The organism is Sporobacter termitidis DSM 10068 (assembly GCF_900130065.1).
GTDB classification, from domain to species: Bacteria; Bacillota; Clostridia; order Oscillospirales; family Oscillospiraceae; genus Sporobacter; species Sporobacter termitidis.
This window is the reverse complement of record NZ_FQXV01000010.1, coordinates 57,672-115,342: the sequence shown is the minus strand read 5'-3', so window position 1 is coordinate 115,342 and position 57,671 is coordinate 57,672. Positions and strand designations below refer to the sequence as shown.

Genomic DNA, 57,671 nt, shown 5'->3' with positions numbered 1-57,671 from the left:
CACCGGCGGAGGTCGGCGAGAGCCTGCGCGGGCGGGGCCACGGGATGTTCCTGGCCATGCCGACGCCGATGCGCATTTACGCCGCTGTGCCGAATGATCAAAAATGCCCTGTAACGGTGCGCGAGGGGCGGTTATGGCTGGACAGCTACGCCAGGGCGCATCCGCTTAAAGAAGTTTTTCCGGCGATACCGGGCAGAGGACGGGACGGCATGCCCGCCGCTGCGCTGGACGACGTGTGGTTCAAGTACGAAAAGGACGCGCCGGACGTGCTGCGGGGCCTGTCGTTCAAAGCGTACCGGGGTGAGCTGCTTGCCATCCTCGGGGGAAACGGCACCGGCAAAACGACGGCGCTGTCCGTCCTCTCCGGCATCAACAGGCCATACCGCGGCAGGGTGCTGTTCGAGGGGCAAGCGCTTGAAATGAGGGGCGCGCTGTTTGACGGGCTCCTCGGCGTCCTGCCTCAGAATCCCCAGGCGCTTTTTGTCAAGAAGACGGTGCGGGAGGATTTGCGGGAGATTTTAAAGGGCCGGAAGCTCTCAACGGGTGATCAGGACAGGCGCCTGGCCTATGTGGTCCGTCTGTGCCGGCTGGAGGAGCTCCTGGAGCGGCACCCCTATGACCTTTCCGGCGGGGAGCAGCAGCGGGCGGCGCTGGCGAAGGTTTTGCTGCTGGACCCGAAAATATTGCTGCTGGACGAGCCGACGAAAGGGCTGGACGCGGAATTCAAGCAGGTTTTCGCGGAAATCCTGCAAAGCCTCCTGCGCCGGGACGTCGCCGTCGTCATGGTCAGTCACGACGTCGAGTTCTGTGCGCGCCACGCCCACCGCTGCGCGCTGTTCTTTGACGGCGCCATCGTCACCGAGGCCGACCCGCACGCGTTTTTCTCAGGCAACAGCTTTTACACGACGACCTCCAGCCGTATGGCGCGTCATCTGCTGCCGAGCGCCGTGACGGCGGAGGACGTCATCATCGCCTGCGGCGGGGCTGTCCCGCCGCCCCCGCCGCTGCCGGAGGATGACGCTCCGCTGCCGGCGCCGGAGACGGCGCCGCCCGTGGAGACGCTTGAAAAGCTGCCGTTATGGCGGAAGGTCCTGGCCGGTATTTCGGGCGCCGCGCTGCTTGTCCTGGCGTATATCGCCCTGTCGGAGCCGGACATCCCGTGGCTCACGGGACAAAACAGGATGGGGCTGTACATCGTTCTCCTCGCCGTTGCCGCCATCCTGTCGGCGGCCATCAACCGCCGGGGCGAGAAGCCGATCGACAACGAGCAGGTCCCCGTCGGGCAGCGGCGGTTGTCAAGGCGCACCGCCGCCGCTGCCGCGATGATCCTCGTCGCCGTACCGCTGACGATTTTTGTTGGTGTGCTCTGGCTGGGCGACCGGAAGTATTATTTCATTTCGCTGCTTATCGTCATAGAGACGATGCTGCCGTTCTTTTTCCTCTTTGAGGGGCGCCGGCCGCAGGCGAGGGAGCTGGTGGTGATCGCCGTCCTGTGCGCCCTGGGCGTGGCCGGCCGGGCGGCGTTTTTCATGCTGCCGCAGTTTAAGCCTGTGGCGGCGATGGTGATCATCGCCGGCGTGGCGTTCGGGGGCGAAAGCGGCTTTCTCGTGGGCGCCGTTACGATGCTGGTTTCGAACATGCTCTATGGGCAGGGGCCGTGGACGCCGTGGCAGATGTTCGCCATGGGTCTCATCGGCTTTTTGGCGGGGGTTCTGTTCCGGAAAGGCGTTCTGCGCCGCAGCCGCCTGCCGCTGTGCATCTTTGGGGGGCTGGCCGTGATCGTTTTTTACGGCGGGCTGATGAACCCGTCCGTTGTCATCATGTACAACGACCATCCCACGTGGCCGATGTTTCTGGCCGCCTATATTCAGGGCTTCCCGTTTGATCTCGTCCACGCGGCGGCCACCGTCGTTTTCCTGTGGTTCCTCTCCCGCCCGATGCTCGAAAAGCTCGACCGTATCAAGGTCAAGTATGGTCTGGTGGAGGCGAGGACAGAGAACCGCCGGGGACTCGAGCGCCCGGATCTGACGATTTGCAATCAGCAGGTCGGCGGCTTGAATCCGCCCACCAGCTCCAAATTGCCCTCGAGTAATATGAAGAATTCCCGAGTGACGGACCGTTTGGTTTAAAGCTCGTACCATAAACGAGGCGTGAAAAACGGAGGTGATATGATGCCGGAACAGGAAAACTGCCTACACTTAGCGAAAAAGAAAGGCACCTTTTTTCCCAGCTTGCTTATTGTCATGTTTGCTGGTATTACGTGGAAAGTTGAACGATAAATTATAGAATTAGCTAATTATTTTCTTTTTTTCTAAAAACTGTTGCCTTTATTATGAAGTGGTTTTAGTATTAAAGCAGGGAAATAATTGAATATTATGACACTCTTTGCGCGAGCATGTGCGCCCACGTCATGGTGACGCCGTGCGAGTGGTGAAATGGAAGCCGGTGAAAATCCGGGACGTGGGCGGCTGAAATGCCAAACATTGGCACCGTGAGCGTATTGAGGCTATATCTCGTGGCGAAAGCCGGTCACTGGTCCCCGCGTAAGCGGTACCGGGAAGGCTGAGGTATAGACGTTGGGGCCCTGACGGGTTTCTGGAATTGCGTAAGTCGGAAGACGAGCTGGAGTGTTATACATAAGCATAGCTTTGCTTTATGCATAGGTTGTGTTTATGGTTGAAATAATCATGGGAATACGGCCGTGATAACCTTTTTGTTCAGGTTATCACGGCCGTTATTGTTTTTCCGGCGTGCCTGCTCCTATGAGTGCGCGGCCGGGAGATGGGCCATGCTTGGTATTGCATACGCATTTTCATTTCCTATCAGGCGGATCGGCGGAAATCAGGTATTCACAATCCGGCCGCGGGAAAACCCCCGGCAGATTGAGTGGATATAGTGGTCAAGCCCCCACTTAAAACAGGGTAACGGAGTTTAGTGCGCACTGAACTACCCAGCAAATCCGGGTGGAAATACCCGGACACTGAAATGCCTTTGCCTACCCAATCGCTGAACATGGGCGGGCAGGGGAAATCAGGAGGGGGTGATGCCCGACAATGGTTTTCCCAGGACGAGTACATACGGCTCAAGCGCGCGGCAGTCGTCCGGACGCGCGTTTGCAATAGCGGGGCCGGACGGAATGATATTGTGTTATCCTGCGATAAATACGCAGGAGGAAAGGACCAACGATGAAAGCTAAAAAAAGGTTTCTATCCCTCGCATTAGTGCTGGTCATGGTGCTCAGCTTCTCCGCTACCGCGTTCGCGGCCCCGGCGCAGACCGGAACGGTTTCGGTATCGATTACATACGGCAATTTCACCAGCGATACAGCCCCGGGCGAAGACGGTATCCTCAAATCCACCAACGTCTATACGGGCAACGGCTTTACAAATGCCAATTTCTACATCGGGGACTTCGATCTCGACATAGAATACGTTCAAGAGTGGGTTGACGCCGGGTTACAGGATATGTTCTATCTCCCGTATGACGTACCCAGTCCCCATGACGGAGAGGCGAATGCTTTGGACGCTATATTAGTGGCGTTTCTTGAGAATGGGATTGGCTATGATAATGAAATAGCAGCCGGATGGGACGCGTATCCGGTAGCTGGCGATCCCGGCGCCTACATCAGCAATGTCTACCCGCAGGAGCTTAATTACTATACGCCCGAAAAGGTCACAGTAGAGGGCGTAGAATATGATGTGGTGAACGGAATCGTCACAGTAGACGGCGTGAACTATGCTGTATATGCGGGAACCGGCTGGAACATCGCTATTACGCAGGGCGGGGTGCTCAAGGAGATTGACGCATACGCTACCAGCTTTACGCTGGAGGACGACATGGAAATCGTCTTTGATGTAAGCCCCTATGTGCTTTTATGGCAGCTCAGTTAACTAAGGCACAAGTCAAGCATATTGATACCGGCAAATAAAAGATCAGACGGTATCAAGTCCATAGGACAGGGCTGCTTTGCCGCCCTGTCCTATGGACTAAGAGCGTTTTGGGAAATCGGTAAATTGACCAGTGACGAGCTGGTTTTCAGCCTGTAATACATCATTTTGCAAGATTAATTGTTTTTAGTTCAAGAAATATTGACGGGGTATAGTTGAAAAATAGCCGTTTAGTGGGACATCTATCAATTTCCAGATATGCCTTTTACCTCTGAAAAAGGAAGGAAACTAAAATGAAAAAAATCGGACAAAGAGCTTTGTCTGTTGTGCTGGCGTTTTTGCTGTTGTTCTCCGTGCTGCCGTCGGCGCTGGCGGCCGCCGCGCCGGAGGAGAACGCGGACAGCCTCATAGAGTTTTATAAAAAGGCGGGATTGACACATCCGCTCAGTGCGCTCGGCATACGCTCCCTCACGGGCGACGAAAGCGTGGGAGGCGCCACTTTCGCCACGCCATATGATGAAAAGGACAGCAGGGCCAGCACATTCTCAGCTTATACTGCTTCTGGTGGCTCAACCGGAGCTGCCGATGCGCTGGCCGCCATTGATATGATGGCGATGGGGCAAAATCCGCGCACCTTCAAGATGATATCCATGAACACCGGCTCCGCTTTGCCGCATGATGCGATTGCCGCGCTCTTTGACACGCTGAAAGAGGACGGCACATTTCGCTATACAACACAAGCTGACCCCGCTAACACACTGACCGGAATCGGGGCGGGGTCCACCGATCTGTACGCCATACTCGCGCTTGAGATGTACTATGGAGGCGCCTATTGGGCAAAGGACGGCGACACCGGCAGGCAGAACCGCACCGCCGCGATAGAGGCGTTTTTAAGCAAATTCACAGACAGCAGGGCTCCAAACGGAACAACCTGGATTATTGATGGAGGCCGCTTTTTTGAGCCCTCAAATACCTATAACATTTCAGGTATGCCCCCAATTGCTCCCAGAATACTCGTTCAGTCGGTCTGCGTCGCGCTGCTGTCCAGATGGCTGGATGACGACACAATCGTCACTGTCGGCGCGGGGGACCCGGAGCCGCTCAAGGACGTGGCCAGGCGCGAAATGGACGGACTGCTGTTCACGCTTGAAAAAATGTTTATGGGTGAGAATATCACAGGCACTGTGAGTGCTACGAATATAAATAACGTAAAAACCCGCTTCAGCACCTATAGCGAGTATTTGGGTATGTATATTTCCGCGCTGGTGGCAGCCGGACAGCAGGATAAAATCGAAGAGCTGGGCTTGCTGGATAAACTGGATGCCTGCCGTATTGCAAATGGCACATATAAGCAGTTTTCTACACAAGGGGATTCGTATGCCTCCGCGTCGACCGCCAGGGCCGCGATCGCGCTGGGCGATTACATCAGAGGCAGCGCCATCATGGCGACGCTGACCTTTGACGCGGATTTGAGCGACATGGATACCGTGCTTTGGGATCTGGACGCGATCAGCCTGCCGGAAACGGCGTCGTCAAATCTGACGCTTCCGTCAAAAGGACAGTACGGCAGCGCCATCGCGTGGACGTCCTCCAACGAAGAGGCTGTCAACTCCGATACAGGCGCGGTCGTAAGCCTGTCGGCGGGGGAACAGGAGATTACCGTAAAGCTGACGGCTACCGCGGCTTATGGCGGCGCGGCGGAATCAAAGGACTTCTACGTGACCGTGCTGCCCGCCGTTTTGGGCGAGCAAATGATTGTAAACGCCGATATCAGGGCGCTGACGATCCCGCTTTTCGTGACCGGGGACTTTACATTGCCGGATACAGGTGATAACGGGAGCGCTATTTCATGGTCAACATCCAATTCAACTATAATCAGCGACAGCGGTATCGTCACTAAAAATGAGTCGGAACAAAAGGTGACGCTAACCGCTGATTTGACTTATGGCAGCGAGGGCGCCGGTACGAAAACCTTTGAGGTTACCGTTGGGAAAATAGTCGCGGCGGATGATATCGTCACCCAGGCGGTCTATCAGGCGCGCGAATACTACAACACACACAGGAACCTGACCGGGGCCTATTGGGAGGCCTGGGCGGCAAAAGCGATATTGCGCGACGATTATGACAAGTATAATTTCAATACCTATAATGTCAGAAATCACAAGAAGACACTGGGGTGGGCGGGCACCGACTACGGCGCGGTCATATTGCAGATCCTGGCGCAGGGGGACAACCCCTATAATTATCAGGGTGTTAATTACGTCTCCGCTATGATGGGGTATATCTACAAGAATTACGAGGCTACCGGCGAATTGAACTGGGGCGGTTACGGAGAACCGATTTTCCTCGCCATGGCGCTTGACGCTACCGGCGCGATGACCCCGGAATTGTTTTTCGGCAAGGACGGCAATGTACAGAACTCTGTCGGTGGCAAGCTATGCGGCCAGTTAAACTCGTTTGCCTATGGGATTGATCTGGCGGGCTGGGCGATGGTTCCGATAGGCACGCACTATCGTGAAAATCCCGCATTCTTTGACCAATATCTGAACAGGTTTAAAACAAGCACCATTTCTAAAATTATAACAGACCCGGACAACGATGATTATGGGTTGATCGTCGTGAATCCCGATACCGCCGGCTACATATATTGGGTGAGCAACGGCTGCTTCCTGCTGGGAAGCGTGTCCCTCAACAATGCCGGTGTGATGGGCTTCGACCTGCAAAATGATTCGGAATGGCTGCAGCCGGACGGCACGGGTATCGTTGACGCGATCTACAACCATGTTTTTAAGGATGCGCCCCCTCCGTACAGTACGCAGCCGGTCATCACCTTCGGCGACCTGTATTACGGCGAAAACGTATGGACAGGCGTCGGCGCGACCAAAGATAAGCTCGCCGCACTTTTAGCGGAGGCGGAACCCAAGGCTGAGAGCGACGGCAGGGCCTACACGGCGAAAACTTTCGCGGAGCTCAAGGCGGCTTATACTGCGGCCGCAAAATTCAAGGACGCGGACTACGGTTACGGCGAGGCGTACTTTACCCTGCGCGACGCTCTGAAAAATCTCAAGCCGGCGGGGTCGATATCCGTTCAGGTGCATGGCGACGCAGCGCGTGAGACGATTCTTGACACTGTTTTTGTAAACAGCGACGGCACCTATTTGCAACTCCTGCAGCAGGCGGCGCGAGAAAACAGCTTCAGCCAGACGGCGAGTGGCGGCGCGGTCACGGAGATCGGCGGACTTAAAGCGTCCGGAAACGGCGCCTGGTACTGCTATGACGGACAGACGCTCGTGGTCGATTTAAGCGGCAAACCGGAGGAAGGCGCGGAACTGACATTCAAATACTGCGCGGATACAGGCACGCTTCCATCCGGGATGGCGCTCGACGATCATCTGGCCTATGACGCGGCGCAGGCGTTGGTAGTCGGAGGAGCTGTCGACGCTTCCGGCAATGTCACAGGTAATATTTCCATGCCTAAAGCCGGACTTTTCGGCACCACGGTTACGTGGTACTCGGATAAGCTTCCGACTATCGATCTCGATGGCAATGTCACGAGGAACGTGAGCGATGATATCAAAGTGAAGCTAACGGCAAAGGTCAGTTTAAACGCTTCGGAAGAGTACGAGAAAGTATTCAATGTAGTTGTAAAGGCTACAAATCCGGGTTCCGGCACAACACCCCATACGAAAACGGCGTATATAAGTATTGCGGGGCCTATAGGCGGTACGACCGTTAGCAAGCTGCCCTTTACAAGCTGTCCAAAAACGAAAATTGAGATAGAACCCGGAGAAACGGCGTACAGTCTGCTTGTAAAAACAGGCAGGGATATCGACGCGAACCTGAATACGCAGTACGGCGTGTATGTCAAGACCATTGACGTATTGGGCGAGTTTGACGAGGGACCTGACAGTGGATGGATGTTCAGAGTCACGCATAGTGGCAAAACCGAATTCCCCGGACATTCAGCCGCGCTTGAGCCTGTCTCTGAGGGTGATTATGTCGAGTGGCTGTATACACGCGATTTAGGTAAAGACATCGGCGGCTATATGGGCGGACGCCCCGACAGTCCCGGGAGCGGAAGCGATACCGGACGGGAAACCATTAATCGCGTCATCGAATCCAAGCCGGCCGTCACAGGTGGTAAGGCATCGGCAACCGTCGACACCGCGACCATCCGGGACACTATCGATGAAATCAAGAAAGCCGTGGATAAAGCTAAGGAGAGCGATCCGAACGCTGCCGGAGAGCTTGTTTTAGATATCGAGCCAAACGGCACCGCCAGCACAGTTGAGGTCAGGCTCAAGGCAGAAGCGGCAAATGCGATAGCGAACGCGAATATTTTACTCACCGTGAAGACCGGCATATCCACCGTGACCTTTGATGCCGCGGCAATCAAAGCGGCGGTTGCGGGTATGACAAGCACGCAGGAGGCCATATTTACCGCCGGGCGACTGAGCAAAGATTCCCTGACGACCGGACAAAAGGCGGTTGCCGGAGACAACCCGGTGTTTGAATTCACTCTCAAAGTCGGAGACAAAAAAGTAACGGATTTTGGCGCGGGCTTGGTTACCGTGGTCCTGCCTTACACGCCGAAAGCAGACGAAAACACTGATAATCTGAAGGTTTACTATCTTGCCGACGATGGCGCGGTTACGGAAATGAAAGGCGCGAAATACAACAAAACCCTCGGGGGCTTTGTATTCACGGCGAACCACTTCTCCGTGTTCTTCATTGGCGCGAAAGCGGTCGATCTCCCGTTTACAGATGTAAAGGATACGGATTGGTTCTATAACGCGGTCAGGTACGCATATGAAAACAAGCTGATGAACGGGACGACGGCGGATAAATTCTCTCCGAACGATTCCATGACGCGCGCGATGCTGGTGACGGCGCTGTACCGCTATGCGGGAGAGCCGGCCGTCACGGTGCAGAACCTGTTCAGCGACGTTGCGAGCGGACAGTGGTACACGAACGCCGTCCTATGGGCGAACGAGAACGGCATCGTCACCGGCTACGGCGGCCTGTTCGGCACAAACGACAATATAACGCGCGAACAGATAGCCGCGATCCTGATGCGCTACGCTGAAAAGAAGGGCTTGAACGTTTCCAAAACCGTGGACTTAGGCGCGTTCGGCGACGCGTCCAAGATCTCGGATTGGGCGCGGGACGCCATGGGCTGGGCCTTCGCCGAGGGCCTTATAACAGGCAGGACGGCGAACACGCTCGTACCGGACGGCAACGCCAGCCGTGCCGAGGTCGTGACAATCCTGCAGCGGTTGTCGAAGACTTTGTAAAGTAAACGTGGAAGGGCTGGGCAGCACCGCGATTACCCGGCCCTTCCCCATGTATATAAAAAACTTTTTATAACCGGAGGTATTTGTGGAACAAAAATTCACCAACCCGGGCGATGAGCTTTTTCGCCGTTATGAAGAGCTGCAGTCAAACCCGAATAGCGCCAAGTTCCTATGCTTTTGCCAGACTCTGCTGAAGTCAGCCATGCTGGTCCCCCGCCATGCCGAGGGAAAAGGCTTGTCGATCCTGAGCGATCAGAAAGGCGGGAACTTTATCCCGGCGTTCACCTCGCGGGAGGATTACGGGAAATGGATATTCCCCACGGGCGGAGAAGCAAACATTTCCTTCAGCATGTTAAGCAATACTGTAGTAGATGACGCCAGGCTCGGCGGTATCGTCATAAATCCGTTCGGCAGGCAGATAATCCTGCGGCGGGAAAATCTCCAGATGATACGCCGGGCGACGACGGAAATGACCGTGAATCGTGTTGATCACACGGAGAAAATGATATTTGAGGATACCCGCGATTACCCGCCCAAGCTCCCCGAAGCGCTTGCGCGGGCGCTGAGCCGCCGCCCCGAGGTATGTGAGGCATATATCCTTTCGGCCAGAGAGGAGTATGAGGAAGAGCCGCACTTGCTGTTTCTCATAGATTTCGATGGAGACCGAAAGCTGCTCTTCCCTTATGTCGCAGATATAATTAGGCCGTATATGAAAAAAGATGTGAGCTTCGAACTGCTCAAAGCAACGTATACGACGCTGCTCGCAGCGAGAGAAAAAGCGAAGCCTATATATAAGCGAGCGGCCGGGGCGTCAGAGCAAGTTCCGGTTCCCTAAGGCGGATAATGGCGGTTTGTATCCGAAAAGCCGCCGAAGAGCGGGAACGTGTACGGCAATACATTCAAGAAAAGCGGCCGGGGCCTCTCTAACTCCGCTTCCAGAGATAAACGTTAAAATAAGCTCAAAGGGGGCTGTATCGAAAGACAGCCCGAGAAAAAGCAGGGGTAAGTACTAGAATGTACTTACCCCTGCTTTTTTCTGCTTCTGGTATAATTTAATGACTAAAAATACCAGAAAGATGTTTCGTACCACATGGACAAAACGGCGTGTCTTCAATTTCTTTTTTACATTTTCCGTTTCGGCAAATCATATCTGGCTCCTAGATAATCGGTGTCCATAGATAACAAAACAGCCGTTATTTTTCACAAAGCAAGCAAGTCAATATGTTTCTGGATGTTAATTAATTAACAAACTTATTTATAATATTAACAATATTGTTGACCGGGGGTTAAATGTTCAAGTATAATGGCATTGAAGGAAGGTAGTCAACCCCCTCCGGGCAAATAAAAGGCTCGTATAAAAGCAGGGGTAAACAGTATAAGGAGCGTCTATGATGAATAACAAAAAATATGGAACTGTCGACAGCCTGTCAAAACTGCAGGATGTCCTAGCCAGAACCAGGGCGGCCCAAACCACGTATGCTGCGTATACGCAGGACCATGTCGATAAAATCTTTCATGCGGCAGCAATGGCCGCCAATAAGCAACGTATCGGGCTTGCCAAGCTCGCCGTGGAAGAAACAGGCATGGGTGTCGTTGAAGATAAAGTCATCAAAAACCACTATGCCTCCGAATACATCTACAATGCATACAACGACACGAAAACATGCGGTGTCATCGAGGAAGATATGGCCTACGGCATTAAGAAAATCGCCGAACCTGTCGGCGTCATCGCCGCGGTGATCCCGACGACAAACCCCACGTCGACGGCGATTTTCAAAACGCTGCTCGCACTGAAGACGCGCAACGGCATCATCATCAGCCCGCACCCGCGCGCAAAAAACAGCACGATCGCTGCCGCAAAGACCGTACTGGAGGCCGCCGTGGCGGCCGGCGCGCCGGAAGACATCATCGGTTGGATCGACGTCCCGTCCCTTGAGCTGTCAAACGAGGTCATGAAACAGGCGGATCTGATCCTGGCGACGGGCGGACCGGCTATGGTGAAGGCCGCTTACTCAAGTGGCAAGCCGGCTGTCGGCGTCGGCTCCGGAAACACGCCGGCGATCATTGACGAATCGGCCGACATCGTGCTGGCCGTGAGCTCCGTCATTCATTCGAAAACCTTCGATAACGGCATGATCTGTGCCTCGGAACAGGCGGTCATCGTCCTGGATAAGGTTTACGGCAAGGTCAAAAAGGAATTCTCCGACAGGGGCTGCTACTTTTTAAATCCCGCCGAAACCGAAAAGATCAGGAAAATCATCATTATTAACGGCGCACTAAACGCCAATATCGTCGGCCAGACGGCATATAAGATTGCCACACTTGCCGGTGTCACAGTTCCTGAGCAGACAAAAATACTCATAGGCGAAGTTGAGAGTGTGGAATTGTCGGAAGAATTTGCCCACGAAAAGTTATCCCCCGTTCTTGCTATGTATAAGGCGCGGACATTTGCGGAAGCGCTCGATAAAGCGGAACGCCTTGTGGCCGACGGCGGGTTTGGCCATACCTCCGCGATATATCTCAATGCCGTTTCCGAGGGGAAGAAGCTGGACGAATTCGCTACACGTATGAAAACATGCCGCATACTCATTAACACGCCTTCTTCCCAAGGCGGTATCGGCGATTTGTACAACTTTAAGCTGGCTCCCTCCCTCACACTGGGCTGCGGGTCCTGGGGCGGTAACTCCGTTTCCGAAAACGTCGGCGTCAGGCACCTGCTGAATATAAAAACCATTGCTGAAAGAAGAGAGAATATGCTTTGGTTTCGCAGCCCCGACAAGGTGTACATCAAAAAAGGCTGTCTGCCCGTCGCCCTTGACGAGCTGAAAACGGTCTTGGGGAAAAAGAAAGCGTTTATCGTCACGGATACCTTCCTCTACCGCAACGGCTATACGAAGCCTGTGACGGATAAGCTCGACGAGATGGGTATCCGCCACGCCACCTTCTTCGACGTGGCGCCCGACCCATCCCTTGCCTGCGCGCAGGATGGGGCCGCCAGGATGGCTGCTTTCCAGCCCGATTGCATTATTGCCGTCGGTGGCGGTTCGGCCATGGACGCCGCTAAAATCATGTGGGTCATGTATGAGCATCCGGAAGCCGATTTTATGGATATGGCAATGCGTTTTGCCGATATCAGAAAGCGCGTGTACACTTTCCCGAAAATGGGGGAAAAGGCCTACTTCATTGCCATTCCCACGACAGCCGGCACAGGCAGCGAGGTGACGCCCTTCGCCGTCATCACCGACGAGAAGACGGGTGTCAAGTATCCGCTGGCCGATTACGAGCTTATGCCTGATATGGCCGTCATCGACGCCGACATGATGATGGACGCCCCAAAAAGTCTGACAAGCGCCTCCGGCATCGACGCCGTCACCCATGCCCTGGAGGCTTACGCCTCTATGCTGGCCACCGACTATACCGACGGCCTGGCGCTCCGCGCGCTCAAAATTCTGTTTGAATATCTGCCGAGAGCGTATGAAAACGGCCCTGCCGATCCCGCTGCCCGCGAAAAAATGGCCAACGCCGCGACGATGGCCGGTATGGCTTTCGCCAATGCATTCCTCGGCGTTTGCCATTCCATGGCGCATAAGCTGGGTGCGTTCTACCATCTGCCTCACGGCATCGCCAACGCGCTGATGATCGATGAGGCGCTCCGCTTTAACGCCTCGGAGGTCCCGGCAAAGATGGGCACCTTCCCGCAGTATGGCCACCCGCATACGCTGGCCCGCTACGCTGAGATTGCCGACTACCTCGGTATCAAGGGAAAAAATGACGTGGAAAAGCTAGAAAACCTGATCGGCGCTTTAGATGAGCTGAAAGAAAAATGCGGCATCAAAAAAACCATCCGGGATTACGGAATTAATGAGAAGGAGTTCTTAAAACGCCTCGACGACATGGCCGAGCAGGCCTTTGATGATCAGTGCACCGGTGCGAATCCGCGTTATCCTCTCATCAGCGAGATCAAGCAGATGTATTTAAATGCTTATTACGGCGCAGCCTCGTCCCAGGACCTCTCAGAGGAAGAAATAGAAGGTACTGTAGCTTAAAAACTCGTTCTTTCATAGTTCTCTTGCCCGGGAGCGCCTTGCTTGAGGTGGCGACTGGCGTCCTTGGTGACGGCCTGATATTTATCTTTGGCGACGATCGGATTTGCCCGTGAACCCTTCATGTAGACCGCACGGATACCTTCGTCTGCGTTTGCGATGGAGAGGATTAGGTTAAACATCTCTTGTTCTGTTCGCATATGCTTCACCTCAGATCAGAAGACTTCATTGGATAACCTCGCGGCCAGAGTGGCTGCGAGGTTTTTTCCGTTTTTTTCTTTCTTCTTTAAATATTCTCAACAGCCGTTATGAGTGAATCGACTTCAGCTTCAGTGAGAAAGCCTGATACGAGCACCGCCTCCTGGCCTGATTGAACCGGGGGTCGACTATTTTATGGGTATATTTACCTTTGACAACGGCCTACGACAAATGTAGAATAGCTTCATCTTGTTACTACGTTTGTAAAAGGTTGTGATGCAATGCATGATTCATTAAGGCGGTTACCTGACGCGGAACTGGAAATTATGCTGATTTTATGGGAGGCCGGAAAGCCCGTTCAGCGGTCGTATATTGACGAGCAGTTGAAGGGCAAGAAAGATTGGGCGGTCAGCACTGTGTTGAATTTACTTGCCCGATTGATCGATCGAGGCTTCGTTGCTGTTGCTCGTCAAGGCGCGGGAAAGATGAACATATACAGTGCGGCGGTCAGCGAACAGGAGTACCTCGAATTTGAAAGCAAAACCATGCTTGAAAAGCTGTATGGCAATTCGTTGAAAAATTTCGTCGCTACCCTTTATAGCGGCAAGGCGATTGATGACCGTGACATAAATGAGCTTCGGGTATTCCTCGACGAGCACAGAAAGAGAGGGACAAATGCCTGAACGCCTTCTCTTCAACATACTGGAGATATCTTTGACAATGTCTGCCGTGACCGCCGTTCTCATGCTACTTTTTCCGCTGCTGAATATGAAGTTCGCCGCGCAATGGCGGCACATATTATGGGCCATGATAGCGGTAAGGTTGCTTGTTCCTGTCAATATATCCTTACCGTCAGTGCCGTTATCAATTTCTGTACCGCAGCATGTGTCAGCATATCAATCCTCTGCCTTTACATCCTCCGCCGACGAGTTGCCTGCCGGGGTCGGCGCTATTCAGGAGCCGCCAGCGGGAACAGCGGATACTGAGGATGCGCAGGTGATTTTGCCTCAGATTGCAGCAGATAACCAGCAGTCCGTACGGGGACAAAGCATATCGCCGGTCGATGTTTTGGTGATCATCTGGCTTTCAGGGATGCTCATTTCTATTACATATCTATTCCACAGCTATATTCTATTCAGAAAGTCCGTACTTCGCTGGTGCCGCCCCATCACTCAGGGACAAACTCTGGACATATGGCATGAGCTTCGCCATGAAATGGATATTTCCCAAAATATCTCCTTCATGGTCTGTAAAAAGATTCAGACTCCGATGATGACTGGCTTTTTCAGGCCGGCTATCCTGCTTCCGCGTGAGGACTATGACGATACGACCTTGTCCGCTGTGATTCGGCACGAGTTGATGCATTGCCGGCGATTTGATATATGGTACAAGCTACTTTTAAGGCTTGTACGGGCCGTGCACTGGTTTAACCCGCTCGTTTGGCTCATGGTTCGCACAGCGGAGTCCGACATGGAGGCATCCTGCGACGAAGCTGTCATCGGCAAGAGGGATTTGAATTTTCGCCTTCAGTACTGCGAGGCTGTTTTGGCGACGGTTCAGGCCCAAAATATAAAGAACAACACGTTTTCTACCGGTTTCTCGGGAGGGAAAAACTCTATGAAAAAACGATTTGCTAATATTCTGAATACGAGCAGGAAAAGCAAGGGCAAAGTCGCACTATGTTTGTCGGCGCTCGTAATTTTTGCATCCGGCACGCTGGTCGCATGCAATGAACAGGGCAAACCTTCAGTGTCAAATTGGTTCGATCAGGCATCGTTCGCGCCGGGTACCGTTAATGCGATTAATGCAGCCGGCGAACCGGTAATGTCGTATAATGCCGGAAACACCTACGTGCTTGACGGGCAAGGGAACGTCATTCTTACATACAATGACGAGACAATGGTGAAAGCCCCCCTCACCTTAAATGTAAGCGAGCTATATAAACCCGGTCTGGAGATGCCTGATACGGGCTTTTATGTTTCGGCTCAGAAGACGGCCATCGCTTACGGAGGCGACAACGAGCCGATTCAGGTGCTTGTCAGCGATGATAAGGGCGCAACCTGGAATACGTACGCGGTTGATAATTCGGATAACAGCAGAGCAGCAAAGTTCATAGGTTTTATAACACAAGACGATGGTTATCTGGTGGCAAGCCCGGGCTCGGCCCTGGGGACCTCGAAAAACTTTGTTTATCTGACGTCTGACGGCGGTAAAACATGGAAGGAGACAGGCAACCCAAACGACCTGCACTCACGTAATATGACCGGTGCCGGCTTTTCATCGAAGGATATCGGCTTTATTGGCTTCCGCGTCGACGACGCTGTCGGACCGACGATCTATTGGACGCAGGACCAGGGAAAGACCTGGGCGAAATTCGATATGAAAATGCCGGGTCAGTTTGATGGCTATTACAAAACTCCAATGTCGCCTGTTTTTTCAGGCAATGAGGGGTTGTGGCCCATATCGTTGAGAAAGGGCGACGATATGAGCACGATCTATATGACAAGCGAGGATTACGGAAAGACATGGAGATACGACGATTCATTATTGAGCAAAGGTCAATCCATATCTTATACGCTCATAACGGAAAACCAGGATTTCGCAAGGCCGACATATTCCTCGGCCTGGGATGATCCCCTGTATAAAGAGCAGTTCCCCGACGCCTCAACAAGAGAGGAGGTTGCCAAGCATATGATATTTGAGATGCCGATAGGCGCTGCTACGAGCTATCCGTTTTACGTCGATCTCGGCCTTGATAAAGAAAACCTGAATTACAGCCCAAACCCAGATAACATCGGCATCATAATTTTCAACTCCAGGATTAAGAGCGTTAAGGTGCTGGGCAGCAAGGTGGCAGTAATTGCAGCCCCCGCCGATACCGGCTACCAGGTTATAATGCTCAAGAGGGATGACCTTCCGAAGACGGAAGCGCAGATAAGCTTGATGACGCCGGACGGTCGTGTGCTGGATTACCTCAACATGCAGTAACAGTGAGCCGTTGTGCTGTTACGTGTTTGACAAAACGCATAAGCAAGGAAAATGATGTGGTATCGGAAATCGAAATATGATAGCAGAACGCCTCCTGGCTTGAATTGAGCTAGGAGGCTATTCTATGCAGATCAGAATTTCAGATCATAACAGAGCCGATAAGTAATCGATGATGCATTACCCAGTATTTGGTTTGAAGTGCGTGATTGTATTCATTGGGTATATATAGTAACATAAATATTACAATTTGAAATCTCGGAGGTTTTTGATGAACATGAAAAATATAAGAATAATTTCATCTTTAATCCTGTCACTATTTGTTCTTTTTTCTGTTGCTGCGCCCGCTTCAGCCGCAACACTCCCTGCGTCGACACCCTCGGAATGGGCGCAGAGCGATGTAAGCGCTGCAATCAGCAAAGGCTTTGTGCCGAACGAGCTGCAGGATTTGTACAGGGAAGACATCACGCGCGGAGAATTCTGCAAGATGGCGGTGGAGCTTATCGCGGCGACTCAGAAAATGACCGTGGATCAACTGATCGATAGCTGGTGTTCGGAAAGATACGACCAAAACGGTGTTCATCCCGCTTATCGGGAGAATGTATTTACAGACACAAATGACTATTATGTTAATTGCGCCTATCTTTTGGGTACTGTGCAGGGTAAAGGGGATGGTACCTTTGACCCTGACGGCCTGGTTTCGCGGCAGGAGGCAGCCGTTATGCTATTCAGAGCATACCTTACTTACGGTGGAGGCATTATGATAAATCAGAAGGCAGCCGAGTTTGAAGAAAATTATACGGATGTCGGTATCATAGCCGACTGGGCGATCGCAGATGTCCAGTATATCTATGAGCTGGGCGTTATGAATGGCATCAGTGCCAGCACCTTTGATCCCATGGGTCAGCTCACTCGTGAACAGGCGATCGTAACATTCTGGCGTCTGTATGGCGTCATCTTCTAGCCGTAGTAATCCACAGACGATCTGAAATTGCCATCAAGGCGTTCGGCGTGCATCAATAAGGCATGTACTTTGCCCTATAGTAAAGTATTAGGATCATCACTGATCCTGCTTTGTTTTATACGGAGACACACAGTGATATAATTAGTTATGAGAATATACCTATTGGGAGATTATATAGTGAAACAAATATTCATTGAGCCTGTTAGGTCGGAAGAAACTCGCTTGCGCATTACCCCCGCCATAAAGAATTACCCGGGGCGGGTCATTTATGCCGCGAACAGAGACGATAAAGCATATTTGGAAATCGGAGACAATGTAAAAGTTATTCAGTTCTCGAAAGAAGGGCTCGACTTTTCGGATACAGACAGGGTTTTTTTAAAGTGGTCTGCCAAGAATTATAGTGATGATAAAGCTATATACGATTATCTGTGCCATTATAAGCGAGACAATAATCTTCTGATTGTGATTGATGAAGCCTTTTCGGTTTTAGGCTATAATTCGACACAACTACTCAAGTCCGCCTACAATTGGGATGCAGATATAATCATCGTGTTTCAGTCGCAATTCTGGGAGAGAAAATTTACGGGTTATAATGACAACGATTGGGCCGAAGATAAAGTAATGAAGAATTGGGAGGCTTTCCTTTTGGGGGAAGATGCCAATCTTATTCATCATTTTCAGAGTTCAATAGAATCTTGAGAGATATTGTTTGATTAACCCGTTAAAAATAAGGTTTGCTGATTTTGGCAACAAAGGTGTGATTTGAAATCACACCTTTGTTTATACCTATTATTAAGTCACTGTAAAATCAATTCCCAGGTCCATCGGAGAACAAAAAGCCAAAATTGAATGAAGTGCGAGCTTCTTAAATAATTCTTAAACAGTTGACCAGTATTTTGTTAAGATGGATTCAGTTATGATAAAGGTCGAGGAGGGTAGATATGTACAATATTCTGATTTGCGATGACGAAAAGGACATTGTTAATGCACTTAAAATTTATCTTGCGGATTCCGGGTATACCCTGCTTGAAGCCAGCAATGGCAAAGAAGCCTTGAATATTATGTCCCGCCACGATGTTCACTTGATTCTGATGGACATCATGATGCCCCAAATGGATGGCATTTCCGCTATGGTCAAAATCAGAGAGCAAAGCAACGTGCCGGTGATTCTGCTGACCGCAAAAGGGGAAGATACCGACAAGGTCCTTGGACTTAACGTTGGCGCGGACGACTATATTACGAAGCCGTTTAATCCGGTTGAAGTCGCAGCACGGGTGAAATCTCAACTGCGCCGTTATATGCAGCTCGGCGGCGGCACAGCGAAGCCCAAGACGTTTTGCATTGGAGGTATTGAGTTGGACGACAAGGCAAAGAAAGTGACAGTGGACGGCGAACCTGTTTCGCTGACGCCAACAGAATACGATATTTTGAAACTGTTCATGGAGCATCCGAACCAGGTTTTTTCACCTAAAGAGATTTATAAACGGGTATGGCAGGACGCGCCGTTGGGGAGCGAAAGCACAGTAGCCGTCCATATTCGGCACCTGAGAGAAAAGCTGGAAATCAGCCCTGCGGAGCCGCGATATCTCAAGGTCGTATGGGGACAGGGATATAAAATTGAGAGAGGAGCACGAGAATGAAAATAAAACAATGGACGCATTATTTTCTCGCGAAAACTATTGCGTTTTTTCTGTTGATTATCATGGCCTGCACGGCTGTCGGTTCCGTTTTTGCCGGATCACTTTTTGTTCAGGAGAATTTCTATACGAGAAGCATCGCTGAAATCAAAGAAGGGTATTTTTCGGGACCAGCACAAAGCGCGGCCGGCTCAGTTCTGCACTATTTGAAAATCGGCGACGCCCAAGCCGCTCAAAAATACTGTGAAAGGGACAATATTTCTGCCGAGGTTTTATCAAAGGATGGCTCTGAGCTTTGGAGCAACTATGACGGAGCTCAGACGGATTGGCAATTCGCATTTGAATACAATGTCGACACTACCGAGGACGCGCGGATTCCGGCGGGAACGTATATAATCCGTATATATCTTGACGACACATTCCAAAAGCAAAATGAATATTCCTTTATCAATTCGCTTGTAAGCTCTGGCTTTGCGCTTCGATACTGGATTTATCCCATCGGCATTCTGGCGCTGATACTTACCATAGCAAGCTTTATCTTCCTCATGTGCAGTGCGGGCCATCGTGTCGGGCGGGAGGCTATTACAGGCATCGGACTTGCAATCCCATTTGATTTACTTACCGGCATTCTTGTCCTTGCAGTTTATGTGGCGTATTTCCTTTATAGAGATATTGGTGTATACGACGATGTCTATGCAATTGCAGCTCTTGCCGCTGGACTTGTAGGTGCGCTGGTCGCTTTTACCGCTTACTGTATGAGTTTTGCAGCGCGCATCAAGCTTGGCGGCTGGTGGAAAACTACCGTTATTTGTTGGCTTATTCGTCTGATAATCCGTATATGCAAAGCCATAGGCCGGGCTTTCGTATCGCTAATGCACAATTTGCCCCTTATTTGGAAAACTGCGCTGCTAACTATTATAATCTCCGGGATAGAGCTATTCGGCATTATTGTTTGTTTCTACGAGACTGACAATTTGCTGATACTCTGGTTCCTTGAAAAAATGCTGCTCATTCCGGTCGCCTTGTATCTGGCAATCATCCTGCGCAGGCTCCAAAAGGGCGGTCAGGCCCTCGCTCAGGGCGACCTTTCTTATCAGGTTGATACGAAGCGGATGCTTTGGGACTTTAAACGGCACGGCGAAAATCTCAACAGCATCGCGCTCGGGATGACGCGCGCGGTCGACGACCGGCTTAAAAGCGAACGATTTAAGACCGAGCTCATCACTAACGTTTCGCACGATATCAAGACGCCGCTCACTTCAATCATCAACTACTCAGACCTCATTTGCAAAGAGCAGACGGAGAATAAAAAAGTGGCGGAATACGCCAAAGTTCTTTTTCGGCAATCCGAGCGCCTTAAAAAGCTGATTGAAGATTTGGTCGAGGCCTCGAAAGCATCTACCGGCAATATAGACGTTCTGCTTGCCCCCTGCGAGGCTGGAGTTCTGCTGACGCAAACGGCGGGGGAATACGAACAGCGCCTGCGGGAGAACGATTTGGAGCTTATTACGAAGCAGCCTGAAAACCCAATCAAAATCATGGCAGATGGACGTCGCCTTTGGCGTGTGTTTGACAACCTCATGAACAATATCTGCAAATATGCCCAGAGCGGCACGCGTGTATATCTGAACGTTGAGAAAGTAAACGATGATGCGGTCATTTCCTTTAAAAACACTTCGAAATACCCGCTTGATATTTCAACCGACGAGCTGATGGAACGGTTTGTACGCGGCGACAGCGCCAGAAATACCGACGGAAACGGTCTGGGACTTTCAATTTCAAAGAGCCTGACGGAGCTTCAGAACGGGAAATTGGAATTGACTGTTGACGGAGATTTGTTCAAAGTAATATTGCGGTTTAAGTGTATTCCGTAAGAGGAAAACAGACGATACGAACATTTTATCGGAGCTCTACTGCCCAGTAATATTGAAAAAAGACTGATAAGAAAGCTCAATACGAATAAGCAAACAATTATTTTCACGGGCTTTTGATAAAACCCTGGGGGTATAATTTCGGCTTTTGTTAATACTAAGCTTAAAACTGCAATAATACCTACGGATACGAGCAGTAAAATGAAGGCGTAAATGCAAAAAATAATCATTAAGCTGAGGTGCAAGAATTTAGAAGTAATCTTTGAAAGAATATTCTTAATCAACTTTTTTTACCACCTTATAACCTAGACCGCGTATAGTTACTATTTCGAATTCAGGATAAGTATCAAATCGATTGCGAAGATGGTTAACATGTACATTTACTGTAGTATCACGGCTATCAGTTTCATAGCCCCATATTTCATCCATCAGCTGGTTCCGAGTAAATATTTTACCTGGATATGAGAGTAATTTGTAAAGAAGATAGAACTCCTTTGGCGGCAGTATCTGGATGTCCTCGCTGCGGCGCACAGTTAACGAATCGTAATCGAGTACGACATCACCAATAGTCAATTTATGACTGTTTACAATTTGTGCACGGCGGAGTAATGCTTTTATACGAAGAAGCATTTCAATTTCATCTACCGGCTTTGTCATGTAGTCATCAGTGCCTACCAGGAATCCTTGCCGTTTTTCTTCAGGAAGCATGTTAACTGTTACCATTAGAATTGGGATTGTATAATTACAATCCCGCAGCTCTTTTGTAAGTTCATAACCGTTCATATTTGGCATCATTATATCAGTAATTATTAAGTCTATATGTTGCCTATTTAATATTTCTAAAGCTTCTTTGCCATCAACGGCCAAAATGGCAAATAACCGTTTGCTTTGAGTACTGCATTCATAAGCGTACGAGTATTTTTGTCGTCTTCCACAACCAAAATATTGAACACAAGCTTCATCTCCTATAGAGAGTATACTATAAGAATAAAGATTAATTTAAGATAAATTTCCTTTCTTATACCCTTTTATTCTGTAATAGGCTTATTTGGGGGTCACCATGAAAACCTCGCGGCCAGAGCGGCTGCGAGGTTTTTGCTTTACGAGAGGATCGCCAGATATAGGATGATGCTGATGATTTGTTGGTAATTGAGATTTTTACTGTTTTATAGAATCGGCTTTAGCTTTGCGACTATTCTTCTTTTCGGATACGCCAGACTGTTCTTCAATAATATTGACACTTTATTTTATCTTGACGCCCGCGACATTTACCTGTGCGGGTTGTCCGAAAAAGGTATAGTCGGAAATGGTCTTGCTGCTGAAGACCGCCAGTTCATTTCGGTAGGTCACGGGGACCAGTACGCCGTTTTCATGTGCCTTTTCCAGCAGATAATGGAATCTTTCCGTGATCTTATCGTCACTGGCCAGGCTCAGCAATCCGCCGGTGAGCTCATAGGCCTCGTCGTAACTCAAATTGGACAACGCTTTGGACACCATCGGGTCGGTTGAATAGGAGGCCTTGGTGTAATCCAGGTTCGGATTCATGTTGGAAACGAAGGTGAACGGATCGTACAGGATTCCATAGCTTTCAAAATAAGCCATGGCGTAGCTGTCTCCGTTGTAGATGCTGAAAAACGCCATCAGATCCATGCCGGCCAGCGTCACCTTCATGCCGATCTCGCTGAGGTTCTGCTGGATGGCCAGCATCGCCTTGTCGTTGGTGTCATTGGTGACATATTTCAGTTCCACAGCAAGGGGCGTACCGTTCTTCTCGCGTACGCCGTCGCCGTCGCTGTCCACCCAGCCCGCCTCCTCCAGCAGGCCTTTTGCCTTCGCCGCGTCATACGCATAGGGCGTGACGGAAATATCGCAGTAGGGCAGAGCCGTGTCCATAATGGTATCCGCCGCGGTCTTCAACCCGCCGAACAGATCCTTGGCGATGCTCTGCTTGTTGAGCGCCTGGTTGACGGCCTGGCGGACCTTGATGTCGTCAAAGGGGGCGGCTTCCGGATTCACTGCCAGAAATTCGGTCAAAATGTGTGTCCCGGACACCTTTCCGGTATACTGCTCCTCCGCGTCAAGCTGGATATACGAGCTATAGGATATATTGTCCGAGCCCGCAATCAGGTCGACCTCGCCGTTGCGCAGCGCCAGCACCTTGGCCTCGTTATCGGGAATCACTTTTACGGTAAACCCATCCACCTGCGGCTTTTCACCGGAATAATAGGGATTGCGGACAAAAGTGTATTCCAGATCGTTTTTGTTGTCGCCCGTATACATATAGGGCCCCGTTCCCAGGGTGCCGGCTTTGACGGCTTCCGAAAGCGTGCCGTCCTCGTTGTAGGCGGAGACGGCCATGATACCGCGGGGCATCACCATGGCCAGGTTGGTCAATGCCGCATAGTAGGGCTGGGTCAGATGGATCTCGAGTACATCGTCGCTGACCGCGACGACGTCCTTGATCAGGCTGTTCAAGAGGCCGTAGTTGACGGCGCCCTTCCCCATAACGGTGCTGAAATTCTGCAGATTCAGCTTCACGACTTCCGCGTTAAAGTCGGTGCCGTCGGAGAACTTGACGCCCTTGCGCAGGTTAAAGGTATAGACCAGCCCGTCGTCAGAAATCTTCCAGCTTTCGGCCAGACCGGGCTTGATTTCACCGTTGTCGTAGTTGACCAGCGACTCATAAAAGTTGCCCACGTAATGATAATACGACAAGGAGCTGCCTCCCTGGTCGGGGCCATAAATAGAGGCAAACCCGCCTACAAAGTTCGAGCCTTCCGCAATCGTGATGGTTTTCGGCGTATCGCCGGAAACCGCCGTGCCCGAGGGGTCCGGACTTGCGCTCCCGGGAGTGCCCGATATCGTTGAAGCGCAGCCGGCCAGTGACGTTACTGTCAACAGAAGTGCCATAAGTACGGTGAACAGTTTTCTTCTCATGGTAAATTCTCTCCTTTGAATTTTTGAAAATCTATATTAAGGCATGTCGTTTGGACAGCAATGCTTTTACAAGAGCCCTGGAGTATTCATGCCGCAAGTCGTTGTGGCTTTTTACGTTGGCAGTTTTCTCCACGATTTTTCCCTCCTTCATTACCAGGATGTGCTGGGACAGGTACAGCGCGACGTCGAGATCATGCGTCACCAGAAGATAGCTGCATCGGATTTCCGCCTTCAGCTCGAGTAACAAGTCCAGTATCTGTTTTCTCAGGGTGACATCCAAGCCGCTCAGGGACTCGTCAAAGATGATCAGCCGGGGCGACACGCTGATGGCCCGGGCAATGCACACCCGCTTTTGCTGCCCGCCGCTCAGTTCATGGGGGAAGCGGCTGAGGAGCTCGTCCGGGAGCCCTACGCGCCGGATCAGGTCATGGGCCCGCGCGTTTCTCTCCTCTTTTCCCAGGTCCAGCAGATTCTTCATCGGCTCGGCCAGGCTCTGCGCGACGGTTTGCCGCGGGTCGAGGGAGCTTTGCCCGTCCTGCATGACGAGCTGAATCGATTTGCGCTGCTGCCGAAGCTCCTTCCGGCTGTACGCCGCAACCGGCTTCCCGTCAAGGGCCAGCGCGCCGCCGGTCGGCCTTTCGACATAGGCCAGTATGCGCGACAGCGTGCTCTTTCCGCTACCGCTTTCGCCGACCAGAGAATAGATGGAATCTTCCTCAAATTCGAGAGATACCCCATCCACAGCCCTGCAGACGGACCTTCGGCCGCAGGCGCTTTTTTCTATATACTCCTTTGTAATGTCAGAAGCTCTGAGCATGATTGTTCACCTCCGCCAGCACGCTCGCGTCCATCAGCTCTTTCGTGTATTCATGCCGCGGCGCATGAAAGATGCTGCGCGCCGTACCCTGCTCCATAATGCAGCCGTCCTTCATCACCAGGATGTGGTCGGCCAGAGCGGCGGCCACGCCGAAGTCATGGGTGACGATGAGAAGGGAAATTCCCTGCGCCCTTATCTTCATGAACTCCTCCAGGATCATCTCCTCGGAAATGGCGTCCACAGAGGAGGTCGCCTCGTCGGCGATAATCAGCTTGGGCCGCAGCATCAGGGCCAGCGCGATCATCGCCCGCTGAAGCATTCCGCCGCTGAGCTCATGGGGATAGCTGCGCATGATCTTTTCCGCCTGATGCAGGTTGACGTCCCGCAACGCCCGGAGAGCCCGTTCATAGGCTTCTTTTTTGCCAATCGCCAGATGCGCCGACAGGGTGACCGTGAGCTGCTTTCCGATCCGCGTCATGGGCGCAAAGGCCGTCATCGGGTTTTGCATGATCATGGACAGCGCTTTCCCTCTTAAGGAGCGGAATTCATCCTCGTGCAACGCAAGCAGATTTCTCCCGCAAAACAAGGCCTCGCCTCCTGTTTCGAAAACCCGGGGATTGAGCAGCCTTAAAAGCGCCTTGCCGGTCATGGTTTTGCCGCTGCCGCTCTCGCCGATGATGCCGAGCGTCTGGCCTTTCTCCATCGAAAAGCTGATGTCCTTGACAAGCGTTTCTCCCGACTTTTTGAGCCGGACATTCAGGTTTCGGACTTCCAATAACTTTTCGGACATATCACGCCTCCTCCGGTGAAATGATGTCCCGGAGCGCCTCACCGAAAAGATTGAAACCCGCGGTGGTAACTATGATGCACAGGCCGGGGTAGACGAGCAGCATCGGGTGGCCGTACAGATAAGAGGAGGCTTTGCTGAACATGGCGCCCCATTCGGGGGTGCCGGTCTCAAAGCCAAAGCCCAAAAATGCGTATCCCGATACCGTCAGCACGATGGAAGCAACGCCTGTGCTGAAATACACGATGAGCTGCGGCAGCACATTCGGCAGGATGTGGCCAAGAATGATCTGAAGGTCGGAGCAGCCGGCGACACGACAGGCAATAATATATTCCTTGTTTTTTTCCTGCAGCACGAAGGTCCTGACGATTTTTGCAAACCACACCCACATGGAAAAGACGATGGAGATAATGATATTGGTAATTCCCTGACCGAGCGAGCCGATCAGCGTTACCGCGATCAGCAGCGGCGGAAAGGCCATGAAGACGTCGCAGAGGGCGGAAAACACGCGGTCGGTCCGGCCGCCGATATAGGCGCACGCCGTGGAAACAACCGTGCTGAAAACCGCAAGCAGCAGAAGGGTGGGCCCCGCGATGCCAAGGGAATATCGGGCGCCGTACAGGAGCCTCGACAGGACGCACCTGCCCATCTCATCCGTGCCCAAAGGGTACTGCGCGCTTATCCTGGCATAGGTATTGGCGATATTGACCGCATTCGGGTCGTTGGGGGCCAGCAGGGGAGCGAGCAGCGCGGTGAGCAGGATGGCCGCGATCATGGCAAGCCCCGCCATGGCCTGGGGGTTACGGCGTATCTTTCTAAGCACGGTACCCCTCCCTCGAAGCGTTCATCGTGGGATGGATGGCGAGGTTTACAAGCTCCGCCGCGAAATTAACCAGCACAAAGAGCACCGCGATCAGCAGCACGCAGGCGTTGATGGCCGGAAGATCCCGCCCGACGATCGCTTTGACCAGATATGAGCCGATGCCCGGCCAGGAGAAGACTGCCTCCACCATGGCGCTGCCCGCAAGGGCGTATCCGAAATACTGGAACAGCATCGTGACCATGGGGGGCAGGGCGTGCTGGAGCACCAACCCTGTTATTTTGCGTTCCGGCAGGCCGCGGGAGCGGGCGTAGATCACGAAATCGCACTGATAGCTGTGTATCAGGTTGGAACGGAATACCCGTATGGCCGACGACGCCATGGGGATGGCCATGGCCAGTGCGGGCAGAACCAGGCTTTTAAAGCTGCCGTAATCCGCGATTTTAAAGACCGGGATCATGACGGCAAACAGCACCAGCAGCATAAAGCCGATCCAGAAGTTCGGCAGGGACAGGCCAACGATGGTCCCCACACGTGTCACCTGGTCGAATACGCCGTTTTTACGGGCGGCCGAAACGACGCTGAGGGGCACCGTGATCAGGACGGTAAAAAGCATGGACAGCAGGACCACGTGGAGGGTCGCCGCGAATTTGCCGGGCAGCTCGGCGCTCACCGGCGTCCTCGTCAGCAAAGAGGTCCCGAAGTCCCCGCGCAGCACATGGGCGGCCCAAGAAAAATACTGTTCATAAAACGGCTTGTCGAGCCCCATCTCCCGGCGAATCTCTTCAACCTGCGCCGCCGTCGGCCGGGAGAGCGTCCGCCGCGCATAGGCCTCCGCCGGGTCGACAGGCGAGATGCTCGAAAAAAAGAATGAGAGCAGACTGACGCCGATCAGGATCAGGACGAGCGCGATCAACTTATTGATAACTAATTTAGCCAAACCGGTGTTCCCCTTTCCTCCATGGCACTACCGGGCGGCTTCCAATTTCCAGCCGATCGCCTTTTCCCGTACGCCGATGAAATCGGCATAGATGCCGGGCTTTCGGCTCAGCTCGTCATGCGTCCCGCGCTGCACGATACGTCCGGCGTCCACCACCAGAATCTGATCGGCGTTCCTGACCGTCTTGAGCCGGTGGGCGATCATGACGATGGTCTTGTTTTTCGTGAGCGCCGCAATCGCCTCCTGAAGCTTGTTTTCGTTTTCAGGGTCGACATTGGCGGTGGCCTCGTCCAGGATGACGATGGGCGCATCCTTCAGCATGGCGCGGGCGATCGATATGCGCTGCTTCTCGCCGCCGGATATGGTCGCGCCGCCCTCGCCGATCACGGTGTCGTAGCCCTGAGGCAGGGCCGTGATGAAGTCATGACAGCACGCCTTTCTCGCCGCCGCGACGACCTCGTCCATGGTGGCGTCCGGCTTGCCGAATTTGATATTGCTTAAAATGGTGTCGTTGAACAGATAGACATTCTGAAACACCATACTGATATTTTGGAGCAGGCTGTCCAGCTTGTACGCGCGCACATCCTTTCCGCCCAGTGTCACCGTGCCCTCGTTCACGTCCCAGAACCGCGCGATAAGATTGCACAGCGTCGTCTTGCCGCCGCCCGAGGGGCCCACGATGGCTGTCGTCGTGCCCTGCGGGATGGTGAAGCTGACGTTATCGATGATCCTGCGGTCTCCATAGGAGAAGCTGACGTTTTGAAAGGCGATGTCATAGCTTCCCGGCTGCTGCGCATTCCCGTCGATGTCCATGACGGGCGTTTTATGGATGTTCTCTACCCGGTCGATGGAAACGTCGATCAGTCGGATAAAGGAGGACATAAGTCCCGCCGCTTCCAGCTCGGTGAAAATGAAAAACCCGCAGACAATCATCAAAAGGCACATGAACAGCTCCAGTTGACCGTTCAGATAAAACAGGATGGAAACGATGACAACGGCAACACTGGTCAGCCGCAATATGATCTGCTGGAGGGCCACATATGGGATGAACCCGATTTCCATACTGTAGTTGTATTTCTCCACCTCGGCGATGGTCTTGTCGATTGTTTTGTTGGCGTTTTTGTCCAGGTGAAACGCCTTCACAACGCTCATGCCCTGTATGTACTCCAGCACCGCTTCCACCAGCCCGGCCTGCGCCGCCTGGCGCTTGGGGGAGAGGACCCGGGATTTACGGTGCAGCAGGGAATTGGTCCCGAGAAACAGCAGCGTACCCGTGACAACGATCAGCCCGATGCGCCAGTTGAAAAAAAGCAGGAAAACAGCCATGATCGCCGTTCGGATCAGCCCATGGATGGTCCGGACCATCGTGGGAGGCCCGAGCTTTTCGATTTCCTCCATGGTGGTGGTGACGGCGGCGGTGATATTGCCCAGGCTGTGGCTGTTGAAATAACCCATGGGCATATATTTCATGCGGTCGCCGATGCCGATGCGCTTTTCCTCGCACATACGGTAGCTGCCGGAGATCTCGTTCCGGTGGGAGATATGCCGTGTGACGATGGTGCCCAGAAGACTAAACACCAGGATTCCCAGGGCCGTCCACGCCGTACCGGCGGTCATGCTTCCTTCGACCATGCCCCTGAGCACCACGGCGATCGCCAGCAGCTGAAAAGCCTCGCATATGGAATGTAAAACGGCAAAAAGAATCCCCTTCTGCCATTTGCCCTTCTGATCGCCCGCAAAAGCGAAAAATTTTCTGAATACGCCAAACATGCCGTTCCCTCCTTATACCGCGTCTTTCGCGTCCATGTGGGCCTGCCACATGGCGCGGTACAGCGCACACTTTTCAAGCAGCTCCCCATGCCTGCCCTCTGCCAGGATACGCCCCTGTTCCACCACGGCAATCTTGTCGGAGCTCGTGATGGTGGAGAGTCTGTGCGCGATGACGATGAGCGTCTTTCCCGCTACCAGCCTCGCCACGGCCTCCTGAATGACCGATTCGTTCTCTGGGTCCGTATACGCCGTGGCTTCGTCCAAAATAACAATGGGAGCGTTTTTCAGCATGGCCCGGGCGATGGCGATGCGCTGGCGTTCACCGCCCGAGAGATGCCCTCCGGCACTGCCGGTAATGGTGTCGTAGCCGTGTTCCAGCTTCATAATGAATTCGTGGCAGCCGGAGGCCTTTGCCACGGCCTCTACAGCGGCGTCGTCGGCGCTCGGGTTCCCCATGCGGATATTGTTCCGCACCGTGTCATTAAAGAGGTAATTGTCCTGCGCGACATAGGCAATGCTGTCTATGAGCTGCGCCGTCGGGATATCCCTGATGTCCACGCCGCCCAGCGTAATACTGCCACCATCTACGTCCCACAGGGAAGCGATCAGTTTGGCGATCGTGGATTTCCCGCCGCCGGAGGGCCCGACAAAAGCGGTCACGCTGCCCGCGTCGATTTTCAGGTTGACGCCCTTGAGCACCTGCTCGTCCTTGTAAGCAAAGGTGACGTTTTTAAGCTCGATGTCCGAGCCGTGCAATTCCTTTTTTCCCGCGGGCCTTTTCAACTCGGGAATGTCCAGGATCGTCCCGATATCGCTCACGATGGTGCCGATCTTGGCAATATCGTCGGTAAAAAACATGGCGGCGATGATCGGCCCGATAATACCCAGGGACAGGATCATGATCGTGATAAAGGTCGGAATGTCCAGAGACCCGTTCAGATAAAAAATGCAGCCGATGGGCAGCACGCCGATAAGCACCGCGGGCCAGACGCTCTGGGCCACGGCGGAATAAACCTGCGTGGCGCGCATCCACTCAAAGACGAGCTGGGTGTTCTTCCTGACGGCGTCGGTGAATTTTGCGTAAGAGTTGGCCGATTGATTGAACGCCTTGATGACCTCGATGCCGCCTATGTACTCGACCGTGGTCGCGCTCATATGCTTGCCGGCGTCGGTGACGGCGGCATATTTGACCGCATAATCCCTCATCATGGCCATGTAGGCTATAAGGCCGATGGGCAGGGTGATGAGCGACACCAGAGCCATGCGCCAGTCGAGCGTGAACAGATAGATGATGATACCAAGTGGAACCAGCAGATTGGCCGTCATCTCCGGCAGCACATGTGCCAGCGGCGATTCGATACTGTCTGTCCGCTCTATGATGGTGGTTTTGAACTGGCCCGAAGGGGTATCCAGCAGGTGGCCCATGGGGACCCTCGTCAGCTTGGAGGTCAGGCGGAAGCGCACCTCGGAAATCACCGCGAAGGTCGCCCTGTGGGAAAATGTCGTGGAGATATTCATGCAGATGGACTTCAGCACAAAGCCCGCCGCGGCGACGCCGCACCACATGAGATAAAAAGTCAGCTCCCGCCCGCCGGCGATCAGCCTGATGACCATCTGCGCCACAGCGAAATATGGCACCAGTCCCGACGCCACACCCACGATTGCAAACAGAACGGAGGCGATATACCCTCCTTTGTGAGGCTTCGCAAAATCTGCCAGCCGGGCGAATGGACTTTGAGGCCGCGGATTCTCCATATATATAATCCTCCTTCGAGTTAGAAATATCTAACTTTTTGACAATTTTTTTGAGGCTCAAAAAAGAGGCCTCATAGGATAACGGCTGTTTTATTATGGGGTCGCTAAGGATTTAAGATAGTATCCCAGCCTGCCAGGAAAAAGCGCTTGAGCCGGTCGATATACCGGTCTGCGGCCTCCCTGGTCATGTCATGCACCACGATTTCAAACACCCCTGAAAAAAACGCGCTGGAAACGATATGCAGAAGCTCGGGAGAAGCTCGGCCGGAGGAGAGCGCATCGTTGCCGCTGGCTTGAATGAATTTTAAAGAATATTCCACATCGATTTCCACCAGGCTATGGATGAAACCGGAAAATCTGGTTCCCTCCGAACAGGTGATGAGCAGCTTGAACTCATCGAAATGATCGTAGATATATCCGATAAAATCCTTGAATTTGTCTTCGGAGTATTCAAACATGGTTTCCTGCTGCTCATTGCCGGGTAGCTCGCTGAATTTCATCTGCACGCCCAAGTACAGTTCCGTCAAGCCCGCCGCAGCAGATGACACCAGCGCTTCGAATAAGCCGTGCTTGTCTGTGAACCGGGTATAGATGGAACCGGTGCTTGTGCCGGCGTTTTGCGCTATGGTGCGCAGGGAAGCGTCTTTAAAGCCCATCTCCAGAAATTCCGCCTTTGCACATTCAAGGACCTTTTCGTAGACGCCCTCTTTTTGCTTGGCCATTCAGTCACTTCCTTTCCTACCATCTGTAACAGCGTTATGAAACACTGTTACAGATGGTAGCATAAAAGCTACATATTGTCAATAGAATTACGGTTTAAAGAGGGAAGATGAACCGGCAATAGGCTATGGTATGCAGATCATGCTCCGAAAAAAATGCCTGCCGCAGGTGAAGCGGCAGGCGTCAAAATGCTGATTAAAACTTTAAATCCCTTTTATTCTTACAAATTCGTCTAATGATCTTCTCGTTGTAAAGAATTGATTATTGAGATCACCCGGTATACCATAGCCGATGGCGATACCAAGAATAATATTTAAATTATCAGGGATTGCCAGTTCTTCGCGTATCAAATCGGGATACACCGCAATTACGGCTGCTGGCATGGTGTTTAAACCATAATGCTGCGCTGCCAGCATCAGGCTTTGAGAAAAAAGTCCTAAGTCATAAAACGACCAATGAGTCAATTCTTTGCTTAAGCAAAGATAGATTACTGCCGGCGCGCCAAAACAGTTCAAGCTCTTTACAAGATTTTCGGCTCTTTTAGCTTTATCGTCCCTGGCAATGCCAAGGTGCTCTAAATGAGCAGCGCCGGTTGACCCTATGTTTGACTTATATGGTTCGGGCCATAGTTTGGCCATGGGAATATCGGGGGTCATTGGTATACCAGCCCGGAATTTCTCAATGAAGACATTCCGGAGTTTCTTCAAGGGCTCCGCTGCGACAACAAAAACCTCCCAAGGCTGACTGTTGGCGTATGAAGGGGATGTGTTGGCTGCGTCCAGCACCTTCATGAGAAGCTCTCTATCAATCGGTTTTTCCGTAAAAGCGCGGGTACAATGCCGGGATTGCAATGCATCTATAACATCCATTCAGTTTCCCTCCTCAGGTATCTCCTAAACTTTAATTTTGTAACGCGTACAGTAACGCTTGGCGGGTGGGTTATTCATTAACACCAAAAAGCTTCAGCCCGTGTATCGAACAACATTATTATAGAATATTACCGTAAAATTGCAGTTGTTTTTACAACGGAAGAGCTAAATCGGCGTAAAAAAACAACCCTCGTCCTTATGGTCAATATTCAAATCCCAAAAGCCGTGCCCCTTTTTACCAGGTGTTGCATTTGCAACAGACAAATATTGTAATTGGCGGTAAGATAAATGGAATTAAGCACTAGAGTAAACTGTCAAGGGGGTAATATTATGGGCTACAGACTGACTGAAAGCGGTATTAATGAACTGCTTCAAGAGCTGTCAAAAGATTATGTCCTGTTCGCGCCGAAAAGGTACGAGGGAGGCAACACCTTTTCCGGTGTGGATTGCATTCGTTACGGTGAAATTACATCAGTTGATGAAATCGAAACGGATGCGAAATCGGATTATTCCTTCAAGGAAATACTGCTGCCCTTATCGCAGACGCTTTTTTATTTCACCGAAGACGATATAAAACAACCGCAGTCCAGACAAAAGAGCGCTCTGGTTTTCCTTCGCAGCTGCGATTTTCACGCGGTGAAGCGCCTCGACGAGATATATCTTCGCAACGGCGCTCCTGACGCGTATTACAGCAGGCTGCGCGAGCGATGCCGCTTCGTTCTCATAGGGTGCCCAAAAGCGTTTTCGACCTGCTACTGTGTCGATATGGGAACGAACATTGCCGAAGGCTGGGACGCCGCGTTTGAGAAAAAGAATGATGGCTTTTATATGTCAAGTCCTCAGACGGAGCTCGCGGAGTTGATACAGAAGCATTCCGCCAATGAGACAGATTTTACCCCGTCCTTTGTGGCGGAGACGCCGGTGAAAGTAACTGTTCCTGATGGCCTGTCCGTTGCCGTCGCGAAAGCGTCCATGTGGCGGGAATACGACAGCCGCTGCATTGCCTGCGGCCGGTGCAATTTTGCCTGCCCGACCTGTACGTGCTTTTCCATGCAGGATGTTTTCTACCAGGACAACGGCAAGGTGGGGGAGCGCCGCCGGGTCCAGGCCTCCTGCATGGTCGACGGATTTACCGATGTGGCCGGAGGGGGCAGCTACCGCCAGAAAAACGGGGACCGCATGCGGTTCAAGACGCTCCACAAAGTCTGCGATTTTAAAAAGCGGTTCGGTTATCACATGTGCGTCGGATGCGGGCGCTGCGACGATATCTGCCCTGAATACATATCCTTTTCACACATTATCAACAGGCTTGGGGACGCCATGAAGGAGGTAAACGGCAATGGCTGAAAACCGTTATACATCCTCCTGGTCGGAGATTGTGGAAGTTACCAAGCATACAAAAATCGAGTATACCTTTCGCCTGGCTTACAAAGGCGACGTCAAGCCCGGACAGTTTTTCGAGGTCTCACTGCCGAAATATGGGGAGGCGCCCATCTCGGTCAGTGGTATCGGAGAGGACACGATCGACTTTACCATCCGCAAGGTCGGACGGGTGACTGATGCCGTTTTCGAGAATTGGACAGGCGACCGCCTTTTCCTGCGCGGCCCCTACGGCAACGGCTTTGAGGTCTCTCTATTTAAAGGGAAGGAACTGGTGATAGTCGCGGGCGGTACCGGGATATCACCCGTCCGTGGCGTTATCGAGCATTTTTACAGGCACCCGGACGCGGCTGCAAAGATTAAGCTGATTGCCGGCTTTAAAACGCCGGACGATATACTGTTCCAAGACGATTTTAGGCGCTGGCAAGAACGCCTGGATGTCACGCTGACCACCGACGATAACCTCGGTGATGCGACATACCGCATGGGGCTGGTGACTGAATATATTCCCGGCTTGGAGATAAAAGATCTGGCTTATTCCGCAGCCGTCGTGGTCGGGCCGCCGGCGATGATGCGCTTTTCAACCAAGGCTCTTCTGGAACGCGGTTTTTCGGAAAAGGATATTTGGGTTTCCCACGAGAGAAAAATGTGCTGCGGCATCGGAAAGTGCGGGCACTGCAAAATCGATGATAAATATGTTTGCCTCGACGGGCCTGTATTTAATTACTCCGTCGCGAAAGATTTTATTGATTAGGGGGCTTGGGGCATGGACATCAATACCAAGAAGCTCATGAAGAACGCTTTTCGAGTGACAAAGGAACGGGGCCATACCGCCTCCCGCATTCGTATCCCAGGCGGGCACCTCGATGTGACGCTGCTGCCGTTTATTCAGGAAATAGCTCAGAAATACGGCAACGGCACAATTCATATAACAGTGAGGCAAGGTCTGGAGATTCCCGGAATCAAATTCGAGGATATCCCGAAGGTCAACGCGCTGCTACAGCCGATTATCAGCGGCATTGCGACGCGCCAAGAAGCGCCCGGGACGGGATATCCAGCTTCCGGGACGCGCAACGTCTCCGCCTGCATTGGCAACCGTGTGTGCCCCTATGCCTGCTACGACACAACAGGTCTGGCGCAGCGCATTGAGGATGCCGTCTATCCCAATGATCTGCACTTTAAAATTGCCCTCACCGGCTGTCCGAACGACTGCGCCAAGGTGCGGATGCATGATTTTGGTATCATCGGTATGACGCTGCCGCAGTTTGACAGCAGCCGGTGCGCCAGCTGCGGGGCATGCGAGAGATATTGCCGGAAGAAATCTGTCGGCGCCATATCTATGGTGAACAACAGGCCCAATCGCAGCGCACAGAAGTGCGTCGGCTGCGGAGAATGCGTCATCAATTGTCCCACAAGGGCTTGGACGCGCTCGAAAGAACAGTATTTCCGGCTTGTTTTGCTGGGCCGGACCGGAAAACGCAACCCGCGGCTCGCCGTGGACTTTATCAAATGGACGGACGCCGATAGTATTATCAAAATCATTACAAACACTTATGACTATGTTAAAGAGTATATTGACCCGTCGGCTCCGGGCGGAAAAGAGCATATTGGCTATATCGTCGACAGGACCGGCGTACAGGAATACTTAAAATGGGCCATGAAGGATGTTAAACTCCCGTCGTGCGCAGAGATTGAACAAACGCTATACTGGGGTGGCCCGCAGTATTGACCTTCACTTTAAACAAGAGCCGGCAGGTATGTTGTCTGCCGGCCCTTTGTTATAAAAACGACGGATTATTGCTGTATTTAGTTATACTGAAAGCATAAAAATCATCAGTGATTACTTATTTCTGCTTTTCAACTTTTCCTTGACGGTTGGATAAAGATCCAGGTCCGTATGAGGCAGGAATTTTGCCGCAAACATTTTTGTCAAAAAATCTGTTGCCTCGCCGAGTGAGAGATAGACCATTTTTTCGATAATGCTTTCACTCGTATAATATAACGATGCATCTAATAGAAGCTTGCAGGCACCGGCTAACGATCCATTGCCGAGTATGACGAACCGGTCTCTGGGAAGATCCGGATAGAGGCCGATGGTTATGGCTGATTCGAGATTTAGATGTGTGCCGAAAGCACCGGCCAGATAAACTTTTTTGATGTCCTGCGGACTTACGCCCGAAGCTTCAAGCAGGTATGCGACCATTGTATTCGCAGCTGCTTTGGTGTCCATGTAGCTGAAAATATCATTCTGAGTAAACAGAAGCTCTTCACCTGAAGCGGATTCACTGCTCCACGCATAGACAACAGCATATTCTTCTTCCCTTTGAACGATGCGCTCCGACCGCTCTGGCACAAACGCACCTGAACGATCAATCCAGCCTTCCAGCAGCATCTCCGCCAGCAGATCCACAATGCCTGATCCACAAATACCCAAAGGCTTTTGATTCTGTATTGTCGTGAGAACAATTTGGTTATCGACTATTTTTACAGAATCGACAGCACCTGGCTTGGCCTGCATCCCGTATTTGCTGATACCGCCTTCAAGTGCCGGCCCGGCGGCGCCTGCTGCCGCGAGCAAAAACTCGTTGTTTCCGAGAATCATTTCCCCGTTTGTCCCAATATCCATATACAAAGAAATTGGGCTATTGAGGTAAAGCTCCGAGGCAATCAGCCCGCTGATAATATCACCGCCGATGTAATTGGCTGCTGACGGATAGCAGTATACCAGTCCGGGGAACTGCAAATTAAGCGAGCTGGCGCGAATAAAGCCACAGCTGTTAAATGCGGGAGAGTAAGGAGCATGGAAAATAAACCACGGATCAAGACCAAGCAAAAAATGAATCATCGTCGTGTTGCCGCCGATTACCATGATGCCGCAGTCCGAGGACGAGATGCCCGTTAACTTTTGGAGCGACGCAATCAATTCATTCAGACTCATAAGAGTACACACCTGAATCTCTTGAAGGTGCTCGGCTTTATCTTTGGCATAAAAAATCCTGCTCAAGATCTCATCGCCAAACCTGATCTGAGCATTGAACATGCTCTCCTGCCCAAGTATTACGCCTGTGGCCAAATCAACGAGCTGCATGATAATCGTCGTACTGCCGAGATCGACAGCATAGCCATAATTCTTATCTGTGGTATTCCCGCGTTCGATTTGAATAATTTCCCACTCATGGCCTTTCATAATCATAGTCACGGTGAGCTTCCAGTCGAAATTTCTTAAAAGCATATAATGTGCCTTTAAGACATCATAAGACATGACAACGGACCCGAAATCCTTTTCGAGCGCCCTAATTATTCTGTCCTTGTCTGCAACGGCATCCCCCTCACTCGGAGGAGTAAGCTCAATATATATCTTACGTGCCATGGGTTTAAACATTGCTTCATCCTCGATTGGTCATATTATAACTTAACGACTATACCATGTGAATACGTTTATTTCAATTTTTTGCATCTCTTCATTTTTATCAGGGAACCTATTTCCTCAATCCTGACCCTAATTTCAATTTTCTACTGAACCGCGTCATTCAGTGGAACGGCGGGAGGCTAAAGGATGTCGCTCCCGTATCGCAGGAAATCCACTCTGGCGCGGACTGGAAGCGGGCGTTGATCCGGCTGGGCGACGCCGCTCTGACAGAGGGCCGCACTGAAAACGCCATCGGCTATTACCGCATGAGCAAGTTTTTCATCGGGGAATCTGCGGTGACGATCATGGGCGCATCTCTTGGCGGGATGCTTGCGCCCCGTGTCGCCGCTTTCGAGCAGCGCATCCACCGGGTAGTGGGGTGGTCGGTGTTCCCCAATTTTCTGTATGTGGCGCTGAGCATAATGCCGAAAGCGATGCGCGGGCCAATTCGCTTCCTGCTCAATCATAATCTGCGCCAGCCGATCAATGCCGTTCTAAAAAAGAAAATGGCACGGGAGCCCATTCTGGATTGGGGCATCCGCCACGGAATGTTCGCCTACGATGTGCCGGACCCCTTCGGGTACATCAAAAAGCTGGATGATTACGAAATGACCGACATCGGGCCAAGGCTCACGCAGGACATGCTGGTAATCGGCGCGGAGAAGGATCACTTTATTCCGAAAGAGCTGTACGCCATGGAGTTGGATGCCCTGCCCAATGTCAGAAGTCTGACCTTCCGGCTGATGACGGAGCGGGAGGATGCGGGCGGCCACTGCAACGTGGGCAATCCGAAGCTGGTACTGGACACGGTGGCGGACTGGCTGACTGCCCTGAACAGAAGGGATAGCGCGGACGAGACGAAATGAGCAATCTGGTTTATTGTGGCTCTCGGAAGGGGGAAAGGAAATGAGAGATAAGAGCAATCAGCCGATGGCGGAAAAGGGGACGTAACATTGAACGTCTATGAAAATATGAAGGTTCCCAATAAATACGAGATTCTACGACGGTACGCCAATTTTTGACGGTATCGTCATTTCTTATGTGCAATTCACAATAATTTTTAAGCTATCGTTCTTGACAAACAAAAATAAATCACTTAAAATAACGCTGTTATATAACGGCGTTATGTAGTCCGCGGAAGGAGGTGCCGTTGTGGCCGATGAAATGAATACACAGGAGAAAATCCTGTATTTTGGCAGAAAGGAATTTTTGCAAAAAAGTTTTCAGAATGCGTCTCTTCGCAATATCGCCTCTGCCGCCGGCATGACGACAGGCGCCATCTACACGTACTTTAAGGATAAAAACGCGTTGTTTGAGGCAATTGTTGCCCCTGTCTACGAGCAGGTGGAAAAACTGTTTGTTGAATTAAGCGCTTCATATTATAATGCCGGCGGCATTGTGGGAGAAATCACGACCCAAAACACCACTGCCGAGCTTTATCGGGTCTACCGACTTATCTACGATAATTTCGATGTTTTTAGGTTGCTGGTCGTCGGCGCGGAAGGCTCTTCGAAAGCCGACTTTGTACATACAATTGTCGACCACGAAGTGACGCAGACGCTTGCCTATTTGGATAGGCTGAAAAAAGCGAAAGGCATCAACGCTCAAATAAACCGCACGGTTCTTCATCTTATATCGGAAAGCTATATCAACACGCTGCTTGAGCCTGTTCGTCACAATATGAGTTATGAAGAGGCGATTGAGAATCTTGATTTTTTAGCTGTTTTTTACACTGGCGGCTGGAAAAGTATTTTTTATAAACTGTTTGATGAAAAAAATATATGATGGTGCCATATTCTTTCATCACAGCTTGGAGATAACTAACCAAAAACCGGGCGGTTGTTGTGTTAAGGCCATTATTGCTGCCAACGAGTTAGATTATTCTAACTTATATACAAGGAGGAATGAACATGAATGAGGCAATAGAGCCAAAGGAAAAACAAAAACAATTTATCCTGACGGGTGGATTATGGAAAGTCATGGCCGATTTGTCGTGGCCGGCGATCGTGGCTATGGTGCTTTACGGCATGAACTCGGTCCTGGACGCCATTTTCGTTGGACAGTTCGTAGGTGAGACAGCTTTGGCTGGCGTATCCGTAGCGTATCCGCTGTCTCAGATCAGTGTGGCGTTTGGCTCTCTGATTGGCGTCGGCGCGGGTTCGGTTTTAAGCATTGCCCTGGGAGCCCGGGATAAGAAAACGCAGGAATACCTGCTAGGGAATGTAAACTGGCTGTCCATTGCCGCAACGGTTATTTACATGGTTCTGGCGCTCATCTTTTCAAATCAATTGATAGCGGTTATGGGAGGAACGGGCGAAGCGCTGGCACTTGGAGCCCGTTATTTCAGGGTCACGGTTTACGGCGCGTTCTTCTGGGTCTACGGCCTGGCGGGTAATATGATTATACGCGCTGAGGGCAAAATGAAAACCGCGGCCTGGATGATGGGAATCGGACTGGCCGTGGATGCACTTTTTAAGTATGTATTTGTCGGCGTGCTGGAAATGGGCGTGGAAGGCGCAGCCTGGGCCACGAACATCGGAATGTTGGCTTATACCCTACTGGGATGGTTCTATTTCGGAGGGGGGCATGCGACCTTCAAGTCAAAGCTTCTTTCACTGCACCGGAATAAGGAGGTCACAAGCTCCATTCTGAGGCTTGGAGCACCGTCAATGCTTATGGCCGTTATGAGCCTTGTGCAGGCCATCGTCGTGTTTAATGCATTGTCCAGATATGGAACCGTAGCGGATATAGCTTTTTACGGAGTGGTGTACAGAGTATTCCAGTTCCTGCTCACGCCAATCTTCGGTCTGATGCGCGCCCTGCAGCCGGTGCTCGGCATCAATTACGGCGCGAAGCAGTATGACCGCGTCATCCGCTCCTATAAAATTTTCGCGGTTGCCGCCCTCCTGCTAACGCTGCCCTTCTGGATTATCTCGATGGCGGTACCCGGGTCGGTATTGGGGATGATGCTGAAGGATGAGGTGTTTACAGCCACACAGTTTACCTATTTCCGTATCTATATGGCGATTCTGCCGGTACTGTCTTTCATTTTTATGGGGATGACGCTGTTCCCTTCCGTTGATAAGGGGAAGCCGGCGGCCATTATTGGTATCGCCAGGCAGTTGATCTTCTATGTTCCCGTCATGTTGCTGGTTCCCAAATGGATTGGTGTGGCGGGTGTTTACTATGGATCATTTGCAATTGACGCTATAATCGTAATTTGGACATTGTTCATGGTGAAGAAAGAATTCAGTCTGCTTAGGAAAAGGGATATGCAATCAAGCCTCAATTCTTAGCTGTTGCAAAACGTAAGGAGAGTTAGCATGACAGATCTTACTCCATCACAACAACATTATATCAAAGCGATCTACATGCTTTCTTCCAGCCGTGAGGGCACACGCATATGCGATGTAGCAGAAAGGCTTGCTGTCACTAAATCAAGCGTTTGTGTTGCTATGAAAACGCTGCAACGGATGAATTTAGTGGAAAGGGATTTCCGGCATCAAATTCTCCTTACGCCGGAAGGGAAAGAGCAGGCAGTTTTGATTGTGGACCGGCTTGCCATTATCAAGTGTTTTTTGGTTGAGGCGCTTCACATCACTGTGGATGCAGCCGAATTGGATGCTTGCGCAATGGAGCATGCGGTGAGCCGTGAAACACTCTGCGCCATGTGCAGGCATGTTAACTATACAGCGAGAAAATGCGTGTGCTCTCTTTGGACATAGTGGATTATGAGCGCTTAAAATTCTTCTTTCAGGATGGCGTTTACCCACAGATTTGTCAAATGTACGGCGCCGCGAAAACCTACAAAGGGCGGCTCATAAGGATTCAGCCGCCATTTGACATCCGGGTTGGCGATCTGAAGCTCCGTGCCGCGCCCGGCCCAATCCAAGGCCTCGCCGCTGGCCATGAGCAGCGCTTTTCCATGGCTCCCAATCGCCTGGGTCCATTGCGCTTCCGTAAAATACGGGAGTTCCTCGTCCGCCATATCGGGGCTGTCGCACCAGCAGACGCCTTTTGAAAAGGAAAGCTCCCCGCAGGCGAAGGACATGATGCCTTTGACGACGTCGGCGTGTCCGCCGGCGGATATGCGCCCGCGCTCCGGATGCTCCCGGATAATATGCCGGAACATCGGCAGGGCGGGAGAAATCAGCCTTAACGCTTCCTCCCGCTGCCCTTCGACAAAGCTGCGGTCCGGCGATATGCCCGTGATCTGCGACACCTGTTCGAGCCATTCGCAGGTTCCCTGTACGCCGTAAGGCCGCGCGAACAGATACGGCGTGCCGAACCGCTGCTGCAGCTGCGCCGCGGCCGGCAGCCCCTCCCGCCGGAATACCAGATTGATATGCGCCCCGCCAATCCGCTCTATCTGCGCCACGGACGTATCGGACGTCATGACGCACAGCGGCGTCATCGCGAAGGCCCCCTCCATGGTGCGGACGAGCTCGGCCGCGTCCGCCTGAAAGCGGAAGATGTCCGCGCAGGAGCCGATGAGATTGAAGGTGGGGCGCGCCGTTTTCTCCGCGTCGACCGGCAGTGTTTTGGCAAGAAGCAAAAGTGCTTCCCGTACGGCGCGGTATTGGCCGGCGTCAAACCCGCCGCATCCAAAGGGAATAAGGCGCATATCCGGGTGATCCGGCTGCAGCTCCCTGCAGAGCGCGGGCAGGTCCGTCCCGATGACCTCCGGCACGGCGGAGGGCAGGAGGAAAAGCACCCGCGGCCTGTCCCTTTCGGCGATATCCGCGACGGCGCGGCTCAGGCGCTCTGTGCCGCCAAGAGAAACGTCGGTCTCGTCGATATGAGTGGCGTAGAGCCTGCAGGCGTCCGAAACGCCGATCCGTTCCAGGAACACGCGGCCGTAAAGCATATGCCCCATGCAGCCGAATTCCAGCAGAGCGGCGCCGCGGATGGAGGCCAGCGTCCACAGTGTGCCCATGCGTCCGGAGGGAACCGGCCTGAATTTATAAAGTCCCATACGGCGCTCTCCTTTCTCCCGGCGCGGCAGGTCCGTCCAGGACGCGCAAAATCCTTTCCAGGAGGCTGCGCGTCCTCTCGTAACCGCACAGGCCATACAGGTCTGACAGCTGCGGCACGCTGGGAATCCGGACCCTTGCGCCGGGCAGGTCTCCCAGGCACAGCGCGGGGGAAAGGCCTTCCAGAAGAGGCGCGTCCGAATCGCTGTTGACCATATGGCAGACCGGCGGGTCATATCCTCGCGCGTTCAGGAGCTCTGTCCAGCGCTTGTCGCCCGGCCAGAATTCCTCCAGGTGCAGCAGCAGGGGCTCCATGCCCAGGGCGGCCAGATAAGCCGCCATCGGAAGCGCGCCCAGCGGGCCGGTATGTGCGCAGACATAACGAAGGCCGCCCAGCCGTTTGGCGGCCTGTTCCTGCAGGGACAGCAGCGCCGGCCGTTCATCGTCAAGCGCATTATCCCATTCAATCCCCAGCCTTTGAGCGACGGCGGCATGAAGCGCGCCGATCTCCGCCGGGTCATAGATATCATACAATCGAAAAGCAGGCGTGCCGAAGCTTTGCTCCATGTCCGCCGCCAGGGGGTCCGTAAACGGCGAAAGCACGAGACTTGCCGCCGCGTCGGGCGCCTCCAGAAAATCCTCCAGCGCGGACCCCGGCGCAAGGCAGCGCAGGGTAAAGCCCCGCTCCAGCAGCGCGCGCAGAAGAGGCGGCATGGGGATATGCGTTTCATCCGGTGAGCGCCCCATCACGTTGACGACACGCGGCCGGACTTCTCTCGGCGCCATTAGCGCGCCGATCGCTTTCAGCGTCTTCCACGAGCCGGAGGGGTAGCTGTTGCACTTGAAATGCCCCGTCATAACGGAGATCAGGCGTGCCGACAGCCTCGGCTGCATTTCGCGGACGAGCCCCTCGATGTCCTCGCCGATCAGATCAGGCACGCAGGTGCCAAGCAGCAGGACAGCCTTCGCGCCCGCCTGATCCATCTTCTGCAGCGTGTCCATAAGTCCCTTGCGGCAGCCGAACACCACCTCGTGGGCGTCCAGCACATACGTCCAGTGCAGATCACCCTGCGCTTTCGGCAGCACGACACGGCTGTAAACGGCGCATTCCGGCGTCCCGATCACCAGGGAGGATAAGCCCCGGATATTCCCCGCCAGGGCCAGCGCCGGGTGCAGGGGGCAGTGGCTGCCCGGAAAGGCGCAGGGCGTCAGGAATTTCACGCCCGCGCTGGACCGGACGGCGGACAGGCGCTTCAAATGGCCCAGGCTTGTCATGGACATCCACCTCCGGCCGTTTCCTCCGCCAAAAGCCGCGCCAGCGCACGGTAATGCGCCGCCATACCGGAATCCGGGAAAGCCTCCACCACGGTTTTGCCCTGCGCCTCGGCCTGCTGCACCAGCGGGTCGCGCGGCAGGCGGTAGAGCACCGGCGTTTCGATTTCCGCCGCCGCCCTGTCCACCAGCTCGTTTTCGCCCTCGATGTTCTTGGCGTTCAGGATCAGCCCCCGCAGCGTGGCGTAGCCGCGTTTGCCGAAGCTTCCCACCGCGCGGGCGATATTGGAGGCGGCATAAAGGGACATCATTTCGCCGGAGGTCACCACGCATACCTCGTCGGCGTAGCCGCCCCGGATGGGCATGGCAAAGCCGCCGCACACCACATCGCCCAGCACATCGTACAGCACTACGTCCGGCTTGTAGACACGATAGGCGTCCAATTCCTCCAGCTTTTCAAAAGCGGTGATAATGCCGCGCCCGGCGCAGCCCACGCCGGGAACCGGGCCGCCGGATTCCACGCAAAGCACGCCGGTGCTGCTTTTGACCACAAGGTCTGAAAGCGCCGCGTCGCCCTTTTCACGCAGGGTATCGAGCACCGTGAGGATGTTTTTCCCGCCGGTCAGATTGCGGGTGGAATCGGCCTTGGGATCGCAGCCGATCTGCAGCACGGTCAGGCCCAGGCCGGCCAGCGCCGCCGATACGTTGGAAACAGTGGTGGACTTGCCGATGCCGCCCTTGCCATAAACGGCGATTTTTTTCATCGGCATATCCTCCCGTCTTGATCCCTTGTGAGGTCGTAGGAGATGCAGGCCGGCCTTCTCGTGCGGGGCTCGGTGACGATCACCGCGTCGATATGGAAGGTCTCCCGCAGCACCCCGGCGGTCATGACCTCCTCCGGCCTGCCGTGGCAAATGATGTCTCCGCCCCGGATGGCGATCATGCAGTCGGCGAAGCGGGCGGCAAGGTTCAGGTCGTGCAGCACCATCACGATGGTGCAGCCCTGCTCCCGGTTCAGGCGGTATAACAATTCCAGCACCTCAAGCTGATAGGACAGATCGAGATACGTCGTCGGCTCATCCAAAAGGATGAGATCGGTCTGCTGTGCCAGCGCCATGGCGATCCATACCCGCTGCTTTTGCCCGCCGGAAAGATTGTCCACGGCCGTGGTTTCAAGCTCCGTGAGCTTTGTCACCTCCAGCGCCCAGGCGACGACCTTCTTGTCCTCGGGCCCCAGCTTGCCAAAGCCCCGCTGATGCGGAAAACGGCCATAGGCCACCAGCTCGCCGACCGTCAGCCCCGCCGGGGCCTGGGGAGACTGGGGCAGGATCGCCATCTTTTGCGCGACCTCCCTGGTGGAGAGCTGCCGGATATCGTCCCCGTTCAGGTACACCATACCGCCCTTTGGCTTCAGGATGCGCCCTACGGCCTTGAGCACCGTGGATTTTCCGCAGCCGTTTGGCCCGATGATGGCCGTGATTTTACCCTGCGGGATCTGCATATCCAGATCGTCCACGACGAGATTGTCTTCGTAGGCGACGGCCAGATTCTGTGTTGCAATGCTATCCATATTTCCTCCTGTTTCTTCATTGCCTGCTCTTTATGAGCAGGTATAAAAAGTACGGCGCGCCTATAATGGCGACCATAATGCCGGTGGGGAGCTCCGAGGGCTGGATGATCACCCGCGCGACCGTGTCCGAAACAGACACCAGCACCGCGCCGGCCAGAGCGCAGGCGGGCAGCAGCACCCGATGGCGCGGCCCCACCAGCCGGCGGGCCAGATGGGGCGCGATCAGCCCCACAAAGCTGATGCTCCCGCTGACCGCCACGCAGGAGGCCGCCAGCGCCACGGCGGCAATCAGCAGCCGGCGGCGCTCCCTTTCCACCGAGGCTCCCAAGCCGCAGGCAATGTCGTCGCCCAGACTCAGTACATCCAGCGCGCGGGCCTTTGTCAGCACATAGGGGACGAGAACCAGCAGCCACGGCAGAAGCGCCAGCACGAACCTCCAGTTAGAGCCCCAGATGCTGCCCGCCTGCCAGGAGGCCACAAAATCAAACTGCATCTCGTCCAGCTTGACGACCAGCACCGTGGTCAGGGCGGAAACGCCCGCCTGCACCGCCACGCCGGTCAAAATGAGCCGCAGCGGCGCAATGCCGGACTGCCGCTTGTAAGCGAGCGCATAAATCGCCAGCGCGGCAGCGCCGGCGCCAAGGAGCGCCAGAAACGGCAGGGTAAAAACCGACAAAAAGGACTGCGCGCCGAAAAACAGCACGAACAAAATGACAATCAATCCCGCGCCCGCGTTGATGCCGAGTAAGCCGGGGTCTGCCAGAGGATTGCGGGTCACGCCCTGGATGATGCAGCCGGACAGCGCAAGCCCCGCGCCTATCAGCATGGAAATCACGATGCGGGGCAGCCGGAAGCCGAACAGGATCAGCTCTTCCTTGACCGTGCCGCCGCCGAACAGCGTGCGCAGCGTATCCATGGGCGAGAGCTTCGAGTAGCCGGTGTTCATGCTGACGACGAACGACAGGATCAGCAGTACCGAAAAAGCGAGTAGGACGCCGGTGTTCCTGACCACCGTTTTCCGTTTATATTCTTCGTTCTTTATCCGAGGTACGTTCATTAGAGCACCCGCCTTTCCCTGCGTGCCAGGTACAGGAAGAAGGGTACGCCGACAAGCGCGATGACCGCCCCGAGCGGGGTTTCAAAGGGTGGATTCAGCGTTCGGGCGCCCAAATCCGCCAGTACCACCAAAAGGCTGCCCAGCACAGCGGAAGAAGGGATGATCCAGCGGTAATCCACGCCCACCAGGAAGCGTGCCAGATGCGGCACGATCAGCCCCACAAAGCCCACCGCGCCGACCACGGCGACCGAGGCGCCGGCCAGCATCAGCACAACGGCGGCGCAAAGCGCCTTGACGAGCATGGTGTTCAGCCCCAGTCCCTTTGCTACATCATCCCCCAGGCTCATGACGGAAACCGAACGGGAGAGGACGACGGCGCCCAGAAGTGCGGCCGCGATCCATGGGGCCATGATTCGGAGCTGCGCCCAGCTGGAAGCGGCCACGCCGCCCGCTGTCCAGAACATGATGCTCTGCGCCACGTCAAAATACAGGGCGATGCCCTGACTTAGGGCGGCCAGCAGCGCCCCGACCGCGGCCCCGGCCAGCACCAGGCGCATGGGCGTCGCCCCGCCGCGCCGCAGGGAAGCGATGCCGTAAGTGAGCCCCGCGCCCATGGCCGAGCCTAAAAAGGAGAACAGGATGAGCTGTATGTAGGAAAGCCCCGGAAAGAACGCGAAACAGATGGAGAGCACAAAGCCCGCCCCCGCGTTTAAGCCCATCAGTCCGGAATCCGCCATGGGATTGCGGGTCACACCCTGCATGACGGCTCCCGCCACGGCAAAGGCCGCGCCCACCAGCGCGCTGGCGACGACGCGGGGCAGGCGGAGATCCATGATGATCAGGTGATGCGTGTCCTCCGGGTTGAAATGAAAAAGAGCGTCCCAAACTGTTTTCAGCGGGATTTCCGCCGCGCCTTTCGTAATGGAAAACGCCATGGCCAGGACCAGAAGCCCGAGGCCCAATACGATAATCAGCCAGGCTGCCCAGGCGCGGCTTTCCCTTTCGCCGGTTTGTATCTCCTGAACCGGCCGCGCCGGTTCATTTATATGTTTTGTCAAATGGCCGCCTCCCGCCGCCCTGATCCGTAGGGGCGTTTTTCATATAAAAGCCGGGCGCAGGCCATCACAGCAGCTGCGCCCGGCTTCCATGCGTAACTCTCCGACTTACTCGGAATAGATCTGTACCAGTTTTTCGGCCGTAAGGCGCAGGGCCAGCGGGCCGAAGGTATTCATGTTCTCATCGAAATAGTAGATTCGCCCATTTTTTACCGCATCAATGGACTGCCATACAGAGGATGACGCCAAGCTCTCCACAAAGGCCGCGGCGGCCTCGCGGTTATGCTGGAATACGATATAATATGGATTCATCTCGGCCACGGCTTCCAGCGATACGGTTTCATAAGTATCCGGGTATCCTTGCGGCTTCATGATGCCAAAGGTCTCGTAATACTTTGCGTCGCCCCGGGTGATAAAGGCCTTTCCATCCGTGCGGAAAAGCGCGAATGTCCTGTCGGTGTACCGGCCAAGCGCTTCCTTCGTATCGGAGATCGTTTTCTCGATTTCCGCGACGAGGTCCCGCGCCTCGGTCTCTTTACCCACGATCTCCGCACAGTCCAAAAGCTGCTCCTGCCACGAGGCGGTATAATCCAGCAGCACCACCGGCGCGATCTGTACAAGCTGGTCGTATGTCTTATCGAGCCCGCCCTGGGCGGAGAAGGTCACAATGACATCGGGCTCGGATTCCAGAACCGCCTCAGGATTGATTTCCCGCGCGCTGCCCAGGTCTGTGATGCTCGTACCTTCAAGATAAGGCGCGAACATTTCGGATTTTTCGAGCGCTTCCGTCTGCCCCAGCGCGTTCCCTATGGCAGACGCCGTGGGCGGCGTGCCAAGCAGAAGGAAGTGCTCCATGTAGTATGTATGCAGAAGCGTGATCCGTTCCGGCTTCTTTTCCAAAACGACTTCATGTCCGGCGGCGTCCGTTATCGTCCTTGGCCATACCGCTGCCTCGGGCGCCGCCGTTTCAGGCGCGCCATTTGTTGTATCCGCCGCGGACGGTGTGCTTCCCGAGGCCCCGCCGGTTCCCGCGGGCGTTCCGGCGCAGCCTGTTATGATGCCTGTCAAAAGCGCGAGTGAGACGACCAGTCCTATCAGTCTTTTCATTTTCCGTTCCTCCAATAAGATCGTAGTGTTTGACTATTCTAACTTGCTGAAGCCAGTATAGCAAAACGCGTTCCATATTGGAATGGAGGCATCCTGAAAGACTTATGGATTATTCCTGAATTTCTCCCGCAGCGTGCTTGGCGGGGCGCCGAACCGCTTTTTAAATATTCTGCTGAAATACAGGGCGTCGGGATAGCCTGTGCTTTTTGCCACCGCGCCTATAGGCGCGTCGCCTGTGATCAGCAGCTCCTTGGCGCGGTTAAGCCGATAGGCCGTCAGGTACTCGCCGGGGCCCATTCCCGCGAACCTGCTGAATACATAGAACAGACGGTTTTCGTTGACCCCGCTTTGCGCCGCCAGTCCGCGCACCGTCAGCGCATCTGTATAGTGCTCGTGAATGTAGGACGATACCTGCTCGAACAGTGCCCGTGCGCCGCCGTTCGTTTGGCCGCGCGCGCGGACAAAGATTTCCTCCAGGGTGCGGCGAAACAATGTCTCCGTCTGGAACGCGGGGAGTGCGCCGGGCTGATTGAACGTTTTCCATAAACGCCACAGCAGTTCCGTCAGGTGTGGACTTTGGCCGACTGTCAGCTCAAAATGCACATCCGTCAGGCGGATATCCTCCGGTTCGGGGCCGGGCACGTCATACAGCACGGAGATGTACTCCCATTTCGTACTGCCCACCACACGCTTATCCAGGTCCATATCCGCGCCGCCGTGGATCACGCTCCCGACGCCTGCCAGATACGGCGTGCCGTCAAAACGGAACTCCGCCTGCCCGCCCAATGGGAAGATAAAGCCGGGAAACGGCGCCGATTTCTGCCAGCCGGCCGTGCCCGGGTCGATCGCGTAGTGGTAAACGCCGCGCACCCGGAAGGAGGTATGTGCAAAATGCCCGATCAGTCTGTTGAGTTCTAGGTCCATTCTGCACACCCTCCTTGCTATTTGCTCTACGGATCTTTATTTTGTCATGCTCTCCACGATGGTTTCGATGCCAAGCTGGATGCTTAAGGGACCGGCCGCCCGCACTGCCGCGTCAAGGTAATAGACGTGCCCGTTTTTTACCGCGTTCAGCGACTGCCATACGGAGGAGGCCTTTGTTTCCTCGGTCAGATAGAGCTGCTTATACCCATCTCCGTCCGGCGTCACCGTCCCGAACAAAAAGAGATAATCCGGGTTCATTTCCGCCAGGCCCTCCAGAGATATAAATTCCCTTGCCTTGGGATAACCGTCCGGCGGCGTCAGCCCAAGGCCGTCCTCGGCGTTGAACCACACGGGATTTTCCGTGGAGCCGGTAATGACGAATTCACCCGGCTTGCCCAAGCGCTCAAACATGAGCGCCACTGTTTTATCGCTGTATCCGGCCAGCTTCCCCCTGGACGCCGCAATCAGCGCTTCGGTATCCGAAATAAACGCCGCCGCTTTTTCCTCCGCGCCGAGGCACTCGGCAAAAGCGCGCAGCTGCGCCTTCCAATCGGGGATGTTGAACGCCACCACGGGAGCGATTTTGGAAACGGCCTCGTATACCGTCATATCCAGATGCTCCTTTTCGGCGGTCAGCAAAATGAAGTCGGGCTGCAGCTCCGCAAGCTTTTCCAGATTCGGCGCCGCGCCTGTCCCCAGCTCCTGGACCTGCACGTCTGCGGCATAAGGCTGCAGGGTTCCAAAGCCTTTTATCGTTTGCACGGCTAAAATAGACGCGATGGGCGGTATCTCCAACGCATACATCGTTTCAATATAGCCGAAGTCCAGAAGCGCGACCCGTTCGGGTTTCTTTTCCAGGGTGATCTGTTTGCCCAAGCTGTCTTCAACCGTTCTCGGCCAGGCCGCCGCCGAAGCGTCGGGACTGCCGGCCTCCGGGGTCTCCGTTTGCGCCGCCGGTGGTGAGCTCTCCGGCGGCGGCGTTTGGCTGCCGGCGGACGTCCCGGCGCATCCGGCCAATATGCCCGCCAGCAGGGTGAGAGAAACAATCAGCCCTACAATCTTTTTCATAGTCCCTTCCTCCATTTTTGTTTGATGATTCTAACTCCATGCTGAAATCCGGTTTCAACATCAGGCGACAGTATACCAGAGCATGCCGCATATTGGAATGGACATAGTTACAATCCGCATGGACTTTTGCCGGAACGCTTCCTGCCTGGCCTGCCTTTTTGTCAAAACAATTTATGAAGTAAAGGGCCGGAGCTTACATACCCCATGGATTTTCGCGGACTCTTGTGCGGAATTCCGTGGGAGATACGCCGGTTTGCTTCTTGAACAGTCTGCTGAAATAAAAGCTGTCCGTGTATCCCACGCATTCAGCCACCTGCACGATAGGACAGGCGCAGGTCCTGAGCAGCTCTTTTGACCGTCGTATGCGGCACGCCGTCAGATAAACGATGGGGCTCATACCTGTGTGCCGTTCAAACAAGTAGGCAAACCGGCGCCTGTTCACTCCGAAATGCGCCGCTATTTTTTCTACGGAAATCGGATCGGCATAATTTTGGCGTATGTATTCCACCGCCTGCACCATCAGTTCGGCATTCTCGTCATGCAGCTGCCTTTTTGCTGAAATAAGCATTTCTTCTATCAAGCTCATGAACAGGACCTTCGACTTCAATGCCGCCATGCCATCCGGCGCGGCACAGCTTTGGCGGAGCTGCCCGATCAGGTCGACAAGCTTGGTATCTATCCCTGTGTTAATGAGAAAATGCTCATGATAAAGAGGGAAGCCGGCCGCGTCTTCTTTTGGTATCTGGTAGTGGATCAAGGCATACTGCCAGTAGACATCGCCGAGCACCTCCTTGGATACCGGTGTATCCGGTCCTGCGTGAAGGACCACGCCGGGCTCCAGGAGATAGGGCGTGCCGTTCAGGGTATATCGGGAGCTGCCGGACAGAGGAAAAACGAGGCCCGCGCCATTCTTGCTGGTCTGCCAGTCGAGCTGTCGGCCTCCCGGCGGGATGGAGGGCGCGAAAATATTAAAAAACGATACGGGCGCCCGCCCGTAATAATCCACGAGCTGATTTATGCCGATTCCCACTGCGTACACCTTCCCGGACTTGAGTCGTTTTTATTTCTTTTAGCCCTGCAGTTTTCGCATCGGCCAAAAAATTGCACCTTGTGGTCTTCCACCGCAAAGCCATACTTTTCGTCCACCTGCCGCTCCATTTCCTCCAGCATATCCTCCCGCACGTCCTGCACCGAACCGCATTCGGAGCAAATCAAATGATGATGCGTATGGGCCCCGCTGTTCTGGCTGCAGATTTCGTACCGGAACAGCCCGTCGCCCACGTCCAACCGGCGGACAAAGCCCAATTCCATCAGCACATGATACATGCGGTGTACTGTCGCTTTGCCGATATCCGGTTCGGATTCTTTCAAAAGCGCATAGGCTTCGTTGGTCGTGATGTGCTTATCCCTGTGCTGCCAAAGAAAGTCCGCCATCTTCTGGCGCTGCTGCGTATACCGATATCCATGCTCGTGGAATATCTGTTTCAAATCCGCCGCTGCCAACGTTACTTCCATCCCGATTCCTCCATTTAGGCAATCCGGCTCTCATAAGGTGCTTGTTGAAACGCAATTTCAGTATAATGGTATTTTGCATATTTTTCAATAGACAGCCTGAACCGTTTGGGGCAAAAGTCCATGTAAATTGTAATTATATTCATTCCTTATGGCGGTGTGGTTTGCTAAAATAGCAAGCGTATGCTGCGTTTTGAAGAGGACATTTATCGGACGAAAGGAGGGGGATGCTTGGATATGACAGTTCATAGGAGCATCTATGAAAACAGGGAATATTATGTATGTCTCCCCGCATCATACATGTACGGAGACAAGCATTATCCCGTCGTATATGTGCAGGACGGAGACCGGCTTTTCCCCATCCTGGAGGAACTGCTTAACACAGATGCAGCAGGTCTTCCTGAGCATATCATTGTGGGCGTGGTCCCGCAAAATCGCGGCGATGACTATACGCCGTGGCCCGCGCCGGCGGTTATGGACGGCGCGCCGGCCTTTGGCGGGCTGGGGGACCAATATCTTCAGTTTCTGGCGAACGGCCTTAAACCCCATATCGACGCCGGCTACCGAACGTTGCCCGGACCTCTGGACACCGCGCTGATCGGCGTGTCGCTGGGCGGACTGATCTCACTATATGCGATATACAGGCAGGACTGCTTCGGCTGTGCAGTCAGCATATCCGGCTCCCTGTGGTATCCGGGTTTTGTTTCTTTCATGCAGAGCAGTATTCCGCGTAATGCCGATACCCGCGTGCTGTTCCTTTCGGGGCGCGGGGAAGGCGCCGGTGACCCGCCGCCTTTACGCCATTCATTGAAGTGCCTGCGGCGGGCGCACCTCATATTGGAAAAACAAATCCCCCATAATGTGCCCATAATCTGGGACGACGGCGGCCATATGGACAATCTCAGGCTGCGGTTTGAAAAGGGGCTCCAATGGACCTTGCTGCGGAGTCGCACAGCCTTTCAACAGACCTTTTAATCAGGGCGCCCAAAGTTCGAATCTCCGGCGGGTCACTAGAAAAGACCTCTCAGCCGCAACAGCTGTGAGGTTTTCTGCTTTCGATTTCTGCTAAAATGTAGTATTTGTGAGTAACCGCTGATTTTTTCGCTTTTTTGTATCGGCGTTTACTCGGCCATGGGTTCGCCAATCCCCTCATGCCAGTCCAAATCATCATATCAACAAGCCAATTATTCTACGCGGTCATGATCTACATAATTAAACCATAACTGTTTGCGATGTCGGGAGAAATCGGGGCTCTCATAGGGTTTTGATCGACAAAAATGATAAGGCTTAATACCAGCAATTCTTTGTTGAGCCTAATATAAAAAGTCCACACTACCATAGCTGGTTGTGTGGACTCTTCGATTTTGGTTTAGGTCTGGAAAAGTATTCAAGGGCGGCTGTTATTTGGCATCATTGTAGCTCATTTTAAGCTGTGTCTTGTAAGTCGGCGCCGGCTGAGAAGAAAAGGCCTGCAGATTATAAAAATAATCCAAAGCCGCTCTTTTGCAGTTTTCAACGTGTGCGTACATCGCCGTCTGCGCCTTCTCAACGCTGTTGTCCATCAATAAGTTGATTATTTCCAGATGCTCCTTTCTGGCGTCATGGATCTTTGTTTTGTTCTGCTTGCTTGAAATGATGACCCTGGTGTTTTGATCAAAGACCTGATGCATCATGTCGATGATGAACCTGTTGCCGCAATGCTCAATGATGAAAAGGTGCATGGCGGTATCCAGTCGGAACCCGCAGTGAAAATCCGCTTCGTCACGGTTAAAGCTCTCTTTGAAGTATAGAAGCTCTTTCTCGGGAAGATACGGCGCGGCCAGTCTCAGCGCAACCGGTTCGATTTCCAGACGCGTTTGAAAGATCTGAACAACGTCGTTGAGGGATACGTCAGTTACGTAAATACCTTTTTTCGGCAATATACGGATGAAGCCTTCGTTCTCAATCCTGTTGAGAGCCTCTCTGACCGGGGTCCGGCTGTATCCAAGATCAGCGGCCAGCTGGGCCTCGTTGAGCAGGGAGCCGGGTTCATATTCGCAGTTGACCAGCTTTTCCTTGAGAATATTGTATGCCCGATTTTTCAGGTCCTGGTTTTTCGAGCTAATGCCGCATCTCTCCCCTCGATTTCATGAACCGGCCTCCGTAAAAGGCATAATATCACACAATATAGGATGTAGTATACAACAATTATTTTAGATATGCAATAAAAAAATCAAATAAGCATTCTATACAATAATGTTTTAAATGTTTATTTAAAGTATGAATTGAAAAACTGAAATGCATATTGTATACTTCATGCATGGAAGACGGATTTGCCTCTTAGTACCCTCAAATAGTACGATCAGACAAACGGCAGCCGCTAATCCAAAAAAGAAAGAGCCAGTTAACGGGGAGGCTGTTGAATGAAAAGAATCGTCTCATTTTTCGGGGATATGTCAGACGTTTTTGTTGAACTGAATGAAAGGGCCAACAGATACGCTGAAGGGCTCGGCTATGAATATAAGTGGGCCCCGCAGATGCCGTACGACCGGAAGAAAGTCGCTGACTGTCTGAACGAGGCCGACGCGGGAATCATCGATGTGGAGCCGTATGACGACGATGTATTTTCGCAGCTCAATGGCCGGACTGGCCTGCTTGTCCGCTTCGGCGTCGGGTATGACAAGGTGGATCTCCCGGCGGCGTCGCGCCGCGGCATCGCCGTGGCCCGGACGACCGGGGCCAACACACTTGGCGTGGCTGAGATGGCGGTCACGCTGATGCTGGCAGCGCGCCGGAAGCTGAAAATCAATCAAAAATGCGTCGACGCCGGCGTTTGGGAGAAAAACGTCGCCCACGAAACGATCGGCAGCACCGTTGGTATTGTCGGTTTCGGCGCCATTGGCCAGAAGGTCGCCGAGCTGCTGGAAGGATTCGGCTGCAGAATCGTCAGCTACGACCCGTTCGCGAAAGAGGAGCTGATGCGCCGGAAGGAAATCGAGCTGGTGAGTCTGGAGGAGCTTTTCAAAATATCGGATGTGATTACGCTGCATGTCCCGTACTCTCGGGAGACGCATCATCTTGCCGATTATAAACTGCTGTCGCGGATGAAGGAGACGTCCGTAATCATCAACACGTCCAGAGGCAACATCATAGACGAGCAGGCGCTGTACGACGTGTTGGCGGCCGGCAGGATCGGCGGCGCCGCACTGGATGTCTATGCGTCCGAACCACTGCCGCTGGATTCGCCGCTGCTCGGGCTCGACAACATAATTCTGACGCCCCATGTCTCCAGCCAGACGGTGGAGTCCCTCTGGAGCATATACAAAATGGCGATAGATATTGCCGCCGATTTCTTTGCCGGCAAGGATTCGCCGCATATACTCAATCCAGATTACAAAACAGCGAGAGGTTGACCATTTATGGATAATTATCGAAACATGTTTACACTGGAGGGGAAAAAAGCCGTGATCGCCGGTGGCGCCGGCGGACTGGGCCTTCAGATATCCGCGGCGCTGATGCAGAACGGCGCCGACATCGCCGTCGCCGACATGGAGCCCGCAAAGGTCGCCGAGCTTGAGAAGGAGACGCGGGACGCCGGACGGCAGTTCTTGGGCGTCAGGACGGACATTTTGGATACGGCGAGCATTGACGAGATGGTCGACACCGTTATCGCCAGGTTCGGGAGGATGGACATCCTCATCAATGCCGCCGGCATGAACATTCTGAAAAAGGCCGAGGAGTATGACGAGGCGTCCTGGGACAAGGTCATGGACCTGAACGTCAAGGGGACGCATCTCGTTACGAAAGCCGTCGGAAAACATATGATCGCGCAGCGCTACGGCCGGATTATCAGTATTTCCTCCGTACGCAGCATTCTGGGGATGCCGCAGGACTATATCGCTTACTGCGCCAGCAAGGGCGCCGTCAACATGTACACAAAACAGCTCGCGTGCGAGTGGGCAAAATACGGCATTACCTGCAACGCCATCGCGCCGACCTTTACCCGCACGCCGATCAACGCGTTCCAGCTCGATGATCCCGAGTTTTATAACAAGCTGATCAACAGGATCCCGCTTGGCCGCATCTGCACACCCAGGGATATTTGCGCCGCCATGGTCTACCTCGCCGGCGACGCGGCCGCCTTCGTGACGGGACAGATTCTCGGCGTTGACGGCGGAATCACGATAATCCAATAGTCGGAAAGGTGGCCCAGATGAAATTCGGCTGCTGTACAACAATAGAAAACTATGACCTGCTTGTAAAAAGAGGATATGACAGGATCATCCTGCCTGCCGCCGGCATTATGGAGATGAATGCGCAGGCGTTTGACCGGCTGCGGGAAACGCTGGATACCGGTCCGGTCAAATGCCGGGCGCTGAACAGCTTTTGCCAGCCCCGGCTGGTACTCTGCGGACCGTTGTATAACGCACAGGCTGTCGCGGCATACAGCAGGGCGCTTGCCGGCCGGGCCGGATCGATCGGCGTGCGGTATATCGGCGTCGGCGCGCCGGAATCCCGCAGCATCCCGCCGGATTATCCGTACGATACGGCAATGCTCCAATTCGGGCAAAGCCTCGCGGTTTTATGCCGGGCATGCGCCCCGTATGGCATCACGGTTCTTCTTGAGGCCGTGTGCGAGCTGGAGTGCAATTTCATCACAACGACCGATGAAGCTGTGAACGTCGTCGAAGGCCTGCATCTTGAGAATCTGCAGCTTGTCTTCGACACCTACCATGCCCAAATGATGGCGGAGGACGGCGCGCCGCTGCGCCGTGCCGTGAAATACGTCAGGCTCGTTCACGTCGCGCAGGATTCCAGCGGTAGCCGGCGCTATCTCAGACGTGATAAAATGGACGAGTATCGGGTGTATTTCAATGTGCTCCACGAAAATGGCTACGACGGCGAGGTGAGCATTGAAGCGCTTAACGACGATATCGAAACGCAGCTGTTAGAAACACTTGAAATTATGAAGGATCTTTGTTTACCCACAAAGAAATAAGCGGAGGGTTCGTATTGAAAGCGGTTTGTATGTATGCGCCCGGAGAAATCGGGCTGACGGAAATCGATATGCCGGTCAGGAAACCGGAAGAGGCGCTGATTCGCGTCAGGGCTGCTGGTATCTGCGGCTCGGATATCGGAGCTTTTCGGGGGACAAACAATCTGGTAACGTACCCAAGGATTATCGGACATGAGATCGCCGGAGAAATCGTTGAGGTCGGGGATAACAGCCGCGGCCTTAAGCCCGGCAGCCGGGTCATCCTGGACCCCTATCTCTATTGCGGACACTGTTATCCGTGCTCTCTCGGGCGTACAAACTGCTGCGAGGACCTGAAGGTGCTCGGTGTCCATGTGGACGGCGGTATGGCGGAGTACATAACACATCCGTCGAATATGCTTGTGCCCGTCCCGGACGGCCTGAGGTGGGAGCATATACCGCTGGCGGAGCCCATGACGATCGCGCTCCATGCCATTCACAGAACAAAGCTCAAAGCCGGCGAGCATATTGCAATCAACGGGGCCGGAGCGATCGGTATTCTGATCGCCATGTGCGCTCTGGCGTATGGCGCGATGCCGATCCTTATCGATATCGTTCAGGAGCGGCTCGATTTCGCCCGCCGCCTGGGAATCGATTATACGATTGATTCATCGCGCCAGGACTTGCTGAAAACAATCTCCGATATCACGAGCGGACGTATGGCCGAGGTGGTCGCCGAGGCTTCCGGTGCAAATCAGGCCATCAGAAGCACGCTGTATATGGTCTCCTACGCAGGCAGAATCGCGTTAACGGGCTGGCCGAAAAACGAGACGCCGCTGCCCACGGATATGATCACAAAAAAAGAACTGGACATCGTGGGCTCAAGAACGAGCGCGGGGGAATTCGCGGAAGCCGTCGCACTGATGACGACGGGAAGAGTCAACGCCCAGGCTGTACTGAGCAAGGTCGTCGCCTTCGGAGAGATACCCGGTATGGTGCGCGAGCTCTCGGAATACCCCGACAGGTATTTGAAGGTCAACGCCGTGATATAGGCGAAAGGTATAAAGATGTTAAAATTGCCTTTTGAAGTGGATTT

47 protein-coding genes and 1 pseudogene (2 of these 48 cut by a window edge) are annotated in these 57,671 nt (G+C 53.4%); 24 read left to right on the top strand and 24 right to left on the bottom strand.

Annotated features, from left to right (window positions below):
- The 5 genes from BUB60_RS13885 to adhE all read left to right on the top strand — a co-directional run.
- On the top strand, positions 1-2,129 hold the 3' portion of the coding sequence (locus tag BUB60_RS13885) for an ECF transporter S component (RefSeq protein WP_073080190.1). 673 nt of this gene lie to the left of the window's left edge; 2,129 of the gene's 2,802 nt are visible here — the last part of the coding sequence; the start codon falls outside the window, past its left edge; the stop codon is at positions 2,127-2,129.
- 1,056 nt (positions 2,130-3,185) lie between these two features.
- On the top strand, positions 3,186-3,890 hold the full coding sequence (locus BUB60_RS13880; RefSeq protein ID WP_073080188.1) for a hypothetical protein: 705 nt from the start codon (positions 3,186-3,188) through the stop codon (positions 3,888-3,890).
- Positions 3,891-4,180: 290 nt separating this feature from the next.
- A complete protein-coding gene (locus tag BUB60_RS13875; RefSeq protein ID WP_073080186.1) occupies positions 4,181-9,181 on the top strand; it encodes an immunoglobulin-like domain-containing protein in 5,001 nt (1,666 codons plus the stop codon).
- Between the two features lie 235 nt (positions 9,182-9,416).
- Complete coding sequence (locus BUB60_RS13870; protein ID WP_479725499.1) at positions 9,417-10,016, top strand: enhanced serine sensitivity protein SseB C-terminal domain-containing protein; 600 nt, start codon at positions 9,417-9,419, stop codon at positions 10,014-10,016.
- 556 nt (positions 10,017-10,572) lie between these two features.
- Positions 10,573-13,227: a bifunctional acetaldehyde-CoA/alcohol dehydrogenase gene (adhE, locus tag BUB60_RS13865; RefSeq protein ID WP_073080181.1), complete on the top strand. Its 2,655-nt coding sequence runs from the start codon at positions 10,573-10,575 to the stop codon at positions 13,225-13,227.
- On the opposite strand, the gene BUB60_RS20820 is transcribed toward adhE, so the two are convergent.
- Complete coding sequence (locus BUB60_RS20820) at positions 13,224-13,424, bottom strand: aminoglycoside 6-adenylyltransferase (RefSeq protein WP_084726497.1); 201 nt, start codon at positions 13,422-13,424, stop codon at positions 13,224-13,226. The two genes, adhE and BUB60_RS20820, sit on opposite strands and share 4 nt — an antisense overlap.
- A gap of 279 nt (positions 13,425-13,703) precedes the next feature.
- Between BUB60_RS20820 and BUB60_RS13855 the strand changes: the two genes are divergently transcribed.
- From BUB60_RS13855 to BUB60_RS13830, 6 genes are all read left to right on the top strand, one after another.
- Positions 13,704-14,105 carry a BlaI/MecI/CopY family transcriptional regulator gene (locus BUB60_RS13855; protein ID WP_073080179.1) on the top strand — a complete coding sequence of 134 codons (402 nt, stop codon included), beginning with the start codon at positions 13,704-13,706 and terminating at the stop codon, positions 14,103-14,105.
- Positions 14,098-16,410: a M56 family metallopeptidase gene (locus BUB60_RS13850; RefSeq protein ID WP_073080177.1), complete on the top strand. Its 2,313-nt coding sequence runs from the start codon at positions 14,098-14,100 to the stop codon at positions 16,408-16,410. The genes BUB60_RS13855 and BUB60_RS13850 overlap by 8 nt, the downstream gene beginning before the upstream one ends.
- 268 nt (positions 16,411-16,678) lie before the next feature.
- The gene (locus BUB60_RS13845) at positions 16,679-17,371 is read left to right on the top strand and encodes an S-layer homology domain-containing protein (RefSeq protein WP_073080175.1); all 693 of its coding nucleotides are present in this window, start codon (positions 16,679-16,681) and stop codon (positions 17,369-17,371) included.
- Between the two features lie 177 nt (positions 17,372-17,548).
- Positions 17,549-18,070, top strand: coding sequence for a hypothetical protein (locus BUB60_RS13840; RefSeq protein WP_143162363.1), 522 nt, complete (start codon positions 17,549-17,551; stop codon positions 18,068-18,070).
- A 242-nt stretch (positions 18,071-18,312) separates the two neighbouring features.
- A complete protein-coding gene (locus tag BUB60_RS13835; protein ID WP_073080171.1) occupies positions 18,313-19,011 on the top strand; it encodes a response regulator transcription factor in 699 nt (232 codons plus the stop codon).
- Positions 19,008-20,882 carry a sensor histidine kinase gene (locus BUB60_RS13830; RefSeq protein WP_073080170.1) on the top strand — a complete coding sequence of 625 codons (1,875 nt, stop codon included), beginning with the start codon at positions 19,008-19,010 and terminating at the stop codon, positions 20,880-20,882. Before BUB60_RS13835 ends, BUB60_RS13830 begins: the two co-directional genes overlap by 4 nt.
- 273 nt (positions 20,883-21,155) lie before the next feature.
- Here the strand turns inward: BUB60_RS13830 and BUB60_RS13825 are convergent.
- The 10 genes and pseudogenes from BUB60_RS13825 to BUB60_RS13780 all read right to left on the bottom strand — a co-directional run bounded on the left by BUB60_RS13825 (position 21,156) and on the right by BUB60_RS13780 (position 32,294).
- Positions 21,156-21,832, bottom strand: a pseudogene (locus BUB60_RS13825) (response regulator transcription factor).
- Between the two features lie 289 nt (positions 21,833-22,121).
- Entirely contained in the window at positions 22,122-23,816 is a 1,695-nt protein-coding gene (locus tag BUB60_RS13820; protein ID WP_073080169.1) for an ABC transporter substrate-binding protein, read from the bottom strand.
- A 31-nt stretch (positions 23,817-23,847) separates the two neighbouring features.
- Entirely contained in the window at positions 23,848-24,633 is a 786-nt protein-coding gene (locus BUB60_RS13815) for an ABC transporter ATP-binding protein (RefSeq protein WP_073080167.1), read from the bottom strand.
- Positions 24,617-25,423 (bottom strand): ABC transporter ATP-binding protein, encoded by an 807-nt coding sequence (locus BUB60_RS13810; protein WP_073080165.1) that lies wholly within the window; start codon positions 25,421-25,423, stop codon positions 24,617-24,619. The genes BUB60_RS13815 and BUB60_RS13810 overlap by 17 nt, the downstream gene beginning before the upstream one ends.
- Position 25,424: 1 nt before the next feature.
- Positions 25,425-26,243, bottom strand: coding sequence for an ABC transporter permease (locus BUB60_RS13805; protein ID WP_073080162.1), 819 nt, complete (start codon positions 26,241-26,243; stop codon positions 25,425-25,427).
- Positions 26,236-27,180, bottom strand: a complete 945-nt coding sequence (locus tag BUB60_RS13800; protein ID WP_073080160.1) for an ABC transporter permease — start codon at positions 27,178-27,180, stop codon at positions 26,236-26,238. The genes BUB60_RS13805 and BUB60_RS13800 overlap by 8 nt, the downstream gene beginning before the upstream one ends.
- Before the next feature lie 27 nt (positions 27,181-27,207).
- Positions 27,208-28,950, bottom strand: coding sequence for an ABC transporter ATP-binding protein (locus tag BUB60_RS13795; RefSeq protein ID WP_073080158.1), 1,743 nt, complete (start codon positions 28,948-28,950; stop codon positions 27,208-27,210).
- A 12-nt stretch (positions 28,951-28,962) separates the two neighbouring features.
- Positions 28,963-30,705 carry an ABC transporter ATP-binding protein gene (locus BUB60_RS13790; protein ID WP_073080156.1) on the bottom strand — a complete coding sequence of 581 codons (1,743 nt, stop codon included), beginning with the start codon at positions 30,703-30,705 and terminating at the stop codon, positions 28,963-28,965.
- A 104-nt stretch (positions 30,706-30,809) separates the two neighbouring features.
- Positions 30,810-31,427, bottom strand: a complete 618-nt coding sequence (locus BUB60_RS13785; protein ID WP_073080154.1) for a TetR family transcriptional regulator — start codon at positions 31,425-31,427, stop codon at positions 30,810-30,812.
- 201 nt (positions 31,428-31,628) lie between these two features.
- The gene (locus BUB60_RS13780) at positions 31,629-32,294 is read right to left on the bottom strand and encodes a nitroreductase (protein WP_073080142.1); all 666 of its coding nucleotides are present in this window, start codon (positions 32,292-32,294) and stop codon (positions 31,629-31,631) included.
- A 330-nt stretch (positions 32,295-32,624) separates the two neighbouring features.
- Here BUB60_RS13780 and asrA point away from each other — a divergent pair, with 330 nt between their 5' ends.
- The 3 genes from asrA to asrC are packed head-to-tail and all read left to right on the top strand — an operon-like array spanning position 32,625 to position 35,403.
- The gene (asrA, locus tag BUB60_RS13775; RefSeq protein ID WP_073080128.1) at positions 32,625-33,641 is read left to right on the top strand and encodes an anaerobic sulfite reductase subunit AsrA; all 1,017 of its coding nucleotides are present in this window, start codon (positions 32,625-32,627) and stop codon (positions 33,639-33,641) included.
- Positions 33,634-34,428: an anaerobic sulfite reductase subunit AsrB gene (asrB, locus tag BUB60_RS13770; protein WP_073080126.1), complete on the top strand. Its 795-nt coding sequence runs from the start codon at positions 33,634-33,636 to the stop codon at positions 34,426-34,428. The genes asrA and asrB overlap by 8 nt, the downstream gene beginning before the upstream one ends.
- A 12-nt stretch (positions 34,429-34,440) precedes the next feature.
- Positions 34,441-35,403 (top strand): sulfite reductase subunit C, encoded by a 963-nt coding sequence (asrC, locus tag BUB60_RS13765; protein ID WP_073080123.1) that lies wholly within the window; start codon positions 34,441-34,443, stop codon positions 35,401-35,403.
- A gap of 111 nt (positions 35,404-35,514) precedes the next feature.
- On the opposite strand, the gene BUB60_RS13760 is transcribed toward asrC, so the two are convergent.
- Positions 35,515-37,056 carry an ASKHA domain-containing protein gene (locus BUB60_RS13760; RefSeq protein WP_073080121.1) on the bottom strand — a complete coding sequence of 514 codons (1,542 nt, stop codon included), beginning with the start codon at positions 37,054-37,056 and terminating at the stop codon, positions 35,515-35,517.
- A gap of 227 nt (positions 37,057-37,283) precedes the next feature.
- On the opposite strand from BUB60_RS13760, the gene BUB60_RS13755 reads away from it, so the two are divergent.
- The 4 genes from BUB60_RS13755 (at position 37,284) to BUB60_RS13740 (ending at position 40,808) form a co-directional block, all read left to right on the top strand.
- On the top strand, positions 37,284-37,949 hold the full coding sequence (locus BUB60_RS13755) for an alpha/beta fold hydrolase (protein WP_242941213.1): 666 nt from the start codon (positions 37,284-37,286) through the stop codon (positions 37,947-37,949).
- A gap of 286 nt (positions 37,950-38,235) precedes the next feature.
- Positions 38,236-38,868, top strand: a complete 633-nt coding sequence (locus tag BUB60_RS13750) for a TetR/AcrR family transcriptional regulator (RefSeq protein WP_073080116.1) — start codon at positions 38,236-38,238, stop codon at positions 38,866-38,868.
- Positions 38,869-38,993: 125 nt separating this feature from the next.
- Entirely contained in the window at positions 38,994-40,379 is a 1,386-nt protein-coding gene (locus BUB60_RS13745) for an MATE family efflux transporter (protein WP_073080114.1), read from the top strand.
- 27 nt (positions 40,380-40,406) lie between these two features.
- Positions 40,407-40,808, top strand: coding sequence for a metal-dependent transcriptional regulator (locus tag BUB60_RS13740; RefSeq protein ID WP_073080112.1), 402 nt, complete (start codon positions 40,407-40,409; stop codon positions 40,806-40,808).
- Positions 40,809-40,822: 14 nt separating this feature from the next.
- Here the strand turns inward: BUB60_RS13740 and BUB60_RS13735 are convergent, their stop codons facing one another.
- From BUB60_RS13735 to BUB60_RS13685, 11 genes are all read right to left on the bottom strand, one after another.
- Positions 40,823-42,058 carry a nitrogenase component 1 gene (locus BUB60_RS13735; protein ID WP_073080110.1) on the bottom strand — a complete coding sequence of 412 codons (1,236 nt, stop codon included), beginning with the start codon at positions 42,056-42,058 and terminating at the stop codon, positions 40,823-40,825.
- Positions 42,045-43,331 (bottom strand): nitrogenase component 1, encoded by a 1,287-nt coding sequence (locus tag BUB60_RS13730; RefSeq protein ID WP_073080108.1) that lies wholly within the window; start codon positions 43,329-43,331, stop codon positions 42,045-42,047. Before BUB60_RS13730 ends, BUB60_RS13735 begins: the two co-directional genes overlap by 14 nt.
- Positions 43,328-44,092, bottom strand: a complete 765-nt coding sequence (locus BUB60_RS13725) for a nucleotide-binding protein (RefSeq protein WP_073080105.1) — start codon at positions 44,090-44,092, stop codon at positions 43,328-43,330. The genes BUB60_RS13730 and BUB60_RS13725 overlap by 4 nt, the downstream gene beginning before the upstream one ends.
- Positions 44,089-44,898, bottom strand: a complete 810-nt coding sequence (locus tag BUB60_RS13720) for an ABC transporter ATP-binding protein (RefSeq protein WP_073080103.1) — start codon at positions 44,896-44,898, stop codon at positions 44,089-44,091. Before BUB60_RS13720 ends, BUB60_RS13725 begins: the two co-directional genes overlap by 4 nt.
- Positions 44,899-44,914: 16 nt before the next feature.
- Positions 44,915-45,955: a FecCD family ABC transporter permease gene (locus tag BUB60_RS13715; RefSeq protein WP_073080100.1), complete on the bottom strand. Its 1,041-nt coding sequence runs from the start codon at positions 45,953-45,955 to the stop codon at positions 44,915-44,917.
- Positions 45,955-46,971 carry a FecCD family ABC transporter permease gene (locus BUB60_RS13710; protein WP_242941214.1) on the bottom strand — a complete coding sequence of 339 codons (1,017 nt, stop codon included), beginning with the start codon at positions 46,969-46,971 and terminating at the stop codon, positions 45,955-45,957. The genes BUB60_RS13715 and BUB60_RS13710 overlap by 1 nt, the downstream gene beginning before the upstream one ends.
- Positions 46,972-47,118: 147 nt before the next feature.
- Positions 47,119-48,117, bottom strand: a complete 999-nt coding sequence (locus tag BUB60_RS13705) for an ABC transporter substrate-binding protein (RefSeq protein ID WP_073080097.1) — start codon at positions 48,115-48,117, stop codon at positions 47,119-47,121.
- A 102-nt stretch (positions 48,118-48,219) separates the two neighbouring features.
- Complete coding sequence (locus BUB60_RS13700) at positions 48,220-49,041, bottom strand: helix-turn-helix transcriptional regulator (RefSeq protein WP_073080095.1); 822 nt, start codon at positions 49,039-49,041, stop codon at positions 48,220-48,222.
- Positions 49,042-49,077: 36 nt separating this feature from the next.
- Entirely contained in the window at positions 49,078-50,109 is a 1,032-nt protein-coding gene (locus BUB60_RS13695) for an ABC transporter substrate-binding protein (RefSeq protein WP_073080093.1), read from the bottom strand.
- 193 nt (positions 50,110-50,302) lie between these two features.
- Positions 50,303-51,139 carry an AraC family transcriptional regulator gene (locus BUB60_RS13690; protein WP_073080091.1) on the bottom strand — a complete coding sequence of 279 codons (837 nt, stop codon included), beginning with the start codon at positions 51,137-51,139 and terminating at the stop codon, positions 50,303-50,305.
- Positions 51,124-51,624, bottom strand: coding sequence for a Fur family transcriptional regulator (locus tag BUB60_RS13685; RefSeq protein ID WP_073080089.1), 501 nt, complete (start codon positions 51,622-51,624; stop codon positions 51,124-51,126). The genes BUB60_RS13690 and BUB60_RS13685 overlap by 16 nt, the downstream gene beginning before the upstream one ends.
- A gap of 180 nt (positions 51,625-51,804) precedes the next feature.
- Between BUB60_RS13685 and BUB60_RS13680 the strand changes: the two genes are divergently transcribed.
- A complete protein-coding gene (locus BUB60_RS13680; RefSeq protein ID WP_084726495.1) occupies positions 51,805-52,596 on the top strand; it encodes an alpha/beta hydrolase in 792 nt (263 codons plus the stop codon).
- A 425-nt stretch (positions 52,597-53,021) separates the two neighbouring features.
- Here the strand turns inward: BUB60_RS13680 and BUB60_RS13675 are convergent, their stop codons facing one another.
- On the bottom strand, positions 53,022-53,705 hold the full coding sequence (locus BUB60_RS13675; protein WP_278277516.1) for a GntR family transcriptional regulator: 684 nt from the start codon (positions 53,703-53,705) through the stop codon (positions 53,022-53,024).
- 318 nt (positions 53,706-54,023) lie between these two features.
- Between BUB60_RS13675 and BUB60_RS13670 the strand changes: the two genes are divergently transcribed.
- The 5 genes in view from BUB60_RS13670 to BUB60_RS13650 are tightly spaced (at most 17 nt apart) and all read left to right on the top strand, a layout consistent with a single transcriptional unit that may run on beyond the window.
- Positions 54,024-55,013, top strand: a complete 990-nt coding sequence (locus BUB60_RS13670) for a phosphoglycerate dehydrogenase (protein ID WP_073080074.1) — start codon at positions 54,024-54,026, stop codon at positions 55,011-55,013.
- Positions 55,014-55,019: 6 nt separating this feature from the next.
- Positions 55,020-55,796, top strand: coding sequence for an SDR family NAD(P)-dependent oxidoreductase (locus BUB60_RS13665; protein WP_073080071.1), 777 nt, complete (start codon positions 55,020-55,022; stop codon positions 55,794-55,796).
- Positions 55,797-55,813: 17 nt separating this feature from the next.
- Complete coding sequence (locus tag BUB60_RS13660; RefSeq protein ID WP_073080069.1) at positions 55,814-56,599, top strand: sugar phosphate isomerase/epimerase family protein; 786 nt, start codon at positions 55,814-55,816, stop codon at positions 56,597-56,599.
- 14 nt (positions 56,600-56,613) lie between these two features.
- A complete protein-coding gene (locus BUB60_RS13655; protein ID WP_073080067.1) occupies positions 56,614-57,627 on the top strand; it encodes an alcohol dehydrogenase catalytic domain-containing protein in 1,014 nt (337 codons plus the stop codon).
- A gap of 15 nt (positions 57,628-57,642) precedes the next feature.
- A protein-coding gene (locus tag BUB60_RS13650) for an SDR family oxidoreductase (RefSeq protein WP_073080065.1) crosses the window boundary here: on the top strand, positions 57,643-57,671 show its beginning. It continues 823 nt past the right edge of the window; the window shows 29 of its 852 coding nt (coding positions 1-29); it begins with the start codon at positions 57,643-57,645; its stop codon lies off the right edge, out of view.

Bases quoted from the DNA above. Each gene is read 5' to 3' on its own strand.
- BUB60_RS13880 (WP_073080188.1), top strand. From the start codon at position 3,186: ATGAAAGCTAAAAAAAGGTTTCTATCCCTCGCATTAGTGCTGGTCATG.
- BUB60_RS13875 (WP_073080186.1), top strand. From the start codon at position 4,181: ATGAAAAAAATCGGACAAAGAGCTTTGTCTGTTGTGCTGGCGTTTTTG.
- adhE (WP_073080181.1), top strand. From the start codon at position 10,573: ATGAATAACAAAAAATATGGAACTGTCGACAGCCTGTCAAAACTGCAG.
- BUB60_RS20820 (WP_084726497.1), bottom strand. From the start codon at position 13,424: ATGCGAACAGAACAAGAGATGTTTAACCTAATCCTCTCCATCGCAAAC.
- BUB60_RS13855 (WP_073080179.1), top strand. From the start codon at position 13,704: ATGCATGATTCATTAAGGCGGTTACCTGACGCGGAACTGGAAATTATG.
- BUB60_RS13850 (WP_073080177.1), top strand. From the start codon at position 14,098: ATGCCTGAACGCCTTCTCTTCAACATACTGGAGATATCTTTGACAATG.
- BUB60_RS13845 (WP_073080175.1), top strand. From the start codon at position 16,679: ATGAACATGAAAAATATAAGAATAATTTCATCTTTAATCCTGTCACTA.
- BUB60_RS13835 (WP_073080171.1), top strand. From the start codon at position 18,313: ATGTACAATATTCTGATTTGCGATGACGAAAAGGACATTGTTAATGCA.
- BUB60_RS13830 (WP_073080170.1), top strand. From the start codon at position 19,008: ATGAAAATAAAACAATGGACGCATTATTTTCTCGCGAAAACTATTGCG.
- BUB60_RS13820 (WP_073080169.1), bottom strand. From the start codon at position 23,816: ATGAGAAGAAAACTGTTCACCGTACTTATGGCACTTCTGTTGACAGTA.
- BUB60_RS13815 (WP_073080167.1), bottom strand. From the start codon at position 24,633: ATGCTCAGAGCTTCTGACATTACAAAGGAGTATATAGAAAAAAGCGCC.
- BUB60_RS13810 (WP_073080165.1), bottom strand. From the start codon at position 25,423: ATGTCCGAAAAGTTATTGGAAGTCCGAAACCTGAATGTCCGGCTCAAA.
- BUB60_RS13795 (WP_073080158.1), bottom strand. From the start codon at position 28,950: ATGTTTGGCGTATTCAGAAAATTTTTCGCTTTTGCGGGCGATCAGAAG.
- BUB60_RS13790 (WP_073080156.1), bottom strand. From the start codon at position 30,705: ATGGAGAATCCGCGGCCTCAAAGTCCATTCGCCCGGCTGGCAGATTTT.
- BUB60_RS13785 (WP_073080154.1), bottom strand. From the start codon at position 31,427: ATGGCCAAGCAAAAAGAGGGCGTCTACGAAAAGGTCCTTGAATGTGCA.
- BUB60_RS13780 (WP_073080142.1), bottom strand. From the start codon at position 32,294: ATGGATGTTATAGATGCATTGCAATCCCGGCATTGTACCCGCGCTTTT.
- asrA (WP_073080128.1), top strand. From the start codon at position 32,625: ATGGGCTACAGACTGACTGAAAGCGGTATTAATGAACTGCTTCAAGAG.
- asrB (WP_073080126.1), top strand. From the start codon at position 33,634: ATGGCTGAAAACCGTTATACATCCTCCTGGTCGGAGATTGTGGAAGTT.
- asrC (WP_073080123.1), top strand. From the start codon at position 34,441: ATGGACATCAATACCAAGAAGCTCATGAAGAACGCTTTTCGAGTGACA.
- BUB60_RS13760 (WP_073080121.1), bottom strand. From the start codon at position 37,056: ATGTTTAAACCCATGGCACGTAAGATATATATTGAGCTTACTCCTCCG.
- BUB60_RS13745 (WP_073080114.1), top strand. From the start codon at position 38,994: ATGAATGAGGCAATAGAGCCAAAGGAAAAACAAAAACAATTTATCCTG.
- BUB60_RS13740 (WP_073080112.1), top strand. From the start codon at position 40,407: ATGACAGATCTTACTCCATCACAACAACATTATATCAAAGCGATCTAC.
- BUB60_RS13735 (WP_073080110.1), bottom strand. From the start codon at position 42,058: ATGGGACTTTATAAATTCAGGCCGGTTCCCTCCGGACGCATGGGCACA.
- BUB60_RS13730 (WP_073080108.1), bottom strand. From the start codon at position 43,331: ATGACAAGCCTGGGCCATTTGAAGCGCCTGTCCGCCGTCCGGTCCAGC.
- BUB60_RS13725 (WP_073080105.1), bottom strand. From the start codon at position 44,092: ATGAAAAAAATCGCCGTTTATGGCAAGGGCGGCATCGGCAAGTCCACC.
- BUB60_RS13720 (WP_073080103.1), bottom strand. From the start codon at position 44,898: ATGGATAGCATTGCAACACAGAATCTGGCCGTCGCCTACGAAGACAAT.
- BUB60_RS13715 (WP_073080100.1), bottom strand. From the start codon at position 45,955: ATGAACGTACCTCGGATAAAGAACGAAGAATATAAACGGAAAACGGTG.
- BUB60_RS13705 (WP_073080097.1), bottom strand. From the start codon at position 48,117: ATGAAAAGACTGATAGGACTGGTCGTCTCACTCGCGCTTTTGACAGGC.
- BUB60_RS13700 (WP_073080095.1), bottom strand. From the start codon at position 49,041: ATGGACCTAGAACTCAACAGACTGATCGGGCATTTTGCACATACCTCC.
- BUB60_RS13695 (WP_073080093.1), bottom strand. From the start codon at position 50,109: ATGAAAAAGATTGTAGGGCTGATTGTTTCTCTCACCCTGCTGGCGGGC.
- BUB60_RS13685 (WP_073080089.1), bottom strand. From the start codon at position 51,624: ATGGAAGTAACGTTGGCAGCGGCGGATTTGAAACAGATATTCCACGAG.
- BUB60_RS13680 (WP_084726495.1), top strand. From the start codon at position 51,805: ATGCTGCGTTTTGAAGAGGACATTTATCGGACGAAAGGAGGGGGATGC.
- BUB60_RS13670 (WP_073080074.1), top strand. From the start codon at position 54,024: ATGAAAAGAATCGTCTCATTTTTCGGGGATATGTCAGACGTTTTTGTT.
- BUB60_RS13665 (WP_073080071.1), top strand. From the start codon at position 55,020: ATGGATAATTATCGAAACATGTTTACACTGGAGGGGAAAAAAGCCGTG.
- BUB60_RS13660 (WP_073080069.1), top strand. From the start codon at position 55,814: ATGAAATTCGGCTGCTGTACAACAATAGAAAACTATGACCTGCTTGTA.